This window comes from Agrobacterium sp. 6Ca8 (genome assembly GCF_055382765.1).
Genome location: NZ_AP026433.1, coordinates 1232937 through 1290607, shown reverse-complemented (window position 1 = coordinate 1290607; position 57671 = coordinate 1232937). Strand labels below are relative to the sequence as shown.

General features: G+C 58.8%; 52 protein-coding genes and 2 tRNA genes (1 of these 54 only partly in view). 30 read left to right on the top strand and 24 right to left on the bottom strand.

Going from position 1 to position 57671, the window contains the following annotated elements; translation table 11 throughout:
• On the top strand, positions 1-165 hold the final stretch of the coding sequence (locus ACZ5A6_RS06415) for an ATP-dependent Clp protease proteolytic subunit (RefSeq protein WP_013636224.1). It extends 447 nt beyond the left edge of the window; only the last 165 of its 612 coding nucleotides appear in the window; its start codon lies beyond the left edge, outside the window; it ends in the stop codon at positions 163-165.
• A gap of 43 nt (positions 166-208) precedes the next feature.
• On the opposite strand, the gene parE is transcribed toward ACZ5A6_RS06415, so the two are convergent.
• Entirely contained in the window at positions 209-2329 is a 2121-nt protein-coding gene (gene parE, locus ACZ5A6_RS06410; protein ID WP_013636223.1) for a DNA topoisomerase IV subunit B, read from the bottom strand.
• A 209-nt stretch (positions 2330-2538) separates the two neighbouring features.
• Here parE and ACZ5A6_RS06405 point away from each other — a divergent pair, with 209 nt between their 5' ends.
• From ACZ5A6_RS06405 to ACZ5A6_RS06390, 4 genes are all read left to right on the top strand, one after another.
• Positions 2539-3420: a dienelactone hydrolase family protein gene (locus ACZ5A6_RS06405; protein ID WP_174061366.1), complete on the top strand. Its 882-nt coding sequence runs from the start codon at positions 2539-2541 to the stop codon at positions 3418-3420.
• A gap of 214 nt (positions 3421-3634) precedes the next feature.
• Positions 3635-4405 (top strand): triose-phosphate isomerase, encoded by a 771-nt coding sequence (gene tpiA, locus ACZ5A6_RS06400; protein ID WP_174061365.1) that lies wholly within the window; start codon positions 3635-3637, stop codon positions 4403-4405.
• A gap of 115 nt (positions 4406-4520) precedes the next feature.
• Positions 4521-4979, top strand: a complete 459-nt coding sequence (secG, locus tag ACZ5A6_RS06395; RefSeq protein WP_003515429.1) for a preprotein translocase subunit SecG — start codon at positions 4521-4523, stop codon at positions 4977-4979.
• A 150-nt stretch (positions 4980-5129) separates the two neighbouring features.
• Entirely contained in the window at positions 5130-6767 is a 1638-nt protein-coding gene (locus ACZ5A6_RS06390) for a CTP synthase (protein WP_035198927.1), read from the top strand.
• 66 nt (positions 6768-6833) lie between these two features.
• Here the strand turns inward: ACZ5A6_RS06390 and ACZ5A6_RS06385 are convergent, their stop codons facing one another.
• The gene (locus ACZ5A6_RS06385) at positions 6834-7766 is read right to left on the bottom strand and encodes an alpha/beta hydrolase (protein ID WP_174061364.1); all 933 of its coding nucleotides are present in this window, start codon (positions 7764-7766) and stop codon (positions 6834-6836) included.
• A 208-nt stretch (positions 7767-7974) separates the two neighbouring features.
• Positions 7975-9366, bottom strand: coding sequence for a class II fumarate hydratase (gene fumC, locus ACZ5A6_RS06380; protein WP_026330925.1), 1392 nt, complete (start codon positions 9364-9366; stop codon positions 7975-7977).
• 408 nt (positions 9367-9774) lie between these two features.
• On the opposite strand from fumC, the gene ACZ5A6_RS06375 reads away from it, so the two are divergent.
• On the top strand, positions 9775-11712 hold the full coding sequence (locus ACZ5A6_RS06375) for a L,D-transpeptidase family protein (RefSeq protein WP_081307184.1): 1938 nt from the start codon (positions 9775-9777) through the stop codon (positions 11710-11712).
• A gap of 68 nt (positions 11713-11780) precedes the next feature.
• Here ACZ5A6_RS06375 and ACZ5A6_RS06370 read toward each other — a convergent pair whose 3' ends face one another.
• Together ACZ5A6_RS06370 and ACZ5A6_RS06365 are read right to left on the bottom strand one after the other, a co-directional pair.
• Positions 11781-12353, bottom strand: a complete 573-nt coding sequence (locus tag ACZ5A6_RS06370) for a hypothetical protein (RefSeq protein WP_174061363.1) — start codon at positions 12351-12353, stop codon at positions 11781-11783.
• Positions 12354-12376: 23 nt separating this feature from the next.
• Complete coding sequence (locus tag ACZ5A6_RS06365) at positions 12377-13078, bottom strand: HAD family hydrolase (protein ID WP_149910070.1); 702 nt, start codon at positions 13076-13078, stop codon at positions 12377-12379.
• 192 nt (positions 13079-13270) lie between these two features.
• Here ACZ5A6_RS06365 and rpiA point away from each other — a divergent pair, with 192 nt between their 5' ends.
• The 4 genes from rpiA to ACZ5A6_RS06345 all read left to right on the top strand — a co-directional run bounded on the left by rpiA (position 13271) and on the right by ACZ5A6_RS06345 (position 17733).
• The gene (gene rpiA / locus ACZ5A6_RS06360) at positions 13271-13966 is read left to right on the top strand and encodes a ribose-5-phosphate isomerase RpiA (protein ID WP_003515412.1); all 696 of its coding nucleotides are present in this window, start codon (positions 13271-13273) and stop codon (positions 13964-13966) included.
• Between the two features lie 16 nt (positions 13967-13982).
• Positions 13983-14549 carry a DUF2059 domain-containing protein gene (locus ACZ5A6_RS06355; RefSeq protein ID WP_003515410.1) on the top strand — a complete coding sequence of 189 codons (567 nt, stop codon included), beginning with the start codon at positions 13983-13985 and terminating at the stop codon, positions 14547-14549.
• 168 nt (positions 14550-14717) lie between these two features.
• Entirely contained in the window at positions 14718-16106 is a 1389-nt protein-coding gene (gene gor, locus ACZ5A6_RS06350; protein WP_174061360.1) for a glutathione-disulfide reductase, read from the top strand.
• 250 nt (positions 16107-16356) lie between these two features.
• Positions 16357-17733, top strand: a complete 1377-nt coding sequence (locus ACZ5A6_RS06345) for a class II 3-deoxy-7-phosphoheptulonate synthase (RefSeq protein WP_003515403.1) — start codon at positions 16357-16359, stop codon at positions 17731-17733.
• A gap of 67 nt (positions 17734-17800) precedes the next feature.
• On the opposite strand, the gene ACZ5A6_RS06340 is transcribed toward ACZ5A6_RS06345, so the two are convergent.
• The 6 genes from ACZ5A6_RS06340 to ACZ5A6_RS06315 all read right to left on the bottom strand — a co-directional run bounded on the left by ACZ5A6_RS06340 (position 17801) and on the right by ACZ5A6_RS06315 (position 24442).
• Positions 17801-19540 (bottom strand): TadG family pilus assembly protein, encoded by a 1740-nt coding sequence (locus ACZ5A6_RS06340; protein ID WP_019566217.1) that lies wholly within the window; start codon positions 19538-19540, stop codon positions 17801-17803.
• A gap of 1 nt (position 19541) precedes the next feature.
• Positions 19542-19964 (bottom strand): TadE/TadG family type IV pilus assembly protein, encoded by a 423-nt coding sequence (locus ACZ5A6_RS06335; RefSeq protein ID WP_013636212.1) that lies wholly within the window; start codon positions 19962-19964, stop codon positions 19542-19544.
• 146 nt (positions 19965-20110) lie between these two features.
• Complete coding sequence (gene radC, locus ACZ5A6_RS06330) at positions 20111-20956, bottom strand: RadC family protein (protein WP_464111064.1); 846 nt, start codon at positions 20954-20956, stop codon at positions 20111-20113.
• 12 nt (positions 20957-20968) lie between these two features.
• Entirely contained in the window at positions 20969-21802 is an 834-nt protein-coding gene (gene map / locus ACZ5A6_RS06325) for a type I methionyl aminopeptidase (protein WP_025593534.1), read from the bottom strand.
• Between the two features lie 31 nt (positions 21803-21833).
• On the bottom strand, positions 21834-22553 hold the full coding sequence (gene sfsA / locus ACZ5A6_RS06320; RefSeq protein WP_464111063.1) for a DNA/RNA nuclease SfsA: 720 nt from the start codon (positions 22551-22553) through the stop codon (positions 21834-21836).
• A gap of 29 nt (positions 22554-22582) precedes the next feature.
• Positions 22583-24442, bottom strand: a complete 1860-nt coding sequence (locus ACZ5A6_RS06315) for a class I poly(R)-hydroxyalkanoic acid synthase (RefSeq protein WP_174061358.1) — start codon at positions 24440-24442, stop codon at positions 22583-22585.
• A gap of 138 nt (positions 24443-24580) precedes the next feature.
• Here ACZ5A6_RS06315 and ACZ5A6_RS06310 point away from each other — a divergent pair, with 138 nt between their 5' ends.
• Complete coding sequence (locus ACZ5A6_RS06310; protein WP_003515396.1) at positions 24581-25003, top strand: hypothetical protein; 423 nt, start codon at positions 24581-24583, stop codon at positions 25001-25003.
• A 384-nt stretch (positions 25004-25387) separates the two neighbouring features.
• On the opposite strand, the gene fnrN is transcribed toward ACZ5A6_RS06310, so the two are convergent.
• Entirely contained in the window at positions 25388-26113 is a 726-nt protein-coding gene (gene fnrN, locus ACZ5A6_RS06305) for a transcriptional regulator FnrN (RefSeq protein ID WP_003515395.1), read from the bottom strand.
• A gap of 212 nt (positions 26114-26325) precedes the next feature.
• On the opposite strand from fnrN, the gene hemN reads away from it, so the two are divergent.
• The 8 genes from hemN (at position 26326) to ACZ5A6_RS06265 (ending at position 34438) form a co-directional block, all read left to right on the top strand.
• A complete protein-coding gene (hemN, locus tag ACZ5A6_RS06300) occupies positions 26326-27675 on the top strand; it encodes an oxygen-independent coproporphyrinogen III oxidase (protein WP_112524490.1) in 1350 nt (449 codons plus the stop codon).
• Positions 27676-27789: 114 nt separating this feature from the next.
• The gene (locus tag ACZ5A6_RS06295; RefSeq protein ID WP_019566223.1) at positions 27790-28074 is read left to right on the top strand and encodes an acyl carrier protein; all 285 of its coding nucleotides are present in this window, start codon (positions 27790-27792) and stop codon (positions 28072-28074) included.
• Between the two features lie 89 nt (positions 28075-28163).
• Positions 28164-28643, top strand: coding sequence for a hotdog family protein (locus ACZ5A6_RS06290; protein WP_019566224.1), 480 nt, complete (start codon positions 28164-28166; stop codon positions 28641-28643).
• A gap of 209 nt (positions 28644-28852) precedes the next feature.
• Positions 28853-30049, top strand: coding sequence for a beta-ketoacyl-ACP synthase (locus ACZ5A6_RS06285; protein WP_003515391.1), 1197 nt, complete (start codon positions 28853-28855; stop codon positions 30047-30049).
• A 12-nt stretch (positions 30050-30061) separates the two neighbouring features.
• Positions 30062-31345, top strand: a complete 1284-nt coding sequence (locus ACZ5A6_RS06280) for a beta-ketoacyl-ACP synthase (RefSeq protein ID WP_003515389.1) — start codon at positions 30062-30064, stop codon at positions 31343-31345.
• Between the two features lie 152 nt (positions 31346-31497).
• Positions 31498-32526, top strand: a complete 1029-nt coding sequence (locus ACZ5A6_RS06275; RefSeq protein WP_003515388.1) for a zinc-binding dehydrogenase — start codon at positions 31498-31500, stop codon at positions 32524-32526.
• 4 nt (positions 32527-32530) lie between these two features.
• The gene (locus ACZ5A6_RS06270; RefSeq protein WP_019566226.1) at positions 32531-33460 is read left to right on the top strand and encodes a lipid A biosynthesis lauroyl acyltransferase; all 930 of its coding nucleotides are present in this window, start codon (positions 32531-32533) and stop codon (positions 33458-33460) included.
• Between the two features lie 279 nt (positions 33461-33739).
• Positions 33740-34438 (top strand): hypothetical protein, encoded by a 699-nt coding sequence (locus tag ACZ5A6_RS06265; protein ID WP_013636202.1) that lies wholly within the window; start codon positions 33740-33742, stop codon positions 34436-34438.
• Positions 34439-34481: 43 nt separating this feature from the next.
• Here the strand turns inward: ACZ5A6_RS06265 and ACZ5A6_RS06260 are convergent, their stop codons facing one another.
• Positions 34482-35285: a TSUP family transporter gene (locus ACZ5A6_RS06260; protein WP_026330928.1), complete on the bottom strand. Its 804-nt coding sequence runs from the start codon at positions 35283-35285 to the stop codon at positions 34482-34484.
• 179 nt (positions 35286-35464) lie between these two features.
• Between ACZ5A6_RS06260 and ACZ5A6_RS06255 the strand changes: the two genes are divergently transcribed.
• From ACZ5A6_RS06255 to recJ, 5 genes are all read left to right on the top strand, one after another.
• Positions 35465-36424: a nucleoside hydrolase gene (locus tag ACZ5A6_RS06255; RefSeq protein ID WP_019566228.1), complete on the top strand. Its 960-nt coding sequence runs from the start codon at positions 35465-35467 to the stop codon at positions 36422-36424.
• 300 nt (positions 36425-36724) lie between these two features.
• A complete protein-coding gene (locus ACZ5A6_RS06250; protein ID WP_003515379.1) occupies positions 36725-37945 on the top strand; it encodes an LL-diaminopimelate aminotransferase in 1221 nt (406 codons plus the stop codon).
• Between the two features lie 61 nt (positions 37946-38006).
• A complete protein-coding gene (locus tag ACZ5A6_RS06245; protein ID WP_013636198.1) occupies positions 38007-39317 on the top strand; it encodes a homoserine dehydrogenase in 1311 nt (436 codons plus the stop codon).
• 187 nt (positions 39318-39504) lie between these two features.
• Positions 39505-39729: a hypothetical protein gene (locus ACZ5A6_RS06240; protein WP_025593517.1), complete on the top strand. Its 225-nt coding sequence runs from the start codon at positions 39505-39507 to the stop codon at positions 39727-39729.
• A 103-nt stretch (positions 39730-39832) separates the two neighbouring features.
• Positions 39833-41641 (top strand): single-stranded-DNA-specific exonuclease RecJ, encoded by a 1809-nt coding sequence (gene recJ, locus ACZ5A6_RS06235; protein ID WP_080863739.1) that lies wholly within the window; start codon positions 39833-39835, stop codon positions 41639-41641.
• 129 nt (positions 41642-41770) lie between these two features.
• On the opposite strand, the gene ACZ5A6_RS06230 is transcribed toward recJ, so the two are convergent.
• The 6 genes from ACZ5A6_RS06230 to ACZ5A6_RS06205 all read right to left on the bottom strand — a co-directional run bounded on the left by ACZ5A6_RS06230 (position 41771) and on the right by ACZ5A6_RS06205 (position 47092).
• Positions 41771-41845 (bottom strand) — tRNA-Glu (locus ACZ5A6_RS06230).
• Positions 41846-42296: 451 nt separating this feature from the next.
• A tRNA-Glu gene (locus ACZ5A6_RS06225) sits at positions 42297-42371 on the bottom strand.
• 447 nt (positions 42372-42818) lie between these two features.
• Positions 42819-43592: an amino acid ABC transporter ATP-binding protein gene (locus ACZ5A6_RS06220; RefSeq protein WP_003515372.1), complete on the bottom strand. Its 774-nt coding sequence runs from the start codon at positions 43590-43592 to the stop codon at positions 42819-42821.
• Positions 43593-43604: 12 nt separating this feature from the next.
• Entirely contained in the window at positions 43605-44762 is a 1158-nt protein-coding gene (locus ACZ5A6_RS06215) for an amino acid ABC transporter permease (protein WP_013636194.1), read from the bottom strand.
• A gap of 3 nt (positions 44763-44765) precedes the next feature.
• Complete coding sequence (locus ACZ5A6_RS06210; protein WP_174061357.1) at positions 44766-45962, bottom strand: amino acid ABC transporter permease; 1197 nt, start codon at positions 45960-45962, stop codon at positions 44766-44768.
• Positions 45963-46069: 107 nt separating this feature from the next.
• A complete protein-coding gene (locus ACZ5A6_RS06205; protein WP_003515366.1) occupies positions 46070-47092 on the bottom strand; it encodes an amino acid ABC transporter substrate-binding protein in 1023 nt (340 codons plus the stop codon).
• 376 nt (positions 47093-47468) lie between these two features.
• Here ACZ5A6_RS06205 and ACZ5A6_RS06200 point away from each other — a divergent pair, with 376 nt between their 5' ends.
• A complete protein-coding gene (locus tag ACZ5A6_RS06200) occupies positions 47469-48656 on the top strand; it encodes a cystathionine beta-lyase (RefSeq protein WP_003515364.1) in 1188 nt (395 codons plus the stop codon).
• A 2-nt stretch (positions 48657-48658) separates the two neighbouring features.
• Here the strand turns inward: ACZ5A6_RS06200 and ACZ5A6_RS06195 are convergent, their stop codons facing one another.
• Entirely contained in the window at positions 48659-49828 is a 1170-nt protein-coding gene (locus tag ACZ5A6_RS06195) for an FAD-dependent monooxygenase (RefSeq protein WP_174061356.1), read from the bottom strand.
• 29 nt (positions 49829-49857) lie between these two features.
• Entirely contained in the window at positions 49858-50103 is a 246-nt protein-coding gene (locus ACZ5A6_RS06190; protein ID WP_003495891.1) for a zinc-finger domain-containing protein, read from the bottom strand.
• A 170-nt stretch (positions 50104-50273) separates the two neighbouring features.
• On the opposite strand from ACZ5A6_RS06190, the gene ACZ5A6_RS06185 reads away from it, so the two are divergent.
• From ACZ5A6_RS06185 to ACZ5A6_RS06175, 3 genes are all read left to right on the top strand, one after another.
• Positions 50274-51050, top strand: coding sequence for an alpha/beta fold hydrolase (locus ACZ5A6_RS06185; RefSeq protein WP_025593509.1), 777 nt, complete (start codon positions 50274-50276; stop codon positions 51048-51050).
• Positions 51051-51193: 143 nt separating this feature from the next.
• Complete coding sequence (gene cysE / locus ACZ5A6_RS06180; protein ID WP_003515358.1) at positions 51194-52018, top strand: serine O-acetyltransferase; 825 nt, start codon at positions 51194-51196, stop codon at positions 52016-52018.
• A gap of 151 nt (positions 52019-52169) precedes the next feature.
• Positions 52170-52373, top strand: coding sequence for a DUF3126 family protein (locus ACZ5A6_RS06175; protein WP_003515356.1), 204 nt, complete (start codon positions 52170-52172; stop codon positions 52371-52373).
• Positions 52374-52427: 54 nt separating this feature from the next.
• Here ACZ5A6_RS06175 and ACZ5A6_RS06170 read toward each other — a convergent pair whose 3' ends face one another.
• Entirely contained in the window at positions 52428-53822 is a 1395-nt protein-coding gene (locus ACZ5A6_RS06170) for a cytochrome P450 (RefSeq protein WP_464111062.1), read from the bottom strand.
• A 111-nt stretch (positions 53823-53933) separates the two neighbouring features.
• Between ACZ5A6_RS06170 and ACZ5A6_RS06165 the strand changes: the two genes are divergently transcribed.
• Entirely contained in the window at positions 53934-54599 is a 666-nt protein-coding gene (locus tag ACZ5A6_RS06165) for a TetR/AcrR family transcriptional regulator (protein WP_145166284.1), read from the top strand.
• Positions 54600-54696: 97 nt separating this feature from the next.
• Here ACZ5A6_RS06165 and fdhA read toward each other — a convergent pair whose 3' ends face one another.
• Positions 54697-55887 carry a formaldehyde dehydrogenase, glutathione-independent gene (fdhA, locus tag ACZ5A6_RS06160; RefSeq protein WP_025593503.1) on the bottom strand — a complete coding sequence of 397 codons (1191 nt, stop codon included), beginning with the start codon at positions 55885-55887 and terminating at the stop codon, positions 54697-54699.
• A gap of 304 nt (positions 55888-56191) precedes the next feature.
• Entirely contained in the window at positions 56192-57064 is an 873-nt protein-coding gene (locus tag ACZ5A6_RS06155; RefSeq protein WP_112674334.1) for an ATP-binding protein, read from the bottom strand.
• A gap of 207 nt (positions 57065-57271) precedes the next feature.
• On the opposite strand from ACZ5A6_RS06155, the gene yajC reads away from it, so the two are divergent.
• Positions 57272-57619 (top strand): preprotein translocase subunit YajC, encoded by a 348-nt coding sequence (gene yajC, locus ACZ5A6_RS06150; protein WP_003515350.1) that lies wholly within the window; start codon positions 57272-57274, stop codon positions 57617-57619.
• Positions 57620-57671: the final 52 nt, after the last annotated feature.

The window sequence follows — 57671 nt, the reverse complement described above, 5'->3', positions numbered from 1 at the left end:
ACAAAGCACCGAATGACGCGGCTTTATGCCGAGCATTGCAAACGCAGCTATGACGAGTTTGAAGCGGCAATGGATCGCGACCGTTTCATGACGGTGGAAGAGGCACTGGAATGGGGTTTGATCGACCGCGTTCTGGACGTTCGCGAAGATGTGGCGGCGGCATGACTCAAATCGTCCCGGTTGGCGCATGGCTGGCCGGGACGGTTGATCAGATATCCAGATTATCCGCGAAGGCAGCGCGTTCCTGAATGAAGCGGAAGCGGGCATCCGCCTTGGTGCCCATCAGATTGTCGACCGCCTCGCGGGTGCCTTCGAAATCCACGTCGTCGATCTCGACGCGCAGCAGGGTGCGCTTTTCGGGATCCATGGTGGTTTCCTTCAACTGGGCCGCCATCATTTCGCCAAGGCCTTTGAAGCGGCCGATTTCGACCTTCTTGCCCTTGAAGACGGTTTCCATCAATTCGGCGCGGTGGGCGTCGTCACGGGCATAGGCGCTCTTGGCACCCTGACGGATGACGTAGAGCGGCGGCACCGCGAGATAGAGGTGGTTGCCACGAATGAGTTCCGGCATTTCCTGATAGAAGAAGGTGATGAGCAGTGAGGCGATATGAGCACCATCGACGTCGGCATCTGTCATGATGATGATGCGTTCGTAACGCAAATCCTCTTCGCGGTACTTGGTGCGCGTGCCGCAGCCCAGCGCCTGGATGAGATCGGCGATCTGCTGGTTGGCGGAGAGTTTTTCACGGCTTGCGCTGCCGACGTTGAGGATCTTGCCGCGCAGCGGCAGGATGGCCTGATTGGCGCGGTTGCGCGCCTGCTTGGCCGAGCCGCCAGCCGAGTCACCCTCGACGATGAAAAGCTCGGCATTCTCAGCCGTGTTCTGCGAGCAGTCCGCCAGCTTGCCGGGCAGGCGCAGCTTGCGCACCGCGGTCTTGCGGTTGACTTCCTTTTCCTTGCGGCGGCGCAGGCGTTCTTCGGCGCGCTCGATCACCCAGTCCAGCAGCTTCGCCGCTTCGCCCGGATTGCCGGTGAGATAATGGTCGAAGGGGTCGCGTAGCGCGTTTTCGACGATGCGCTGGGCCTCGACGGTCGCGAGCTTGTCCTTGGTCTGGCCGACGAATTCCGGCTCGCGGATGAAGACGGAGAGCATGCCCGCTGCCGAGATCATCACGTCATCGGTGGTGATTTCCCTGGCTCGCTTGTTCTGGGTCAGCTCCGCATAGTTCTTCAGGCCCTTGGTGAGTGCGATGCGGAAACCGGCCTCATGCGTACCGCCTTCAGGCGTCGGGATGGTGTTGCAATAGGAATGGATCTGCGTGTCGCCGCCATACCAGGTCACAGCCCATTCCAGCGCGCCGTGGCCACCGGTCTTTTCGGTGCGGCCGGAGAAAATCTCGCGGGTGACAGTGAATTCCTTGCCGAGCGTGGCGGCCAGATAGTCCTTCAGACCACCGGGGAAATGGAACACGGCCTTTTCGGGGATTTCGCCACCGGCGGGCACCATGCCGGGATCGCAGCTCCAGCGGATCTCGACGCCGCCGAAGAGATAAGCCTTGGAGCGGGCCATGCGGAAAATACGGGCCGGTTCGAATTTTGCGTGATCGCCAAAGATCTGCGGGTCCGGATGGAAACGCACGCGGGTGCCACGACGGTTGTGCACGTCACCCAGTTCTTCGAGACCGCCGATGGGCGCGCCGCGCGAAAAGCGCTGGCGGTAAAGCTTGCGGTTACGGGCGACTTCCACTTCCAGAAGATCGGACAGCGCATTGACCACGGAAACGCCGACGCCGTGCAGGCCGCCGGAGGTTTCATAGGCCTTGCCATCGAACTTGCCGCCGGCATGCAGCTTGGTCATGATGACTTCGAGCGTCGACTTGCCCGGAACCTGCGGATGGTTTTCCACGGGAATGCCGCGTCCGTTATCGGTGACGGTCAGGAAACCCTCGGTATCGAGATGGACCTCGATGAAATTGGCGTGGCCTGCGACGGCCTCGTCCATGGAGTTGTCGATGACTTCGGCAAAGAGGTGGTGCAGCGCCTTCTCGTCGGTGCCGCCAATATACATACCGGGTCGCATGCGCACCGGTTCCAGCCCTTCGAGCACGCGGATCGACGAGGCACCGTAGTCGTCACCGGAGGGGGACACGGGCGCTGGGGGTGGGGGCGTCGTGACGGCCGCAACGGCTGCTGGTTTCGGCTGCACGTTCACGTTCGCGGCTGCGGACACCGGGGCCTTCACGGGTTTTGCCGTGTCCTCGTTCTTTTCCGTTTCGCTGTTTGGTGCCACCGGAAGACCGGAGAAGAGATCGTTGCTATCGTCCATCATGTCCAAGGTTCAAAAAAGCGTGTCGTCAGAATTTCGCCAAGCGAATCAGTATGCCAATAGGGGCAAGTATAGCGCCAAACGTGCAGGGCGTGTGGCCTAACGCGGCGCACCCTATGCCACGACTATGTCAGGGTTTCGCAACAGGAGGATTGCGCTGCCGCCCTGGCAATGGCAAGTCTCGCAGCCACGAATGAACGGTTAACCAAGTCATGTCCACAGCTCATTTCACGTTTTGTACTCTTTTCTGCCTGACTGTTGCGGCGATGCCGGGCGGTGCCGGGGCGGCGGACGGGCCGCTGCGGCCGTTCAAGGACGAGCTGTTTTCCAGCCAGACAGTGCTTTCCACGGCCGATGGCGGCGCATCTGAGGTGATCGATTATCAGGAGATGCGCGATATCAATGGCCGCGACGAGGTACCGGAACGCCGGGTGAAGCGGCAATATGTGGATATGGCGCCCAAGACAGCGCAGGCGATGGAATCCGTGGCGGTTGAGGGCAGGGCGCTTGAGGTGGGCCGCGTCGGGCCATCATCCGGGCAGGCCTTCACCGTGATCTTCATTCACGGGCGCGGCGGCGACCGGCGGCTTGGCATGAACGACTATACGTTCGGTGGCAATTTCAACCGGCTGAAAAATCTGGCTGTCGCCAATGGCGGCACCTATTATGTGCCGAGCGTACGATCCTTCGATGCCAATGGGGTTGCCGACGTTTCCGCGCTGATCGCCTATGCTGCTAGCAAATCCGGCGGCAAGCCGGTGGTGTTGGCCTGCGCCTCCATGGGCAGCTTCATCTGCTACGGCATCAGCCGCGACAAGGCGACGATCGGCAATCTCAAGGGCATGGCGATCCTTGGCGGCGCGGTCGATCCCGATTTTCCGAAGAGCGCCTTTGCGAAAGCCAAAAAGCCGGTGTGGTTCACCCATGGCAGCGCCGACAAGGTCTATTCCGCCGACAGCCAGGCGACCATCTTTCGCACCTTGCTGAAGGCGGGAGAGCCGGCGCGCTTCACGCTTTTTGAGACAGGCACGCATGGAACGCCGGTGCGCATGACCGACTGGCGGGCGGTTTTGAACTGGATTTTGAGCCGATGAGGTCCAGTTTTGGTTCGACAGGCGCGAATTTCGGCAAATTGACCGACGTTTTGAAGCTTATGACTGCTTTTTTGTACCAATTGTCATCAGCTGCGTTTAAGGAAATATTCCGGGATTTCCGGCAGGGTTTCTGTCGCGATTAGGGGCCGCCTGGCGGCTGAGGTATGGGGTGTTCGCGCAAGCGGCTCTCCGAGACAAAGGGAATGGGATACGCATGACGCCGAATGTTCGACCGCTTGTAGCCGGAAACTGGAAGATGAACGGCACCCGTTCGTCGCTCGATCAGATCAAGGCCATGGCAGAGGGCGTCAAGGGCGCGCTTTCCGAAAAGGTGGATGCGCTGATCTGCCCGCCATCGACGCTTCTTTATGTGGCAACCGCGCTTTGCGACGACAGCCCGCTGATGATTGGCGGACAGGATTGCCACCAGAATGTTTCCGGCGCGCATACGGGTGACATTTCCGCCGAGATGATTGCCGATTGCTTCGGCACCCATGTCATCGTCGGCCACTCCGAGCGTCGCACCGACCATGCCGAGACGGATCATCTGGTCCGTGCCAAGGCCGTTGCCGCCCACCAGGCCGATCTTATTGCCATCGTCTGCATTGGCGAGACGGCGGATGAGCGCAAGGCGGGCCAGACGCTCGATATCCTCAAGCGCCAGCTCGCCGGATCGCTTCCGGACGAGGCAACCGCCGAAAACACCGTCATCGCTTATGAGCCGGTCTGGGCGATCGGCACGGGTCTGACGCCGACCACGCAGGATGTGCGCGAGGCCCATGCCTTCATGCGCGACGAGCTGGTCAAGCGCTTTGGTGATGAAGGCAAGACCATGCGGATTCTCTACGGCGGCTCGGTGAAGCCTGCCAATGCGCTGGAACTGATGGGTGTCGAGAATGTCGACGGCGCACTGATCGGCGGCGCGAGCTTGAAAGCCTCCGACTTCCTTTCCATCTATGCGGCATACGAGCAACTGGCGGCTTGAGACACGCTTTCCTACCACAGTGGCGGGAAAGGGGCTTGGAATAAGCCTTCGCCTCATGTAAAGAGCCGCGAAACCTTCTTTGTAGTGCTCCGCGCGGGGCATGGAATGGATTGTCATGCAGACCGTTTTGATTGTTATTCACCTCATGATCGTGCTGGCGCTCGTCGGCGTGGTTCTGATCCAGCGTTCCGAAGGCGGCGGCCTCGGCATCGGCGGGGGTTCGGGCTTCATGTCCGCGCGCGGAACGGCCAATGCGCTGACCCGCACGACGGGTATCCTTGCCGCGCTGTTCTTCGTGACGTCGCTCGGACTTGGTCTTCTGACCCGGTACGAATCGCGCCCGACGGATATTCTGAACCGTATTCCGGCCACGCAGGGTCAGGGCAACGGCATTCTCGACACGCTCGGCCCGGCACAGACGCCGGCAACGCCGGCTCCGGCTGAGAATGGCGTTCCGACCAACAGCGGCGCTGCAGCACCTGCGCAGACCGCGCCTGCGCCGGCCACTGCTGGTGAAGCCGCTCCGGCGCCGGCCAAGCCCGCCGATCCGAACGCAGTTCCGACCGGTCAATAAGCCCGGTTATGATTTAACGCTCCGGCAGGCCAAAAGCCTGCCGGTTTTCTTTTGTTCGCATTTCGCCACATCCCATTGCCAATTCGTCAACAGCGAATTTGCAACAGCATGAAATTTGGGCTGGCGGAATCAGAGGTAAAAAGGTATCCGGTGAATCCCATGGCGCGATATGTATTCATCACAGGCGGCGTGGTCTCCTCTCTCGGTAAGGGCATCGCAGCTGCGGCACTCGGAGCATTGCTGCAATCCCGTGGTTATCGGGTGCGGCTTCGCAAACTTGACCCCTATTTGAACGTCGATCCCGGCACGATGAGCCCGACACAGCACGGTGAAGTGTTTGTGACGGACGACGGTGCCGAGACGGACCTCGACCTTGGCCACTATGAACGCTTTACGGGGCGTTCGGCGACCAAGACCGACAACATCACCACTGGCCGCATCTACAAGAACATCATCGACAAGGAACGCCGCGGCGACTATCTCGGCGCGACCGTTCAGGTCATTCCGCATGTCACCAACGAGATCAAGGATTTCGTGACCGAAGGTAATGACGAGTACGACTTCGTCATCTGCGAAATCGGCGGCACAGTGGGTGATATCGAGGCGATGCCGTTCATGGAGGCGATCCGCCAGCTCGGCAACGACCTGCCGCGCGGCACCGCAATCTATGTTCACCTGACGCTGATGCCTTACATTCCGGCAGCCGGCGAATTGAAGACCAAGCCGACCCAGCATTCCGTGAAGGAACTGCAGGCGCTTGGCATTCATCCCGACATTCTGCTGGTCCGCGCCGACCGGGAAATCCCGGAAGCGGAACGCCGCAAGCTTTCGCTGTTCTGCAACGTGCGTCCTTCCGCCGTCATTCAGGCGCTGGATGTTGCCAACATCTATGACGTTCCGATCGCCTACCACAATGAAGGTCTCGATTCGGAAGTGCTGGCCGCTTTTGGTATCGAACCGGCGCCGAAGCCGCGTCTGGAACAGTGGGAAGAGGTCTGCAACCGTATCCGCACGCCGGAAGGCGAGGTAACGATTGCGATCGTCGGCAAATATACCGGCCTCAAGGACGCCTACAAGTCGCTGATCGAGGCGCTGCATCACGGTGGTTTTGCCAACCGCGTCAAGGTCAAGCTGGAGTGGATCGAGTCGGAAGTCTTCGAAAAGGAAGATCCGACGCCCTATCTCGAAAAGGTCAACGGCATTCTGGTGCCGGGCGGTTTCGGCGAGCGCGGTTCGGAAGGCAAGATCATGGCGGCGCAGTTCGCCCGTGAGCGCAACGTGCCCTATTTCGGGATCTGCTTTGGCATGCAGATGGCAGTCGTGGAAGCGGCGCGTCATCTGGCCGGCATCGAGAATGCCTCCTCCACCGAATTCGGTCCGACGGCTGAGCCCGTCGTTGGCCTGATGACCGAGTGGGTAAAGGGCAACGAGCTGGAGAAGCGCTCCACCAAGGGCGATCTAGGCGGCACCATGCGTCTCGGCGCTTACAAGGCAGCGCTGAAGAAAGACACGAAGATCGCCGAAATCTACGGTTCCACGGATATTTCCGAGCGCCACCGCCACCGCTACGAAGTGAATGTGGACTACAAGGACCGGCTGGAAGAATGCGGCCTCGTCTTCTCGGGCATGTCTCCTGATGGCGTCCTGCCGGAAACGGTGGAATATCCTGACCATCCCTGGTTCATCGGTGTGCAATACCACCCGGAACTCAAGAGCCGCCCGCTCGATCCGCATCCGCTGTTTGCCAGCTTCGTCGAAGCGGCGGTGGAGCAGAGCCGGCTGGTTTGACGGTTTGAATGAGATGAAGAGGGCCGCTTTTGCGGCCCTTTTTTATTGGGGTGCGCACAGAAAGCGTCAGGCCAGAAGGTTGTGCTTCCTCAGCCATGCCTCATACCATCCAGGCCATTCTTGCGTGGGGGTTCCGGGCTTGCCCATGCCGAAGCCGTGGCCGCCAGAAATGATTGGGTGAAATTCGACATCCACATCCGCCTTCTCGCACGCCTGCTGCATGATACGGCTATTGGCGGGATTGGAAATCCGGTCGTCATCCGCCTGCGTGAGGAAGACCGGAGGGCAATCTTTGCTCACATGGCTTTCCACTGACCACTCTCGTGTTGCCTCGTCTGTCGGGTGCCTGCCGATAAGTGACCTCCGGGTCGATGTATATTCATAGGGCGCTGCAAGCGTGATGACCGGATAGATCAGGGCCGCAACATCCGGCCGGGCTGATTGCCTGTCGATGTCATCGACTGCTTCGTAAGACGCAAAAGCCGAGCGGGCGGCGGCCAACCCCATCAAGTGCCCGCCGGCAGAAAAACCAAGTGCGCCGATCCTGTGCGGATCGATCTGCCGGTCCGAAGCGCGTGCACGCACCAGACGAAATGCGCGCTGCGCATCCTGAAGCGGTGCCAGCGGTCCAGCAGCCCATCCTTCGATCGGCAGACGGTAGGTGAGGACAAAAGCATAAATGCCTCTGGCCGCGAGCCAGCCTGCGGCGGGATAGGACTCCTTGCCTTCCTCGATGCGTTTATATCCACCGCCACCTGCGATGATCATTGCGGAACCATTTGGCTTCGCGGGAGCGAAGACCTCCAGGCTAGGTACGGCAATGTTGGTGACAGCGCCTTTTTTGCTTATATTCGGGACGCCGTTCGGACCACCGCCTCCCGGAGGCGGGCCGGGCCAAAGCGAAATCCATTGCCGATCGCCTTGTGCAAACAGACTTGGGACTTTCATGGCCGTGGCGAGGAACGCACCACCAAGAAGCAGGCTGCGGCGGCAGATCATGATGTCATCCTCAATCGTGCATCTGGTTTCGGCATTCTCTGCGGAAGAACAGCTTACGGGGACGATTTAAAAACACCAAGAGTGGTCAGTACCGGGACATCCCAATGCTTTGACCCTACACCACTGTCTCATCGCTCATCCGTCAATCGAACAAACAAAAAACGGGCCCGAAGGCCCGTTCTCTATTCCAGCGATAATCCCGACCGGCTTACTTCGGGCCGATCATGTTTTCCGGGCGCACATACTGATCGAATTCCTCGTTCGTGAGGTATCCGCCGCCGACGGCCTCGTCGCGCAGTGTCGTGCCGTTCTTGTGCGCGGTCTTGGCGATCTTGGCGCAGATGTCGTAGCCGAGCTTGCTGTTGAGAGCCGTGACGAGCATCAGCGAGTTCTCGACGCCCTTCCTGATGTTGTCTTCGCGGGCTTCGATGCCGACGACGCAGTTGTCGGTGAAGGAGACGGCGGCATCGCCCAGAAGCTGGACCGACTGCAGGAAGTTGTAGGCCATCATCGGATTATAGACGTTCAGTTCGAAGTGCCCCTGCGAGCCTGCGAAGGAGAGCGCTGCATTGTTGCCGAAGATGTGGGCGCAAACCTGCGTCAGCGCTTCCGACTGCGTCGGGTTGACCTTGCCCGGCATGATCGATGAGCCGGGTTCGTTTTCCGGCAGCGACAATTCGCCAAGACCGGCGCGCGGGCCGGAGCCGAGGAAGCGGATGTCGTTGGCGATCTTGAACAGGGCTGCTGCTGCGGCATTGATCGCGCCATGCGAGAACACCATGGAATCGTGCGAGGCAAGCGCTTCGAACTTGTTCGGCGCCGTCACGAACGGCAGGCCGGTGATCTTGGAAATCTCTTCGGCAACCTTTTCAGCGAAACCGACGGGGGCGTTCAGGCCCGTGCCGACCGCCGTGCCGCCCTGGGCAAGCTTGGAAAGTGCGGGCAGGGTGAGTTCGATATTGGCAATCGCCGAGGCGACCTGCGCGGCATAACCGGAAAACTCCTGGCCGAGCGTCAGCGGCGTGGCGTCCTGCGTGTGGGTGCGGCCGATCTTGATGATCTTTTCGAACTGCTTGACCTTGGCTTCCAGCGCCGTGTGCAGGTGCTTGAGGGCCGGCAGCAGGTGGTGAACGATCTCTTCCACGCAGGCGATGTGCATTGCCGTCGGATAGGTGTCGTTCGAGGACTGGCTCATATTGACGTGGTCGTTGGGGTGAACCGGCTTCTTGGTGCCCATTTCGCCGCCGAGCATCTCGATTGCGCGGTTGGAAATCACCTCATTGGCATTCATGTTGGATTGCGTGCCGGAGCCGGTCTGCCAGACGACCAGCGGGAAATGCTCGGTCAGCTTGCCGTCGATGACTTCCTGTGCAGCTGCGATGATGGCGTCGCCTACCTTTGGGTCTAGGCCTGCAAGCGCCATGTTCGCACGGGCGGCGGCCTGCTTGACGATGCCGAGCGCGCGAACGACAGAGGCGGGCTGCTTTTCCCAGCCGATCTTGAAGTTGCCGAGCGAGCGCTGCGCCTGCGCGCCCCAATAGCGATCGGCCTGAACTTCAATGGGTCCAAATGTATCGGTTTCCGTCCGTGTGGCTGTCATCAATCTTGCCTTTTTACTCGTTTTCCTCCGCCAAAACGGCACTTCGCCCGCCTTGCGCGCGCCGATATATAGAATCATCGCGCTGGCAATGAAAGCGTTGCGAGGCATGCCTGGCAGATATTTCCCTTGGGACAGGGCGATTTTGGCGCTCATCCTGCCCGGTTAAGAAAAAGACCTTGGCGTGTCATTTTTACTACGTCGATAAAAGCCCGGAAAACTGGGGTTTCGCCGGCTTGGAACGGCTTGGTCAACCACGGCAAAGTGAATGAAATAAATAGAAATTTAACCATTCTCGCCAATTCTGGAAATTACGTTTTTATGGTTTTGGCCGTAATATGAGGTTCATTTCGGGTGCGTTCTGGACTTCGGCGTTTTCTTTTCAACGGGCCGTCTATCGGCTAGACAAGCATGAAACTGGATGCTCCGTCTTCGTTGGCGGCGCTGGGTGCTACGAGGATCAAATTGCAAGTCACATCTGGAAAAACATCGGCAGCGCTGGTGCTGGCTCTCGGTCTTTCCGTTTCCACCGCTCTTCCCGGCAGCGCCGGCGCGGTAACGCTGATGGACCTTTTGCGTGGCGGGCCTGGCAAGGTTGCGCGCGATCGCGGTGAAATGCCGCCAGCCGGTATCGTCACCTCGCCGCCGACGGTCGGACCGAGCGCCGATGCATCCGATCCCGAGCCTCTGCCGCGTGTTTCCGGTCCACGTTATTACGATTACAAGGCCGATACCGCACGCGCTGTGAACACCGCCAATTTCGGCGATGGTCTTGCCAATGTGAAGTTCAGCGCCACCCCCGAAATCGGCAAGGCTCTGGAAGCCTATTACGGTGCCGGCGGCAAGGCGCTCTGGGTTTCGGAAGGCGAGCTGACTGCCCGAGCGAACGCCGTCATGGCGTTTTTGGAGACTGTTGGCGAAAGCGGCCTCGATCCGGCCGATTACAGCATTTCAGTACCCGCAAAGGACGTGACCGCCAGCATCAGCGCAGGCGCGAACGCATCCGGCACGCCGGTGGAAGTGGCTTCCGCATCGACCTCCGACGCCTATCAGCGCGCGCAGATGCAGTTCGAGCTCGCGCTTTCCGCCAAGGTCCTGGCCTATGTGCAGGATACGACGCGTGGCCGTGTCGATCCGAACCGGCTGTCCGGTTACCACGATTTCAAGCGCAAGACGGTAAACCTTGCGCCCGTGCTGAAGCTTGCAGGCCTCAGCCCGGATATCGCAGCCTATCTGCGCAGCCGTGAACCTTCGAACGCCGAATATCTGGCGCTGAAGGCCGAACTGGCCCGGTTGCGCAGCGAGGGTGATGCGGCCAACACGGTCAAGGTCCCCGCCGATCTGGTGCTGAAACCCGGCAACAGCAGCGGCGACATGGCGAGCGTCGTCAAGGCAATCGAACATCGCGCTTCGCCTGCCTTCAAGGCGGAACATGCGGCGATCATTTCTGGCTACCAGCAGACGCCGGATTATACGCCTGATCTCGTTGATCTGGTGAAGGCATTCCAGAGCGAAAACGGCCTGAAGGCCGACGGCGTCATCGGCCGCGCGACCGTGCGTGCCATGGTCGGCGAAAGCAACGACGCCCGGATTGCCAAGGTGCAGGTGGCGATGGAGCAGATCCGCTGGCTGCCGGCCGATCTCGGCCAGCGCTACGTCTTGATCAACCAGCCCGCCTTCATGGCCTATTACCACAATGACGGACAGGAACAGTTCGGCATGAAGGTGGTGGTCGGCTCCAAGGCCAACCAGACCTACTTCTTCCAGGACGAAATCCAGACCGTCGAATTCAACCCCTATTGGGGTGTTCCGCAGTCGATCATCGTCAACGAGATGCTGCCGAAGCTGCGCCGCGATCCGTCCTATCTCGACCGTCTGGGTTATGAGGTGCAGGTGGGTGGCCGTGCGGTTTCTTCCACCAGCGTCAACTGGTTCGGCTCGACCAATGCCATTTCGGTGCGTCAGCCGCCAAGCAGCGACAATGCACTGGGCGACCTGAAAATCCTGTTCCCGAATGCGCATGCCATTTACATGCATGATACGCCTGCCAAGAGCTTCTTCAACCGCGACATGCGGGCGCTGAGCCACGGCTGTATCCGTCTGGTCGACCCGCGCCGCATGGCGGCGGCGGTGCTTGGCACCAGCGTCGACAAGGTCAACGAGCAGATTGCAGCGGGCAAGAACCGCGCCGTGCAGGTGCCGGTGAAGATACCGGTCTACGTGGCCTATTTTACTGCCTGGCCGGACAAGGCCGGCAAGGTGCAGTTCTTCGACGACGTCTACGACCGTGACAGCTACGTCCAGAAGGCGTTTGCGGTAACGACGAAGGCGCGGGCCGCGTCGATTTGATAGAAATCTCATTGAGAAAAAGAAAGCGCCGGAAACGGCGCTTTTTTTGTTTCTGCGACTGCCAGTTACTATCGTAGCGACGATGCCGTAAAAAGCGTGAATGCCAGTTCGCCATCGCCGTCGAGCATGTTTGCGCTCAACAGCGCATCTTCCAGCGATGATTTGCGGATGAGGAGTTGGTAAAAGAATAGATGAACGAAAAGCGGCGTTGCCGCACCATCGGGATAGCCGTGTGAGGCTATGTAGGCGTGTGCTCGACCTTCAATGAATACTTTGGCGAAATCCTGCGAACCCGTGCAGCAGGCGGTGCTGAACACCACTGTGTCCCGCAGGTCGATGTTACCAGAGAGAATGTCGGCGTGCATGCTGCCGTTTTTCAGTTCTGTTCGGGTTATCTCCGTGTCGCACTCGCCGACGACTAGGCCGTTTTCATCGCCATGACCGCTGATGATGAGGTAGGGCGGCGGGTTGTCTGGCTGTTTCAGGCAGACCAGAATGTCTTCCGGCGTGCCGGGGAGATAAAGCCTTACCGATGCGCCTAGGCTTTCCAGCATTGCCCTCAAAAGCAGGGCCTCGCCAGAATCGCCGACGGCGACAATGCCGACGGCGGTGCGAGGGAAAAGGAAATTGCGATCGACCATGGCGAGCCTGAGAGTGTTCCGATTTATGCAGCGGCGTTGCGTTCTGTCAGCAGCCTTCCCACTAGATCTGGCGTTAGCGTTGCAAAATCATCTATCACGACATCTGGTTCGAGTTCGGCCATCGGCACATCCGAATAACCGAAGGTGACGCCGATCGATGGGACGGCCGCATTTTTGGCGGCGAGAATGTCGTTGATGCTGTCACCCACCATGACCGAGCGCTGCGGGTCGCCGCCAGCCTTTTCGATGGTGCCGAGAATATGGCGCGCATCAGGCTTGCGGAAGGGGAAGGTGTCGCCACAGGTGATGGCGGCGAAATATCGGGTGAGATCCAGTTTTTCGAGCAGTGGAATCGCAAGGATTTCGGTCTTGTTGGTGCAGACCGCGAGCGTGATGCCAGCTGACGAAAGCGCATCCAGTACGCTGACGATGCCGGGGTAGGGGCGGCTGTCGCCGGGCATTTCTGCGCGATAATGGTCAATGAAACGCTCGTACAGCGGCTCCAGTTCGGCTTCCGGCAATTCTACCTGACGCAACGCGAAGGCCCGCTTGATCATCACACGCGCGCCCTGGCCGACGAGATGCGTCAGGTCGTCATAGGTAACGGGGGCAAGACTGGCTGCGGCGATGGTGTGGTTGAGGCTGGAAACGAGATCGGCGGCGGTGTCGACGAGCGTACCATCGAGGTCGAAGATGGCGAGCGGGGAGAGCGGGCGGGATGTCACGGGAACTGGCCTCTTGAGAGAATGCTTTTGGCGATGATATCGATGCGTTCGTTGTGGCCAAGCCTAGGCAAACGGCTTTGTCTTTGCAACCGCGCCACAACGTTCTGTTCGTTGCCTGCAAAAATGCTTTCGTTTGGCTTTCGACCCGTGTAAACAGCACGGCGACGACAAAGCTACCGGAGTTTCAGGCACATGGATGCCCGCCAGATGAAGATCAAGGCCGCCGAGGCCGCATTGTCCCATGTGCAAGACGGGATGCGACTTGGTATCGGCACGGGCTCTACAGCTGAGGAATTCGTCAGGCTTCTGGCGGAAAAGGTTGCTGCAGGCCTGAAGGTCGAAGGCGTACCGACATCCGAGCGTACTGCGCGCCTTTGCGTGGAGCTTGGTGTGCCGCTGAAATCTCTCGATGAGTTGCCGGAACTGGACCTTACCATCGATGGTGCGGACGAAGTGGATCACGGCCTGCGACTCGTCAAGGGTGGTGGCGGTGCGCTTCTGCGCGAAAAGATCGTGGCGGCGGCATCCGCCCGCATGATCGTCATCGCCGACCAGAGCAAGGTTGTGGAGACGCTTGGCGCCTTTCCGCTTCCCATCGAAATCAATCCGTTCGGTCAGGTGGCGACACAGATCGCCATCGAGAAACTGGCGGCGCGGTCCGGCCTCTCGGGCGACCTGACGATGCGTTCGTCGGGCGACGGCGCCTTCATGACGGATGGTGGACACCTCATTCTCGACGCATCTTTTGGCCGTATTCCTGATGCAGAAGCGCTTGCACGCGAGCTGAACACTATCCCCGGTGTTGTCGAGCACGGACTTTTCATAAATTTGGCATCGCTTGCCATCATTGCGGGTCCTGAAGGCGCCCGCGTGATGCAGGCAGTATAACAGGAGCGAGATTTTCATGATCAAACTAGCGGGACTGGGCAAAGCTGCCGCTGCTTCGATCCTCATTTCCGGCATCGTGTTCGGTACTGCCGCACGCGCTCAGGAAATTTCGGAAGCGCATATAGCCGCCGCACGGCAGGCGATCGCCTCTCTTGGCGTTACTGACCGTTTCGATGATATCCTGCCGGGTCTGGCGGAACGTCTGAAGGCCGAACTCATTCAGGCATCGCCGAATGTGCAGGACGTGATCACCGCGACTGTAGACGCCAAGGCACTTGAGCTTGCGCCGCGCCGCGCCGATCTGGAACGCGAGGCAGCACTCACCTACGCGCGCGCCTTCTCCGTCGAAGAGCTGAACGCCATCTCAACCTTCTACAGCAGCGAAGCCGGCAAGAAGCTTCTGAAGGACGGCCCTATCGCCACGCGCGAACTGATGAAGGCTGCCGACATCTGGGCCGCGGGCATCAACCGCGATCTGAACACCTCCAGCATGACCGAATTGCAGAAGGTGGCCGGCGCTGATCTGAAGCCGCTTCCGGCCGATCAGGGCAACACCGGTGGCGCTCCGGCTCACAAGCCCTGAGTGAAATAGATAGAGCGTCGGGTCCCAAAGCTCACGTTCAGAAATATTCAAAGCCCGGCCGTAAGGTCGGGCTTTTCATTTGTGCGTCGCAGCACCTATATGTGCCATGAATACGCCACAGCCCGCCTTGAGGCCGATGGCACGTGGTTTTGATCAGGGGTTTTGACTATGACAGCTTATGACTACGATCTTTTCGTTATCGGTGGCGGCTCGGGCGGGGTGCGCAGCGCTCGCGTTGCCGCCTCACTCGGCAAGCGTGTGGGAATTGCCGAGGAATACCGTTACGGCGGAACCTGCGTCATCCGTGGTTGCGTGCCGAAGAAGCTGTTCGTTTATGCCTCGCAATTTCCGGAGCATTTCGAGGATGCCGAAGGTTTCGGCTGGAGCGTTGGCGAGCGTCGTTTCGACTGGAAAAAACTGATCGAAGCGAAAGACAGGGAAATCACCCGTCTCGAAGGGCTGTACCGCAAGGGTCTGGATAACGCCAAGGCCGATATTTTCGACAGCCGTGCAGAGCTTGTCGATGCGCATACCGTGAAGCTGACGAAGACTGGTGAGACCTTCACGGCCGAGCGTATCGTGATTGCCGTTGGCGGTACGCCGAACGAACACAAGGCGCTGCCCGGCCACGAGCTGACGATCTCCTCCAACGAGGCTTTCGACCTGGAAGAGCTGCCGAAATCGATCCTGATCGCTGGCGGTGGTTACATCGCCGTGGAATTCGCCAATATCTTCCACGGACTCGGTGTCGAAACGACGCTGATCTATCGCGGCAGGGAAATCCTTTCGCGCTTCGATCACGATATGCGCAAGGGCCTTCATGAAGCGATGGAAGCCAAGGGCATTCGTATCATTCTTGAAGACGTCATTCAGGAAGTGAGCAAGGAAGGTGCGGGCGGCTTTGTGGCACGGACGAAGCAGGGCAACTCGCTGCATGTCGGCCTGGTGATGCTGGCGCTCGGTCGCGATCCGAATACGCATGGTCTAGGCCTTCAAAATGCCGGTGTGAAGGTGGATGCGCGCGGCGCGATCATCGTCGATGAGTATTCGCGCACGAACGTTCCTGGTATCTTCGCACTGGGCGACGTCACCGATCGGGTACAGCTGACGCCGGTGGCGATCCACGAGGCCATGTGCTTCATCGAAACCGAGTACAAGAACAACCCGACCAAGCCGGACCACGAGCTTATTGCCACTGCGGTGTTCTCGCAGCCGGAAATCGGCACGGTTGGACTTTCTGAAGAGGAAGCGGGCAAGAAATACCCGGAACTGGAAGTCTATCGCGCGCAGTTCCGTCCGATGAAGGCAACGCTGTCCGGGCGTCAGGAAAAGACGATCATGAAGCTGATCGTCAATGCCGCCGACCGTAAGGTCGTCGGCGCGCATATTCTCGGCCACGAGGCAGGCGAAATGGCGCAGCTTCTCGGCATCACGCTGAAGGCCGGATGCACCAAGGACGATTTCGATCGCACCATGGCGGTTCATCCGACAGCGGCCGAGGAACTGGTGACGATGTATTCGCCAAGCTACCGCGTGGTGAACGGCGAGCGCGTGTAACGCCGTCGCTTGCGCGACCTGATCAAGTCTCCGCTTTGCTCGCCACCACTTGAAAACCATTGTTTTCCGGGTGGTGGCGGGTTTATTAAATCGTTTGAATTGACTTTTATGCACGTTAAACGCCCAAAACGGGCGGAATGGGCCCTATGGCCCTGACATCGGCTATGCAAAGCCTGTGCTTGGAGCTATAAGCCGCTCAATTTTTCGAGGCGGTCGTGCACAAATGCGCGGGCGAGAAAAGGGTAAGGACATGGCACAGAATTGGACACCCGGCAGTTGGCGGCAGAAACCGATCCAGCAGGTTCCCGAATATCCTGACGCGGCAGCGCTTGCGGCGACGGAAGCCACACTTGCGACCTATCCGCCGCTCGTTTTTGCCGGTGAAGCCCGCCGCCTGAAAAAGCAGCTTGCCAATGTGGCAGACGGCAACGCCTTTCTGTTGCAGGGTGGCGATTGCGCCGAAAGCTTCCTCGAGCATGGCGCGGATAATATCCGCGACTTCTTCCGCGCTTTCCTGCAGATGGCTGTCGTCCTGACCTATGGTGCGCAGCTGCCGGTGGTGAAGGTCGGTCGTATTGCCGGTCAGTTCGCCAAGCCTCGCTCTTCGAACGTGGAAGTGCTCGATGGCGTGACGCTGCCGTCCTACCGCGGCGACATCATCAACGGCATCGAGTTCAATGAGACCTCGCGTGTGCCGAACCCCGAGCGTCAGCTCGACGCGTACCGCCAGTCGGCGGCGACGCTTAACCTGCTGCGCGCTTTCGCAATGGGCGGCTACGCCAACCTTGAAAACGTTCACCAGTGGATGCTCGGCTTCATCAAGGACAGCCCGCAGGCGGATCGTTACCGCAAGCTGGCTGACCGGATTTCCGAGACCATGAACTTCATGCAGGCAATCGGCATCAGCGCAGAAAACAACCCTAGCCTGCGCGAAACCGATTTCTTCACCAGCCACGAGGCTCTGCTGCTCGGTTACGAAGAGGCGCTGACCCGCGTCGATTCGACCTCCGGCGACTGGTATGCCACGTCTGGCCACATGATCTGGATCGGCGACCGCACGCGTCAGCTCGACCATGCGCACGTGGAATATTTCCGCGGCATCAAGAACCCGATCGGCCTGAAGTGCGGACCGTCGCTGACGCCTGATAATCTGATCGAGCTGATCGACGCGCTGAACCCTGCAAACGAGGCAGGTCGTCTGACGCTGATCTGCCGTTTCGGCCACGACAAGGTTGCCGACAGCCTACCGAAGCTCATCCGTGCCGTGGAGAAAGAGGGCCGCAAGGTCGTCTGGTCGTGCGATCCGATGCATGGCAACACCATCACGCTCAACCACTACAAGACGCGTCCGTTCGAGCGCATCCTGTCGGAAGTCGAAAGCTTCTTCCAGATCCACCGTGCCGAAGGCACACATCCGGGCGGCATCCACATCGAGATGACCGGCAAGGACGTGACCGAGTGCACCGGCGGCGCCCGCGCCGTGACGGCGGATTCGCTGTCGGATCGTTACCACACCCATTGCGATCCGCGTCTCAACGCCGATCAGGCACTGGAGCTGGCTTTCCTTCTGTCCGAGCGCATGAAGAGCGGCCGGGACGAGAAGCGTCTGGCAATTGCTACTGCCTGACAGAGGCAGATAAAACAAAAAAGCCGCCGGATACTGCCGGCGGCTTTTTTTATGGTTGTCGGCCTGATTACTGGACGAGTGCCGGCTGCTGGCAGCGAACGTCGGTGACGCGCACATCGGCTTCGCCGATCTTGACGCCGAGTACCAGCAGCACGTTGTAGAGCAGCTGATCCACGGGCGCCGTGACTGCCGCGAGCGTGTTGGCAAGCGCTGACTGGATGCCCGCCAGACCTCCCAGATCGATGTTGAGGAAGAGAAGCCTGATATCCAGATTGAGGTTTTTCAGCAGTGAACTGACAAGAGTGGTAACGGTATCCTTGGTGGAAACACTCTTGATCTTGGCCTGGGTGATATCCGACTGGGTGAAGGTCAGCTTGGTCTTCGTCATGTTCGTGGCATTGATGAGGGCGCTGCCATTGATGGCAAGCAGGGCCGAATCCACGATCGCGGTCTTGGTGACGCGCGGATCCTTGCCGAAATTGGCAAAGGCCGTGGTATCGACATTGCCAAGCGCGATTTCTGCGACGCCGGGAACGACTTCGACATCGACCGTACCCTGTCCGCCGCCCGTGCAGCGAATGTCGGCGAGCCGCGCTTCGGCATGGGCGACTTCCACATAGAGCGGAATGTTGACCTTCAGACCGGCAATCGCCTGAAGCCCGTCAACCACGACACTGACCGCCAGACGGGTTTGTGCGGTGCGCACCACCGTGCCCTGGCCGCCGACGGCAAGCGACGGCGTTTCGACGGGTGGCTCACCGATGGCGAGCGTCGTCTTGACCGATGCGAGACCGAGAAGATTGGCGTTGAGGTTGAGCGCCAGCTGGTTGCCGCCATTGCCTGCCACGGCAGCGGCGTTGAGAAGATCGAAGACGCCTGCGGTGACCTTGAGGTTTTCGCCGCTACCGATCAGCTTGTCCGAGAACGGGCCGAGATTGAGGATTTCTTCAAGCTTGAGCTTGATGTTGCTCTTGTTAGCGGTTTTTGCCAGCGTCTTCAGAATGTTGGCCACAGCCGGCTGCAGGCCGGTGGTCTTCGTCAGCGCGTCCAGGAATTTGCCGTAGGTGATTTCCGTCTTCAGGACATCCTTGTAGGTGCCGGCTGTCAGGTTGAGATCGACAGCCAGCGCTTCGACGACATGCAGCGCGTTGACATCTGCAGCCACAAGCGCCTGGTAATCCATAACCTTGAGCGAGACCGTGGTGCCGAGCAGGCCGCCGAGTAGGCTGTTCAAAATGCCTTCATCGAGGCTCGCCAGTCGCGAGCCCACCGAAAATGCCGCGATCTTTTGGGATGAGGCCGTTCCGGCCGCGGAAATCTTGGGCGGCGTTGTGAAGGCGGAGGCAAAGAATATCTGGCCCTTTTCGACGATATTCACTTTCATCGCATTGGTGGGAAGTGCATTTTCGACGAAACGCTGGCCGACAGGCAGGGTCGCGTCCGGCTCATAGTGACCTTTGACGACTTCGGCATAACCGTTGCTCTTGGCAAATTCGTTCAAGGGGTCGAAAGGTTGAAGACCGTCCACGGTCAAGAGGCCATTCGGTGTCTTGACCCCGAGATTCATGCCGTTGAGGGCGAAATATTGCTGGACCGCCTTTTCGGGATCAGCGGCATTGGCCGCCGCTGATATGGCCGCAAGATCGGCGGTCTGCTGCAATTGCCGCTTCTGCAGGGTCAGATAGCCATAATCGACGCCAAGCGCCAATATGCCGATGAAAAGCGGTGCGGTAAGCCCGGCCGAGATGGCGATGTTGCCTGTGCTATCCTTCAGGAAACGGGGAAGCAAAGAAGAGATATTTTGCATGTCATGCTCCTCCGATCCGGATTGTGGAAAACCGCCGGATGACCGGCTCGGGCAGGGTGTAGCTGTAGAGGCTCCAGATCGGCAGATCACGGGCGTCATATTCCACCTTGACCGTGAACTGGTTGGCATTGGCGGGATCGGTGGCGACATTGACCGTGAAACGCTTCTTGTCCATGAAGGCGTAGCTGAGGTCACTTTTGGTGACGAAATCACGGGCCAGCTGCTGGCGCTCGGTCGTATTCAGTCCGGCAACTGCCGTCCTTGCCGCGTCGGCGGCGATCTGCTGCACAGAATAGGCGGCCATCAGGTAGATACCGTAGGCAATCATGGTCAGCAGGACGAGAAAGAAAATCGGCGCGACGATGGCGAACTCGACAGCGGACGAGCCGGATCGATCACGAAGGAAATGCACTCCATTACGCATAAAGCACCCCCGTTTCTTCAGGCACCAAAGTCAGATGCCTTTATTCTTATTTTCGGAAATGCTAATTTATAGGTGTTAATTTTGTATTGATGTCGCTCTTATGGGTTGCAGGCCGGGAAAAGCCTTCGCGTTGATACCCATGGATTTCAGATCAGCCGAAGCCCTTTGAAGCTGGCGTGGCCGTCTTTGCCGATGATGATGTGGTCGTGCACCGCTATCCCCAGCGGCTTTGCCGTATCGATGATGGTTTTGGTCATCTCGATATCGGCACGCGAGGGGGTAGGGTCTCCACTCGGATGATTATTTATTAAAATCAAAGCTGTAGAGGAAAGTTCGAGGGCGCGGCGCACCACTTCGCGCGGGTAAACCGGCGTGTGGTCCACGGTTCCCTGACCCTGCACCTCGTCGGCGATCAGGACGTTGCGCTTGTCGAGGAACAGGATGCGGAATTGTTCGCGGGTTTCATGGGCCATGGCGGCATGGCAATAGTCGATGACCGAAGACCAGGAGCCGAGAATCTGCTTGTTGCGGATTTCGCCCTTCAGCATGCGCTGGGAAACGGAGGCGACGAGCTTCAGATCGAGCGCCACGGCCTCACCCACGCCCTTCACCTCCTGCAACAGCGGCAGCGGCGCGCCAAGCACCCCGCCAAGAGTACCAAAGCGGGCTATCAACGCCTTGGCGATGGGTTTGGTATCACGCCTCGGTATCAGCCGGAAAAGCAGAAGCTCCAGCAGTTCGTAATCGGCAAGGGCAGTATCGCCGCCGTCGCGATAACGCGCCCGCAGCCTGTCCCTATGGCCGTGATAGTGTGCGATCTCCGCTTCCGGCTCCGCAATGGCTGCGGGGTGTTCCGAGGTCTTCTTCACCGCACTTCGCGGTTCGGCAAAGAAGCCGCGCTCATCCGTTCCGTCGAACAGATCGCCGTTTCCCGCCTGAAAGCCGGAGGTCGATGGAAGATCGGCGGAAGGCGGGGCAGGGCGTTTTGCCATGGCGGTCTGGCCTTATGCGAGTGGCGGCAGGCCCGGACGGTCAAAGCCGCCCGGCGACAGTGTAAAGATTTCGCAACCGGTCGCGGTTACGCCGACCGCATGTTCGTATTGCGCGGAAAGGGAGCGGTCGCGCGTTACTGCCGTCCAGCCATCGGAAAGTACCTTCACATGCGGCTTGCCGAGGTTGATCATCGGTTCGATGGTGAAGATCATTCCCTCGCGAATCTCCGGGCCTTCGTCCGGGCGGCCGTAGTGCAGGATATTGGGGGTGTCGTGGAACAGGCGTCCAACGCCGTGGCCGCAGAAATCACGCACCACCGAGCAGCGTTCCGCCTCGGCATAGGCCTGAATAGCCGCGCCGATCGCGCCGGTGCGCGCACCCGGTTTCACTGCCGCGATGCCGAGCATCAGGCATTCATAGGTCACTTCCATCAGACGTTCAGCTGCACGCTTGATCGTGCCAACCGGATACATGCGGCTCGAATCGCCGTGCCAGCCGTCCAGAATATAGGTCACGTCGATATTGACGATTTCGCCTTCGCGCAGCGGCTTTGCGTCCGGAATGCCGTGGCAGACCACATGGTTGATAGAGGTGCAGACGGACTTGGTATAACCGCGGTAATTCAGTGTTGCCGGCAAAGCGCCATGGTCGGCGCCGAACTCGAAGACGAAACGGTCGATGGCGTCAGTCGTCACACCCGGCTTGACGATTGCCGCCAGTTCGTCGAGGCAACGCGCCGTCAGCTGGCACGCCTTGCGCATCCCGTCGAAATCCTCAGGCGTATAAAGGCGGATGACGCCGGTATTTTTGAGGGGGGCGGAGGCTGCGTCGATATAGGTGACCATCATAGTGCTTTCTGTCTCTTTACGTCCCTGTTCATAAAACAGCCGGACGCCATTCGTCCATCTTAACCGTTCCCGTGACTGAAATTTGTGCCGGGGAAACGTCGCATTTCACCGCATAGGCCTCCACGCCGCGCGACATGGCCCGCTGAAACGCCAGCGCATAGACCGGATCCAGATCGTCGCAGATGCGCATCTGGTCGCAATCGTTGCGCTGAATGAGATAGAGCATCACCGCGCGGTGACCGGCCTCCGCTGCGTCGCCCAGCTCCTCCAGATGTTTGGCGCCGCGTTTGGTGGCGGTATCAGGGAATTCGGCCAGACCTTTTTCGCGCATGAAATGAACGTTCTTTACTTCCACATAGGCATCCGGCCGCCCAATTTCGGAAAGCAGGAAATCGATGCGGGAATTGCGGCCGTATTTCTGCTCGGGCCGGATCGTCGAATAGCCGGCAAGCTGCGGGATGCGGCCATTGAGGATCGCTTCTTCCGCCAGCCGGTTCGGCATGCCGGTATTGATGCCGACCACGGTGCCATCGGCCTCGACCATTTCCAGCATATGCCGGTACTTGCGGGTTGGGCTGTCATGCTCGGACATCCAGATACGCGAGCCGGGCGTGGTCAATCCGCGCATGGAGCCGGTATTGGGGCAGGAGCCTGTAATCGCCGTGCCGTCCTCCAGAACGGCGTCGAAGAGGAAACGCTTGTAGCGGGCGATCAGCGTGGCGGGAACGAGTGGGGGCGTGAAGAGCATGTGGCCTGAAAGGTGAGAGGTGGGGCTGGTCAGGACAGAACGTAGGTTCCGGGGGCATCGCCGAGCACTGGTCGCTTGCCGTCTCCCGGCGCCCTTGCCTTTACCTTCTCGCCATTCTGGCTTTCGATCCAGTTTTGCCAGTGCACCCACCATGATCCCTTGTGGGCCGTGGCTGCGGCCTGCCAGGCATCGAAGTCTCCGGATGGTGATGCGCCTGTCCAATATTGGTATTTTTCGGATTGCGGCGGATTGACCACACCGGCTATGTGGCCGGAAGCGCCGAGCACGAATTCCACGGGGCCGCCGAACAGTGCCGCCCCCGTGAAGACCGATTTCGCTGGCGCGATATGGTCCTCGCGGGTTGCGAGATCATAGACGGGGATTTTTATGTCGCCGAGGTTGATCCGTTTGTCCGCCACGCGCATCAGCCCGCGAGCGAGATTGTTGTCGAGATAACAATTGCGCAGATAGAAGGAATGGCAGGCAGCGGTCACCCGGGTCGAATCGGAATTCCAGTAGAGGAGATCGAAGGGCAGGGGTTCCGTGCCGCGCAGATAATTATCGACCATATAGGGCCAGATAAGATCGGAGGCGCGCAGCATGTTGAAGACTGTGGCCATGATCGAGCCATCGAGATAACCGACGGCCTGCATGTGCCTGTCGAGCGCGGCGAGCTGGCCTTCATCGATGAAGACCTTGAGGTCGCCCGCATGGATGAAATCCGTCTGGGCGGCGAGAAGTGTGGCGCTGCGAATGCGCTCATTGCCTTCCTGCGCATGCAATGCCAGGGCCGAAGACAAAAGCGTGCCGCCGACGCAATAGCCGATGGCGTTGATCTCTTTTTCGTCGGTTTGCTCCTCGATCGTGTCGAGGGCGAAATCGATACCTTCGCGAATATAGTCCTCCCAACCCTTGTCGGCCAGCCTGGCGTCCGGGTTGATCCACGAGACCATGAACACGCTGTGACCCTGATCGAGACACCATTTAACGAAGGATTTCTGTGGGTTGAGATCGAGGATATAAAATTTGTTGATCCATGGCGGCACGATGAGCAGCGGCCGTTTGAAGGCCTTTTTCGTCGTCGGCGCGTAATGGATGATCTCGCAGAGCGGGCTTTTGGCAACCACCTTGCCTGATGTGATGGCGATGTTCTGGCCGATGACGAATTTGCTGTAATCGGTCTGGCGCAGTTTCAGATGGCCGTGGCCGGCCGCGACATCTTCGGCAAGCTGTGCCATGCCCTTGACGAGATTGGCCCCGCTGGACGCGACCGTCTCGCGGAAGACCTGCGGATTGGTGAAGACGAAGTTGGCCGGCGAGAGGGCTTCCGTCACCTGGCGCATGTAAAACAACGCCTTGGTGCGGGTGTGCTCGTCCAGCCCTTCGGCTTCCATAACCATCCGGTCGGCAAAACCGACGGTGGTCTGATAGGCTTTGAGGAGAAAATCGAAAAATGGATTGGCCTGCCAGTCCGCGTCGGCAAAACGCCTGTTCTTTCGCTCTGCCGGGCCGGTCTGTGCGGCCTTTTCCGAGCGGGAATCGGCATCTTCCGAAAACTGCGCCACGGATTTTGTCCACAGATCGAAATAGCTGGAAAGCAGGTGGGTCTGCGCTTCGAGTGAACGCTTCGGTTCTGCCATCCAGTATTCGGCGACATCGGAGAGCGTCTTGACGATGTCGGTCATCGGATCGGCGCTGGTCTGCGGGATTTCACCGCGTTCGCGGGGCGCCAGCCATTCGGACGCGGCTTTGCCGAGATTTTCCAGCGCGCGGGCGATGTTGACCGCAAAGGCTTCCGGGTCGCGGATCAGGTAAGCCTCGGCGGATGTGGCGTCGAAACCGGGCATTTTGCCACCCTTTTTCTCTGCCCCGCCGTCAACACCTGCCATGCGCTGTCCTCCACCAAATTTGTGTTTGCACATTCTGCATGAAAACGAATACAAGTTCCACCAGCAAGGGGAGGCCACGAAGAGCCGAACCGCAGTCGAATTCGATATCGGCGATATCCTTACAGGCGGAACATGACGATGGGCAAGCACATGGGTACATGGGGAAGATTTGCGGAAAACGCTGGAAGGATCGCCCTTCTTTCGCTTTCCGGCGCCATGCTCGTTACAGTACTTGCCGCCTGCAAGACCCCGGCACCGATCGTCGCACCGGCCCATATGCCCCACCCGCAAGCCCAAATCGTCGGCCCGCGCCCCGTCAGCGACAATGTGGTGAGCCAGAGACGCGATACCGGCACCTATCCAAGCTTTTCAGCGCCAATTACCGCTGCCGGCAGCCAGATGGGGGATGATGAAGCGTCCAAAATGGAATCGAACCTGTCGCGCCTCGGTGCTGCACGCCGCAACGGCCAGATTTCGGAAGCTGAATACAAACGCCGAGTCGCGGAATTGCGGGCGCTTGGCGAAAACCAGAAGCCGGTTGCGACGCCTGTTACGCAGTGAGGTTCTTCCGTTCGTCGTTCTGGGGCCTTTACCGAGAATCGACAACCTGTGAATCTCAGGATTCGCTCGGCACAAGGCCGAGGATAACGGCAATCCTTGTGCTTCATTCTGTACCAAGCCGCTCTCATAACCCCTTATTTACCCTGCCTTTGAACCATCTGCTTACTGAAGATGTTAAGCGGATGGATGCGCTTTGCCGCTTATGATGCGGTCATAACAAACAGGCCGCTGAAAAAGCGGTAGACAGGGTGAAATATCATGAGATGCATCGCTGCTTTGCTGGTTCTTGCCGGTTTTGCGCTCGCACCCGCGCAGGCGCGGGCGCCGTACATCAACATCGGAACGTCAGCGCCGCAGGGACGATGAAAAGTTGAAAAACGCCGGTCAGTCGTTTCCGGCGGCTTCGCTGAGCATATCGAGGTCCGGCACTGTAATATGACGGTTGTTCTCGATGCTGATCGTGCCTTCCTTGCGCAGCTTAGTCATTTGCCGGCTAACTGTTTCGATGGTGAGACCAAGGAAATCGGCTATATCTGCGCGCGATAGCGGCAGGTCGAACGTTGATTTATCGTCCTTTTCCGGATCGATATGCGTGGCGATCATATAAAGGAAGCTGGCAACCTTTTCCTGCGCCGATTTTCGGCCAAGTGTCAGCATCCAGTCGCGCGCCTCATCCAGTTCCTTCAGAGACTGGCTGTGAAGCTTACGTTCCATATCCGGCACTTCGGAAACCATGCGGTCGACGATGCGGCGCGGGAACAGGCAGATTTCCACATCGGTTGCGGCTTCCGCCGTCATCTTGCTTTCCGCCATGAACGGGCGGCCGAGAAAATCCGGTGCAAATTGCAGGCCGACGATCTGCTGGCGGCCATCCGACATCATCTTCGAGAGCTTCACCACGCCGTTGAGAATGTTGCCGTAGGAGCTGACGAGCTCCCCCTGGGCAAGCAGCTCGTTGCCCGCTTCCAGCTTCTTACGGCTGGAATGACGGTTGAGGTCGCAGAGCTGCTGCGGCGTCAACGTGCTGCAAAGACCACCGTGACGCGCCTCGCAGGAGCGGCATACGACGGGATATTCCGAATTGTGGATGGTCTTCTGTAGCGTGTCCATCAGCCTTTTCCGATGCTGGCTTTAAGGGCTGAATGCGACCGCAGGTGTAAAATCCGGTCTTTTCGAAGGCTTGCGCCGCGTAGTCGTCGCCCCCGCGTCTACTTTAGCAAGAACTTAAGGTGCAATTTGATTGAAGTCAAAGTTGCAAACTGTCGCAGCCGTTACTGAAGGGGAGGAAATCGACATTTTCTTGATAAAAGGCAAATCCGGGGATGAATACCGAACTTCTTCGCAAATATTCGGGCGCCGTGCCGCGTTACACGAGCTATCCTACCGCGCCGCACTTTCACGAGGGAATCGATAATGGCACCTATCGCCGCTGGCTCGGCGAGCTTGGCCACCGGAACCGGATATCGCTTTACCTGCATATTCCCTATTGCGACCGGCTGTGCTGGTTCTGTGCCTGCCACACCAAGCACACGCTGAAATACGAGCCGATTGCCGTTTATCTTGAGGCACTTAGGCGGGAGATAGAAGCCGTCGGCTCGCTTGTTTCCCCCGATGCAGTGGTCAGCGCGGTGCATTTTGGCGGCGGTTCTCCCACTATGCTGAGGCCTGAAGACATGGTGGGCCTGATGGACTGTCTAAGACGCCATTTCACCTTTGGTCTGGCGCCTGAAATCAGCGTGGAAATGGACCCGAACGATCTTGACGAAAGTCGTTATGACGCGCTTGCCGTCATCGGCATGACGCGCGCGAGCCTCGGTGTGCAGGACTTTGATGACAAAGTACAAAAAACCATCAACCGGATTCAGACCTTCGAGCAGACGGAATCGGTGGTAGATGCCGTGCGGGCAAGGGGCGTTCACTCGGTTAATTGCGACATTCTCTATGGCCTGCCGTTCCAGACCTGCGAGACATTGCAACAGACGGTTGACCAGATCATCTCACTCGACCCCGACCGGATCGCGCTGTTCGGTTATGCGCATGTTCCGTGGATGAAAAAACACCAGTCGCTGATCCCTGAGGAGGCATTGCCAGATATTGCCGAGCGCTACCGCCAGATGACGATGGCGGCGGAGATGCTCGGCAAGGCGGGTTACAGGGCAATCGGGATCGATCACTTCGCCAAGCCCGCCGACACTCTGAGCCGCGCGGTCGAGACGGGGGAGCTGCGGCGGAATTTTCAGGGCTACACCACTGACACGGCTGATGCCCTGATCGGGCTTGGTGCATCCGCGATCGGCCGGTTGCCCCAGGGCTACGTGCAGAACATGGTGGCGACGGGGGAATATCAGCGGATGGTGGGCGAGGGTGGTTTCGCGGTTCTAAAGGGAATAGAATTGTCCGAGGACGATCACCTGCGCTCCTATGTCATCGAGCGGCTGATGTGCAATTTTTCGCTCGATCTGGGCGATTTGAAGCGGCGTTTCGGCAGGGCCAGCCATTCTGTCAGCATGGAGGCGCAGCTCTTCGCTGGCGGCGACAGGGACGGTGTGGTGCGGATGGATGGCGATGTTTTTGCCGTGACGGAGGCGGGAAAACCCTTTGTCCGTCATATCGCGGCAACCTTCGACGCCTATCTCGGCAGCGGACGCGGCCGTCATTCGGTTGCTGTTTAGGCAACAGTTTTAAGGCAAATTTCAAAGTTACGTCACGAAACCATTGGCTTTTTTGTGCGACTTGCCTATGTGGTGCGTCAGACAGGATATTTAATACGAACGACAATAAGGATTATGGGCGTGACAGCTACATTCGACAAGGTTGCCGACATTATCGCCGAAACCAGCGAAATCGACCGCGAAACCATTACGCCGGAAAGCCACACGATCGACGATCTGGGCATCGACAGCCTCGACTTTCTGGATATCGTTTTCGCCATCGACAAGGAATTCGGTATCAAGATTCCGCTCGAGCAGTGGACGCAGGAAGTCAACGAAGGCAAGGTTACCACCGAAGAATATTTCGTGCTGAAGAACCTCTGTGCCAAGATCGACGAATTGCGCGCAGCCAAGGGCTGAGGCGATAATGCCCGCTTCGAGCGGGCATTTCTTTTTCTGGACCTGACCTTCAGGGACGGGTCGTAACCGACCAGAAACGGGCCGGACGGATGCTGCTTGAATATTTTCAGATGATCGACAAGGTCGAAGCCGTGGATATGGCGACCCGCACATTGAAGGCGCGGTCTGTCGTTCCCGACAAAAGCCCGGTTTTCGAGGGACATTTCCCCGGCATGCCGCTGGTTCCGGGCGTGCTTCTGATCGAGACCATGGCGCAGGCTTCCGGCATGATGGTTCTGGCGTTCAGCGATTTTTCCGCCATGCCCTTCCTGATGTCGGTTGACGGCGCCAAGATGCGCACCTTCGTGGAGCCGGGCGCGGTTCTCGATATCGAGGCGGTGCTGGAACATGACGGTTCGGGTTTTGCAGTCACCAAAGCGAAGATCACTTGCGAAGGCAAGAAGGTCTGCGATGCGCAGCTGAAGCTCAGGACAATGCCTTTCAGCGAAATTCCGCTCGCGCCTATCGTCAGGAAGCGGGCCGAGGAAGTCGGCCTGATGGCGGCGATTGCCGCGGATGCGCAAAAATAAGCGCTTCCGCTGATGCCGGGAGACGGCATTTTTCCCCTAGACCCGGTTTTGATTCACGAAAATCGTGGGCTTGTGCTGGCGGATCGGGCCTTCACCATTGCCAATCCGCATCGCGCGCTTTATTCCGCAACGCATGGAGTGGTCGTTTGCGACCGCTGTTGGATAGCCGTGACCGCTTCAATGGGTCAGGCTGCAAAGGATGACAGACGATGAAATCTGACAATGATGTGGTGATAACCGGGGTCGGCATCGTGACCTGTCACGGCGTCGGCAGCCAGGCGCATCTTGCGCTTCTTTCGGGAACTGCGGCGCCGGCAACGGTGATCGAGACCGAAAAGTTCAAACCCTATCCGGTTCATCCCATGCCGGAGATCGACTGGTCCACGCAGATTGCCAAGCGCGGCGACCAGCGCCAGATGGAAAACTGGCAGCGTCTCGGCGTTTTTGCCGCCGGCCTCGCGCTTGATGATGCAGGGCTGAAGGAAAACCCGGAAGCCTGCGCTACCATGGACATGATCGTGGCTGCCGGCGGTGGCGAGCGCGACATCAATGTCGATACGCTGATTGTCGATGAGGCGCTGAAACGCAACGACCGCGAAGTGCTGCTCAACGAGAAGCTGACGACGGAATTGCGTCCGACCCTGTTTCTCGCCCAGCTTTCCAATCTGATGGCCGGTAACATCTCCATCGTGCATAAGGTCACAGGGTCCTCCCGCACCTTCATGGGCGAGGAAGCAGCCGGCATTTCCGCAGTCGAGACTGCGTTTCACCGTATCCGTTCCGGCGAATCCAGCCACGCCCTGGTGGGCGGCGCCTTCTCGGCTGAGCGCCCGGACATGATCCTGCTGTTTGAAGCGATCGGCGCGCATGCGCAGGGCGATTGGCAGCCGCTTTGGTCGCGTGGCGGCCAGGACGGCGGCGGCATGATTTCCGGTTCGCTGGGAGCCTTCCTGGTGCTGGAATCGCGCAAGCACGCCAGTGAACGCGGCGCACGCATCTATGCCCGCATCGACGCCATCGAGGGCGATCGTGGTAGCCGTGATGACGGCAAGATGGAAAAGCGCATGGAACGGCTGCTTGCCCCTGCAAAGGACAGTGCTGCGACCGTCGTGTTTTCCGGTGCGAGCGGTTACGACGCCGTGACGCAGCGTGAAAAGAATATTCTCGAAAAAGCTTTGCCGCAGGCCGTCATTCGCGGTTTCGGCGGTATCACCGGCCATGGACTTGAAGCACAGTTCCCGCTTGGGCTGGCGCTTGCTGCCCTGACGCTTGAAAGCGGCGCGAAGGTTCCTACTTTCGATGGCGCCGCGGAAAAGCCTATGGGCGAGGCGGCCAGCGAAGCGGTCGTCACCACCGTCGGCCATGTGCGCGGCGAAGGTGTCGCCGTTCTGTCCCGTGACGTGTGAGGAGAAAAGACCATGACTTCCAACTTCAAGGATCATCTCGGTCGCCCGATCGTTGCAGTCACCGGTATGGGCATCATCACATCGCTCGGGCAGGGTCTTGCCGATAACTGGGCGGCTCTGACTGCGGGCAAGTCGGGCATCCACAAGATTACCCGCTTCCCGACGGAGGGGCTTTCCACAAGGATCAGCGGCACCGTCGATTTCATCGACATCCCGGTTCCGAATTCCGTCGAGCGCTCTTATGCCTTTGCACGCGAGACAACCATTGAGGCTTTGGCGCAGGCCGGCATCTCGGGCGATTTCGATGGCCCGCTGTTTCTGGCTGCACCACCGATCGAGCCGGAATGGAGCGCCCGTTTCGAGCTTGCCGACCGGTCTCCTCCGGCCGCCCAGCCGGGTGATGCCTATGAACGGTTCCTGACGGCTTTCCGTCAACGTCCGGACCCGGCGTTTCAGGAAGCGGCTCTTTTCGGCGCGATTTCGGAGCGTCTTTCGGACCGCTTTGGTACACGCGGCCTGCCGGTCACGCTCTCGACGGCCTGTGCATCCGGCGCGACCGCCATCCAGCTTGGTGTCGAGGCTATCCGCCAGGGCCGCACCGAGCGCGCGCTGACGGTTGCGACAGACGGTTCGGTCAGCGCCGAAGCGCTGATCCGCTTTTCGCTTCTCTCGGCGCTGTCGACCCAGAATGAGCCGCCGGAAAAGGCATCCAAGCCGTTCAGCAAGGACCGCGACGGTTTCGTGATCGCCGAAGGTGCGGCAACGCTGGTGCTGGAATCGCTGGAATCGGCAATTGCGCGCGGCGCGAAGGTTCTCGGCATCATCAAGGGCGCCGGTGAAAAGGCGGATAGCTTCCACCGCACGCGTTCCTCGCCAGATGGCGGCCCGGCGATCGCGACGATCCGCGCCGCACTTGCAGATGCGGGTGTTGCTGAAAGCGATATCGGCTACATCAACGCCCACGGCACCTCGACGCCGGAAAACGACAAGATGGAATATGGCTCGATGCTTGCCGTCTTCGGCGAAGGCCTGAAAGACATTCCGCTGTCATCCAACAAGTCGATGATCGGCCATACGCTGACGGCGGCCGGTGCTGTGGAGGCGGTGTTCTCGTTACAGACCATGCTGACCGGCACCCTGCCGCCGACGATCAACTACAACAACCCCGATCCGACCATTTCGCTCGATGTGGTGCCGAATGTGAAGCGGGACGCGACGGTCAATGCCGTGCTTTCCAACTCCTTCGGGTTCGGCGGCCAGAATGCCAGCCTTGTCATGACGCGTGAACCGGCTTAACCGGTTCCGCCAGAAGACAGGGGCGTTTCCGGCCTGAACGAAGCCCGGGAACGCTCTCGCTGGTGTGACTACACATTCCGACCGCAAAACCGTTACAGAGTTTTGCTGGAATTACTCTTGAGATAGACGCCTCCGGGCGAAGGACTAAAAACATGCGCGCTCTTCAACTCGTGGACGACCGGAAGCTCGAAAAAGTGGACCTGCCTGAACCCGATGCACCAGGTCCGGGCGAGGTGACGCTGCGCGTCAAGGCCGTGGCGCTGAACCACATCGACGTCTGGGGCTGGCGCGGCATGGCTTTTGCCAAGCGCAAGATGCCGCTGACGATCGGTGCTGAGGCTTCGGGCGTAGTGGAGGCCATTGGCCCGGGCGTTTCGAATGTGCTGCCTGGCCAGCTCGTCGCGATCTACGGCGCGCGCACCTGCGGGATCTGCAAGCCGTGCCGTGAAGGCCGTGACAATCTTTGTGAACATGTTCAGGGCGTGCACGGTTTCCATCTCGACGGCTTTGCGCAGGAAAAGATCAATATTCCCGCCCGCCAGCTCGTTCCGGCGCCGCATGGCGTCGATGCCATCGGCGCGGCTCTGGCGCCTGTGACCTTCGGCACGGTCGAACACATGCTGTTTGACAATGCCAAGCTGGAATCGGGCGAAACGATCCTCGTGCATGCCGGCGGTTCCGGCATCGGCACGGCGGCGATCCAGCTGGCCAAGAAGATGGGCTGCACCGTCATCACCACCGTCGGCTCCGACGACAAGATCGAACGGGCGAAGGCCCTGGGTGCCGATCACGTCATCAACTACCGGACCGACCGTTTCGAAGGCGTCGTGCGCAAGCTGACGAAAAAGAAGGGTGTAGACGTGGTGTTCGAGCATGTCGGCAAGGACACCTGGGCGGGATCGATGTTCTCGCTGAAGCGTGGTGGCCGTCTCGTCACCTGCGGCTCCACGTCAGGCGTATCGACCGATATCAACCTGATGATGCTGTTCCAGCAGCAGCTGAAGCTGCTCGGCTCCTTCGGTTGCCGCATGGAAAACATGGCCAACGCCATGCAGAAGATGGCGCGCGGCATCGTTCATCCTGTTATCGACACAGAAGTCACCTTCGAGGATATCGACCGGGCGCTGGAGCGCATGGAAACGCGCCAGGTATTCGGCAAAATCGTTCTGCGGATGGATTGACGCCTTGAAACTGTTCATTACGCGGATCGTCCTGAAGCTGGACCATTTCCGGCAATGGCTGATTGCGACGTTTGCCTTCGGCCTTCTGAATCTGCTGAAGATATTTCCAGCTGACGCGGGAATTCGCGCTGCCGACAGGCTGGCGCGTTTCGTGGGGCCGAAAACCGGCCGCCACAAGCTGATGCTCTACAATCTGGCGCGCGCCTTTCCGGAGAAATCCGAAGAGGAGCGGCTTACCATCGCAATGGACAGCTGGGGCAGCATGGGGCGGCTTGCGGCGGAATATGTCTTTCTCGACAGGCTGTTCGATTTCGATCCGGAAAATAGCGAGCCGGGCCGTATCCGGGTCGAGGGTATTTCGACCTTTATCGAGCTTCGCGATAACCCGCGGCCCTTCATCGTATTTACTGCCCATAGCGGCAATTTCGAATTGTTGCCGGTGGCCAGTTCTGCCTTCGGTCTGGATGTGACGGTGCTGTTCCGGCCGCCGAATAATCCTTTCGTGGCCGACAAGGTGTTCAAGTTCCGCAAGGAACGCATGGGCAATCTCGTGCCGTCGCATGCCGGCTCTTCCTTCGCGCTCGCGCGGCAGCTGGAAAGGGGCGGCGGTGTCGGCGTGCTCGTCGACCAGAAGTTCGGCAAAGGCTTGACGACGAAGTTCTTCGGCCATGAGGTGCGCACCAACCCGCTTCTTGCCAAGCTGGTGCGGCAGTTCAATTGCGATGTCTATCCCGCCCGCTGCGTGCGTCTGCCTGATAACCGCTACCGGCTGGAAATAGAGCCGAGGGTTGAAATTCCGCGCGATGAAAAAGGAAATGTCGATATTCAGGCGACGGCGCAGCTTTTGAATGACAAGGTGGAAAGCTGGGTCCGCGAATATCCAGAACAATGGCTGTGGTATCACGACCGTTGGGACGTTAAACACCAGATCTGATTATTTGCAGCGCGGCCGAATTTCTAGTGATTTTTTACAGAATTCGGCCGTAAAATTGCGTTTTTAAGTATTTTTACTTATTAGTGGAACCTTATTTTTCGTTCATGGATTATCGAAATTGAAAAAATAGCAGTAGCTATGATATTTTAGAGATTAATCCCTCCGGCGGTCCTGCGTGTCGTTACGTCATTTTTTAATGCACAGACGCTACAATGAGGGGATAAGTGTCTATCCATTCGGATTGGGAGCGGGCTGTTTGCTCGTTCAGGGAGAGTTGGGTTGAAAGATTTGATTGAGCTGTTCTGGCTGCGTTATACGGAACTGCAATCAGCGGTTGGTAAGAACGAGGCCGACAAGATCGCAGTGCTGGAGCGTGAACTGGAGCTGCTGCTTGATCGGGTCATCGGGCGTAAGACCGGCAGTTCCGAGGACATTCGTGAGCAATTCCGTTTCGCCATCGACCTCCTTAATCACGAGGCGGAAGATCTCGGCTGCGTGCAGCGCAATTCCGATCTTTTGAGAACGCTGGTCGACCGCTATGTCGGCATGCCGCTCAAGGCAAAGGTGATCGGCGACGAGGACGAGGACATCCTGGAGTGGCATCACCGCCATCTCATTCTCGATGAGGATATGCTGAACGACCTCGACGAGCCGGTGGTCGTCGTCTCTCCCGGTTATCGGGTATCATTCTCCAATGGTATCGATGCTTTTCCGCGCAATACGCCGGAAGGGCCTTTGGGATGTCATATCGCCGAGCTTGTCGGAGTGCACCGTTTTCAGAACGATCTGCGGGAGAGGCTCGACAATTGCTTCAAGGGCGGTACGTCGAAATACACCTATGCCGAAGATCATGACGGCCATACGATCGTAAAATCGCTGGAAATGTCGCCCTGCTATTCCTCCAACTACAAGCTGGTTGGCGCAATGGTGGTCATCCGCGAAATCGCCGATCGCAGGCGCCGTCGCGCCACGGCATAAATTCACGGTTCGAACGCAAGCGTCGAGCCGTGTCCTTTTCCTGTCATTTCGGGAAGATGGTCTCCCAGATCGTGGCGATTGACCATGCGGATGAAGCATCCGCAAGAAGCTTCGTCGCCATTGCCAGACAGGAAAGAACCAAAAGCGGGCGGATGATCTTCGCGCCGTTTTTCATCGCAAACCGCGATCCGATCTGCGCGCCGACGAACTGGCCGATGCCCATGGCGATGCCAAGCTTCCAGAGAACCGCGCCTCCAGCCGCAAAAACAACAAAGCCGCCGAAGTTCGAACCCAGGTTCAGAAGCTTGGTATGGGCGGTTGCCTTCAGCATGCCGAAGCCGGCAAGGCCCACGAAGGCAAGCATGTAGAAGGAACCCGCGCCGGGGCCGAAAACGCCATCATAGAAACCCACGAGCGGTGCGGCGGTGAGGCCGAACACGAAAGGCGTGATGCGGCGATGGCTGTCGATATCGCTGAGCTGCGGCTTGAAGGCGAAATAGAGGGCAATCGCGATCAGCAGAAAGGGCATGATGGTGCGCAGGAGGTCTGACGGCACGAAGGCGGCGGTGAAAGCACCGAGCCCGCCGCCGATCATCGCCATGATCGCCATCGGCAATTGTTCCCTCAGATTGACATGGCCGCGGCGGGCATAGGCAATGGTGGCCGACGCCGAGCCGAACTGCGATTGCAGCTTGTTGGTGCCGAGCGTATCGAGCGGCGGAATTCCCATTATCAGCATGGCCGGGATAGTGATGAGACCACCGCCGCCGGCGATGGAATCGATAAATCCGGCAAAGATGGCGACGCAGAAAAGAACGAGGAAAACGTTGAGGGCGATGTCTTGCACTTGGCATGTCCAGGCGGGCTTAAGGGAGAGGGCCTCTTCTTTCACCGAAAAGATCGCCACGCAATATTTTTCTCTCCGATCCAGGACGGGCAGGGGGATTGCGGTGTTGCCGCTTATGGTTATGTTTCCGTGGCGCACCGCCAGACGCGGCGATGACGAGACATCAGGATGAGGGCATTATGCATAAAGTGATATTCGATACGGACCCCGGTGTAGATGATGCCATGGCGCTTCTTTTCCTGCACCGTCACCCCGATATCGATCTGATCGGCGTCACCACCGTCTTCGGCAACGCGCCCATCGATATCACCACCCGCAATGCGCTCTTCCTGAAACGGGAATGGCAGATGACGGCGCCGGTAGCGAAAGGTGCGGGCGTGACCTTCGATCCGGCCCGCAAGGAAGGCCACTGGCCGACTTTCATCCATGGCGAAAACGGTCTGGGCGATATCGATATTCCAGAGACCATCGATCTGCCGCTCGATCCGCGTCCCGCGCATCGCTTTATTATCGAGACGGTCAAGGCCAATCCCGGCGAGGTGACGCTGATCGCTGTTGGTCGCATGACCAATCTGGCCTTGGCGCTGCGCGAAGAGCCGGATTTCGCGGCATTGGTGAAGCAGGTGATCGTCATGGGCGGTGCGTTCGATATCAACGGCAATGTGTCGCCGGCGGCCGAGGCCAATATTCACGGCGATCCGGAAGCGGCCGATCTCGTCTTCACCGCGCCCTGGCGCGTGGTCGTCGTCGGCCTGGACGTGACGACGAAAACGGTGATGACGAGCGCCTTCATGGCCGAGATGGCAGAGGCGGGCGGCAAGCCGGTGCAGCTGCTTTCCGATCTGTCGCAATTCTACATCGATTTCTACAAGACACGCACCGGCGATGGCATGGTGGTGCATGACAGCTGCGCCTGCGTTTACCTTGTCGCGCCCGAACTGTTCGAGACCCGCAGCGGCCCTATACGCGTCGTCTGCGGCGGGCTTGCCGATGGCCAGACCATTCAGAAGCCGGATGGCCGCGCCTTTCCGCCGGGCGACTGGGACGGGCATCCGAGCCAGCTCATCTGCACCGATATCAAGCCGGAGCGGGTGCTTTCCGTCATCCGCGCGGCAATTGTGAAGGGCGAGCGCGACTGAACGGCCGGAATGGCCGTTCTTGAGCATGGTCTGCCTTGCATTTTCCAAGAATCTGGCGTTATGCAGGTTTCCTGATTACATTGCGCAATTCGCCTTGCCTGTGGTCTGAAAAGGCCGCGCCGGAGCCACAAGGCGGATGATCGCGATGCCGCGTGGACCTAGAAAACCGCTGTAGGTTTTCTTGTGCTTTGCGGTACAATGAATAGCGCCCGCCGGATCGGTTCGTGTCGGCGGCGTTTAACAACAAGAACGAACTTCGTTATGGGCCGGCAGAACCGGTCCATTTCCATGAGGAAAGTGATGGAAGAGTTTCATAAGGTCCGGCGTCTGCCGCAATACGTCTTCGAACAGGTCAACCGTTTGAAAGCGAGCGCGCGAGCGGCCGGGGCCGATATCATCGATCTCGGCATGGGCAATCCCGACCTTCCGACCCCCAAGGCGATCGTCGACAAGCTGTGCGAAGTCGTTCAGGACCCTCGCACCCATCGCTATTCCTCGTCCAAGGGCATTCCCGGCCTTCGCCGCGCGCAGGCTGGTTATTATGCCCGCCGTTTCGGCGTGAAGCTGAACCCCGATACGCAGGTCGTCGCGACCCTTGGTTCCAAGGAAGGTTTCGCCAATATGGCGCAGGCCATCACCGCGCCTGGTGACGTCATCCTGTGTCCGAACCCCACCTATCCGATCCACGCTTTCGGCTTCCTGATGGCGGGCGGCGTTATCCGTTCCATGAATGTGGAGCCGGACGAGAGCTTCTTCGGGCCTCTGGAGCGGGCGGTGCGCCACTCCATTCCGAAGCCGCTGGCGCTGATCGTCAACTATCCGTCGAACCCGACGGCGCATGTTGCCTCGCTCGATTTCTACAAGGACGTGATCGCATTTGCGAAGAAGCACGAAATCATAGTGCTTTCCGACCTTGCCTATTCGGAAATCTATTTCGACGACAACAATCCGCCGCCTTCGGTTCTCGAAGTTCCCGGTGCAATCGACGTTGCGGTGGAATTCACCTCCATGTCGAAGACCTTCTCCATGCCCGGCTGGCGCATGGGCTTTGCCGTTGGCAACGAGCGGCTGATCGCGGCACTGACCCGCGTGAAGTCCTATCTCGATTACGGTGCCTTCACGCCGATCCAGGTTGCGGCGACGCACGCGCTGAACGGCGACGGCTCCGACATCGCGGAAGTACGCAGCGTTTATCGCCGCCGTCGCGACGTCATGGTCGATACGTTCGGCAAGGCGGGCTTCGAAGTTCCACCGCCGGCGGCGACGATGTTCGCCTGGGCGAAGATCCCGGAAAAGTTCCGCCATCTCGGCAGCCTGGAGTTTTCCAAGCTTCTGGTCGAGAAGGCAGACATTGCCGTTGCTCCCGGCATCGGCTTCGGCGAAATGGGCGATGATTACGTCCGCCTCGCGCTCGTTGAGAACGAGCATAGAATTCGTCAGGCAGCGCGCAATCTGAAGCGTTTCCTGTCGAGTGCTGACGAAACGATGCACAATGTCGTTTCGCTCAATGCCCACAGATAAGGGCAACCGAAGGCGGCCGGGTCCCGGCCGTCACCATCACCAGCAAATCAGGAACATACCCATGGCAGATTCATTGAGAATCGGCATAGCGGGGCTCGGCACTGTCGGCGCTTCGCTCGTGCGCATCCTCCAGCAGAGAAGCAACGAACTTGCGATTACCTGCGGACGCGCGATTGAGATTATTGCAGTGAGCGCGCGCGACCGTTCGCGTGACCGCGGCATCGATCTCAAGGGTATTACCTGGTTCGATACGCCGGAGCAGCTTGCGAATGAAGCCGATATCGACGTGTTAGTGGAGCTGGTCGGCGGTGCTTCCGGCCAGGCGGAAAAAGCCGTGCGCGCAGCACTTTCGCGCGGTCTCCATGTGGTGACAGCCAACAAGGCGCTGCTCGCCAAGCACGGCGTCGAGCTGGCGACGATTGCCGAAGAAAAGGGTGCGCTTCTCAATTTCGAAGCGGCTGTGGCCGGCGGTATTCCCGTCATCAAGGCGCTGCGTGAATCTCTCACCGGCAACAACGTGTCGCGCATCTACGGTATCATGAACGGCACCTGCAACTACATCCTGACCAAGATGGAAAAGGAAGGGCTGTCGTTCGAGGTCTGTTTGAAAGAAGCGCAGCGGCTGGGTTATGCCGAAGCCGATCCCGCCTTCGATATCGAGGGTAACGACACCGCCCACAAGCTCGCCATTCTGACGACGCTTGCCTTCGGCAACAAGATTTCGGCCGACGACATCTATCTCGAAGGCATCACCAACATCTCCAGCGAGGACATTCAGGCGGCCGCCGAGCTCGGTTATCGCATCAAGCTTCTCGGCGTGGCGCAGGTGACCGAATCCGGTATCGAGCAGCGGGTGCATCCGACCATGGTGCCGCTCGATTCCGTTATTGCGCAGGTTGATGGCGTCACCAATGCGGTGGCGATCGAGTCCGATATTCTTGGCGAGCTTCTGATGGTTGGCCCAGGTGCGGGCGGCAACGCCACGGCCTCTGCCGTGCTCGGTGACATCGCCGATATCGCCAAGAGCCGTCCCGGTGCCCAGCAGGTTCCGGTGCTCGGCCGTCCGGCGAAGTCGCTGACCGATTATCGTCGCGCCAAGATGAAGAGCCATGAAGGTGGCTATTTCATCCGGCTGACGGTGAAGGACCAGGCGGGCGTCTTCGCTTCCATCGCTACCCGAATGGCGGATAACAACATTTCGCTGGAATCCATCGTGCAGCGCCAGCGCGTGCATGTGGAAGGCGCGCCGCAGACGATTATCCTCGTGACCCACGCGACGATGGAAGATGCGATCCGCAAGGCCGTCAAGGCGATCAAGAACGAGAAATATCTGGTCAGCGAACCGCAGGTCATCCGCATCGAGCGGACCTGAGACGCTTTACGATTTTTCTGAATTTGAGGGCCGCGCCACCACATGGAGGCGCGGTCTTTTTTCTCCCGAAACCCGTTTTGGCGACCACCGGATAAGCCGCCATAAAATTTGAGGGGATCGCCTCAGAACCGCTGGAAAACAACGCGATTCGGCTCTATGGTTAATCATGTTACCAAGCGAGGGAGGCGTGGCTGTGACATCGATTATCCTTTTCAAGGACAGTAAGCGCGAAAGCGTTCTGGCCGCCCATCATCGGGCGCGGCCTCACAATGCCAACGACAATATTCGAGGCATGGAATTCGATATTGCCGAATATGAGCGCAACTGGTGTTCACTTGCGGTGTTTTCCCTGTTGCTGCTGGTCGGCGCGGTATCGATCGTCAGCCCGTTTTTCTCGATTTTCTCGGTGTGAAACCTCATACGGGCGTTTTTGCTTGAAAAAGGCGCCATCGCCATTTAGCCCGTTGTCATGACAAGGCGCGGATACGCATTCGCATGACAGGACGATGGACAGGATGGCAATGATGGAGCCGGCCGATACCGTGGTCCGCGCATTTCTTAGCGTGGAGCGGTCGGCGACAGAGCAACGTTGGGTTTCGCGGCTGGATCAGGCCGCACAGAACCGTGCGCTGGCCATGTCCCAGATCCATGCCATTCCCGAACTGATTGCCCGGGTGCTGGCCGGGCGAGGGGTGGGGGTGGATGAGGCTCTCGCTTTCCTCGATCCGACCATTCGCTCATTGATGCCCGACCCGCATGTGCTGACAGATTGCGAAAAGGCTGCCGAAAGGCTGGTCCGCGCCATCGAGACCGGCGAGAAGGTGGCGATCTTCGGCGATTATGACGTCGATGGCGCCGCGTCTTCCGCGCTGATGTATCGGTTTCTCGCGCATTTCGGGCTGACGCCGGAAATCTATATTCCAGATCGTATTTTCGAGGGTTATGGGCCGAACCCGGCGGCGATGCAGCAGCTTGCCGCCAATGGCGCGACCCTGATCGTGACGGTCGATTGCGGCTCCACCAGCCATGAATCGCTGAATGCCGCAAAGGATGCGGGAACAGATGTGGTGGTGATCGATCACCACCAGGTCGGTTCGGAACTGCCGCCGGCGGTGGCGCTGGTCAATCCCAACCGCGAAGACGATCTTTCGGGGCAGGGGCATCTCTGCGCCGCCGGCGTGGTGTTCCTGGTTCTGGTCGCCACCCTCAGGCTGTTGAAGGACAGGCGCAACAGACAGGCGTTCACGATCGATCTGCTGGCGCTGCTCGATATAGTCGCACTCGCTACCGTATGCGACGTGGTGCCCTTGAAGGGGCTGAACCGCGCCTATGTGGTAAAGGGGTTGATTGCCGCGCGCCATATGAACAATGCCGGGCTGGCGGCGCTGTTCAGAAAGGCGGGGTTGGGCGGGCCGGTGACACCGTATCATTTCGGTTTCCTGATCGGACCGCGCATCAATGCCGGTGGCCGTATTGGCGATGCCGCACTGGGTAGCCGTCTGCTTACACTCGACGACTCGTCACAGGCGGACGTGATTGCCGAAAAGCTGGATGAGCTGAACCGCGAGCGACAGGCGATGGAAGCCGTGATGCTGGCGGAAGCCGAAGCGGAAGCGCTTTATGAGTATGGCGACGGGTCTGGCGCTGGCGTCATCGTTACCGCACGGGAAAACTGGCATCCGGGGATCGTTGGCCTGCTTGCCTCACGCCTCAAGGACCGTTTCCGCCGCCCGGCCTTTGCCATCGCTTTCGATCCCTCTGGCAAGGGCACAGGCTCCGGCCGCTCGATCAATGGTTTCGATATGGGCAGAATGGTCCGCGCCGCTGTGGATGCCGGCCTGCTGGTCAAGGGTGGCGGTCACGCCATGGCCGCGGGCCTGACGGTGGAACGCGCCAATCTCGGCAAACTCCGGACCTTCTTCGAGGAAGCCGCCGCAAAGACGGTGAGCGAGCTGGTGGAAAGCAGCGTGCTGAAGATCGACGGTGCAATCGGCGCGTCTGGCGCGACCCTGCAGCTTGTCGATCAGCTGGAACAGGCTGGTCCTTATGGCTCCGGCCATTCTCAGCCCATTTTTGCCGTACCTGCCCACCGGCTGCGCGATGTGCGTCTGGTCGGCACCTCACACGTCAAGATCACGCTGGAGGCCATGGATGGCTCACGGCTGGACGGCATCGCATTCCGCGCCGCAGAGGCCCCTCTGGGGCAGATGCTGCTGAATGCGCGTGGCAGGTCCATCCACGTGGCAGGCACCGTGGGTGCCGATCTCTGGCAGGGCCAGAGGCGTGTGCAGCTGCGTGTTCTGGACGCGGCTTTCGCGCCCTGACAGTCGGCACAGATCGAGACTTGATTTAACGGGAAAAGCTGAAGGACAGCCGGAAACGGCATGCATTCTCTATCTCACATATCACGTGAAGATTTGAACGCATAATACTGATTTTCAAGGAGAAGCAAGTGGCACGCCCTAGGGGAGTCGAACCCCTCTTTTCAGAATGAAAATCTGACGTCCTAACCGATAGACGAAGGGCGCGTGCGCTTGTGGTGTGGCGCCCTTATAGTCAGGCTCCCGTTGCTCCGCAAGCGGAAAAATTGATTTTTTCCGCTTCGTGACGAGTTTTTTTATTGAGGCCGGACCGGCTGTGGAAAACTGCGCCGGGACTGGCCAAGGCCTTGAAATTTCGCCGCTATCTCTGCGCACCAGCAATGCCTTCATGACTCGTGGAAGGCCTCGGGGCGTGCTTTTCCAACCCTTAGCTGGCATCTGCTGCCCGCCAGAAAGAACCGACGATGTGATTTGGCTGGAAGGGGAAAGGCAAGCCGGTCGATTTGCCCGCTGGCGATTCATCCGGCTTGCCTTCCATCGGGGGGACGGCACTCTAACGTATCGCCCTGGAATCGGTTCCGGCGCATCGATCACGCGTGACGAATTTGCTATCTGCGAAGCTGCTTTGTATTTACGAAGGGGGAAACACGAAGGCAAGTGGCACGCCCTAGGGGAGTCGAACCCCTCTTTTCAGAATGAAAATCTGACGTCCTAACCGATAGACGAAGGGCGCGTGCGCTTGTGGTGTGGCGCCCTTATAGTCAGGCTCCCCGTGGTCCGCAAGCGGAAAAATGCATGATTTGACAAAAAAATGACATTGGCTGCCAGAACCCCTGGAAAACAAGGATTTCCGTTTCGTAACAAATGGTTAAACCGAGGTCGGCTTGGCAGTTTCAGTGCTTCTCGCGGATGAAGAACGATGTGAAACGACGACTTGCAGGGGCCGGTGATTCACTCAACGGGGCTTCTGGTGCGAAAGAAGCCATCAAAATGAATGGCGAACCTTGCCAAACATTCCGGCGTCACCCTTGGGTTTTTCCCGAGATCCGCAACCGCTCGATTTTGTTGACTTAGATATTTAGGACAAGCCCATGGATGAGGTCGAGCGTGGAGAGGCTGTCGTCAAATGAAAACGGGGCCGAAATGGCCCCGTTTCGTGATGCTAGCTGATTGCAGTGTCTCAGTGCAGGATCTGGCTGAGGAACAGCCTTGTGCGCTCGTGCTGGGGATTGTCGAAGAATTCGGCGGGCGAATTCTGTTCGACGATCTGGCCCTGGTCCATGAAGATGACGCGGTTTGCGACCTGGCGGGCAAAGCCCATTTCGTGGGTCACGCACAGCATCGTCATGCCGTCTTCGGCAAGGCTGACCATGGTATCAAGCACTTCCTTGACCATTTCCGGGTCAAGCGCCGAGGTCGGCTCGTCGAACAGCATGATCTTCGGCTTCATGCACAGCGAGCGGGCGATTGCCACGCGCTGCTGCTGACCGCCGGAGAGCTGGCCAGGGTATTTATGCGCCTGTTCGGGGATCTTGACGCGCTTCAGATAGTGCATCGCCACTTCTTCGGCTTCCTTTTTGGGCATCTTGCGAACCCAGATTGGCGCCAGCGTGCAGTTTTCCAGAATCGTCAAATGCGGGAAGAGGTTGAAGTGCTGGAACACCATACCGACTTCACGACGCACCTCATCGATCTTCTTCAGATCGTTGGTGAGTTCGATACCGTCGACGTTGATCGTGCCCGACTGATGTTCTTCCAGCCGGTTGATGCAGCGGATCATGGTCGATTTGCCCGATCCCGAAGGGCCGGCGATGACGATACGCTCGCCCTTCATCACCTTCAGGTTGATGTCGCGCAGGACGTGGAAGTCGCCATACCACTTGTTCATGCCGACGAGTTCGATTGCCACGTCCGTTGTCGAAACGGCCAGTTTTTTTGTTTGGGTTTCTGCCATTTTGAGCGTCCCTTATCGTTTATGCCCGGTGTCGAGGTGCCGTTCCATGAACAGCGAATAACGCGACATGCCGAAGCAGAATATCCAGAATATGAACCCGGCGAAAATATAGCCCGTCATTGCGGTGACAGGTGTCGCCCAGTTCGCATCCGATTGGTTGAGTGTGACAATGCCAAGCAGGTCGAACATGCCGATGATCGAGACCAGCGACGTGTCCTTGAAAAGACCGATGAAGGTGTTGACGATGCCCGGAATGACGAGCTTCAGCGCCTGCGGCAGCACGATCAGCCGGGTTTTCTGCCAATAGTTCAGGCCGAGCGAGTCTGCCCCTTCATATTGCCCCTTCGGGATGGCCTGCAAGCCGCCACGGATCACCTCCGCCATATAGGCGGACGAGAAGAGCGACACGCCGACCAGAGCGCGCAGGAACTTGTCGAAGGTCCAGCCGTCGGGAAGGAACAGCGGCAGCATGATGCTGGCGAAGAACAGGACGGTGATCAGAGGAATACCTCTGATAACTTCGATGAAAAGCACGCACAGCATTTTTATTACCGGCAGGTTCGATCGGCGGCCAAGCGCCAGAAGAATGCCGAAGGGCAGGGACACTGCAATTCCGAAGAAAGACAGGATCAGGGTGACCATCAGGCCGCCCCAGAGCTGCGTTTCCACCACCGGCAGGCCGAAGACGCCGCCGATGAGGAGGAAAAACGCAATGACTGGCAGGATGATGAAAAGCGCCAGCGCATTGAGCCGCTTGAATGGCGCTTTCGGAATGAGCATTGGCACCAGGAGGATGGTGAACATGACCATCACAAGGATAGGACGCCAGCGCTCATCGATCGGGTAACGGCCGAACATGATCTGGCCGAACTTCGCCGAAACGAAGGCCCAGCATGCGCCGGACTGGCCATCGGCCAGCGCACCGCCCTGGGAGGCGGTGAGGCAGGCGATGCGATCCGTACCGGTCCATACCGCGTCTACGAACAGCCACTTGAATATTGGCGGCAAAAGATAGGCGAGGAACGCGATGGCAAGAACCGTAAGGACGGTGTCCTTCGGCGTGGCGAAAAGTTTGGTGCGCAGCCAATGGCTGATGCCAACCGCGCTTGAAGGCGCGGGTTTGGCTTCTTCAATGGTGTGGCGCACGAACGCGTGATTGCTGATCGTCATCTATTATCTCTCCACCAGGGCCATTTTCGCGTTCAACCAGTTCATGACCACGGCCGTGAGAATGGACAGCGAGAGATAGAGAACGAGCCAGATAGCGACAACTTCGACCGCCTGTCCCGTCTGGTTCAGGATCGTGCCGCCAACGGAGACGATGTCGGCGAAACCGACCGCGACCGCAAGCGACGAGTTCTTGGTCAGGTTGAGATACTGGCTTGTCAGCGGCGGGATGATGATGCGCATCGCCTGAGGAACGACGATCAGACGTGTCGTCGTGCTGGCGCGAAGACCCAATGCCTCCGCTGCCTCGGTCTGCCCTTTTGCCACGGCCTTGATGCCGCCGCGAACGATCTCGGCGATAAAGGAAGCGGTGTAGAAGGAGAGCGCCAGAAACAGCGACATGAATTCAGGTGCGACGACCGAACCGCCCGCAAGGTTGAACCGCCCGGCAATCGGGTAATCGAATGTCAGGGGTGAGCCGAGCGCGAGGAATGTCGCAGCCGGAAGGCCGATGATGAGAAGTGTTGCGGTGATGCCGGTGCGGAACTGCTCGCCGGTTCTTTCCTGCCTGGCCTTCGCCCAGCGATAAATGAAGACGCTGATGACGATGGCGACCACGAAAGCGAGCGGTATCAGCCACGTCCCTTCGCCCCAGAGAGGCTTTGGAAAGAAGAAGCCGCGATTGTTGAGGTAGGTTCCAAACGGAAGCTGCAGCGAATCGCGGGCCTGCGGCAGAACGGAGATGACGCCCTTGTACCAGAAGAAGATAACAAGCAGGGGCGGGATGTTGCGGAAGATTTCCACATAGGCCTGCGCCAGCTTCGAGATCAGCCAGTTGTTGGACAGCCGGGCGATACCGACGATGAAACCGATGATCGACGCGGCGATGATGCCAAAAAATGCGACCTGAATTGTGTTGAGAATACCAACGAGCAATGCCCGGCCATAGGTCGCATCGCTGGTGTAAGCGATCAGCGACTGGCCGATATCAAAGCCGGCTCTTCCATTGAGGAAGCCGAAGCCGGACGAAATGTTTGACCGTTGAAGATTTGTGATCGTATTCGTCACGATGATCCAGACGAAGGCGGTCAGGATGACGACTGTCAGAACCTGATAAAAAATTCCGCGTATGCGTGGATCGTAAATGAGTGACGACGCGCTTTGCGCGCGCGATCGTTGCGAACTGACCGCGTTGCCTGCCATAGGCACCTTTCCCTTTTATATGCTCTTTGCGAGCTTATTCTATAATTTCAAGTGGAGGCCGGGCATTGCCCAGCCTCCCTTCAGTCCTTAGCCAACGATAGTCCCGATCAACGAACCGGCGGTGCGTATTGCAGGCCGCCCTTGGTCCAAAGCGCGTTCTGGCCACGCTCGATCTTCAGCGGCGAGCCGGCGCCAACGTTACGGTCGAAGACTTCGCCGTAGTTGCCGACCTTCTTGACGATGTTGTAGGCCCAGTCGTTCGTCACGCCGAGATCGGTACCGATCTTGGTGCCTTCTTCAGTACCAAGCAGACGCTTGATATCAGGGTTGGCGCTGTTCTTCTGCTCGTCGACGTTTTTCGACGTGATGCCCAGCTCTTCGGCGTTGACCATCGCGTAGTGAACCCACGTGACGATGTCGAACCACTGGTCGTCGCCCTGGCGAACGGCCGGTCCAAGCGGCTCCTTGGAGATCACTTCAGGCAGAACGATGTTGTCATCGGGGTTCTTCAGCTTGAGACGGATAGCGTACAGACCGGACTGGTCGGTGGTGTAAACGTCGCAACGGCCGGAATCATAAGCCGAAGTCGCATCGGATTCCTTTTCGAAAACAACCGGGTTGTACTGCAGGTTGTTGGTCTTGAAGTAGTCGGCAAGGTTGAGCTCGGTGGTCGTGCCGGTCTGAACGCAGACAGCGGCGCCGGAAAGCTCAAGCGCGGACTTCACGTTGAGGCCCTTCTTGGCGATGAAGCCCTGGCCATCATAATAGTTGACGGTACGGAAGTTGAAGCCGAGCGATGTGTCGCGGCTGATCGTCCAGGTGGTGTTACGGGTCAGAACGTCGACCTCGCCAGACTGGAGAGCCGGAAAACGGTCCTTGCTCGAAAGAGCGACAAATTTAGCCTTTGTAGGATCGCCGAAAACCGCAGTGGCAATACCGCGGCAATAGTCCACGTCGATGCCGGACCATTCGCCCTTGTCATCGGGATTGGAAAATCCCGGAATGCCAGCGCTCACGCCGCAGGTGACGAAACCTTTCGACTTCACGTCCTGAAGCGTCGCAGCCGAAGCGACCGAGGCTCCTCCCAAAACTGCTGCGCCGATAACGGCCGACAGAATTGCCTTTTTCATTTTTCCCAACCTTTGTTTGTTATCGTCAATCGGAAGAGGACCGGCATATTGTTTTTGCCCCAGCTCCCCCCTTCAGCAGATCTTTTCGATCCGCTTTTTCTATCACAATCGTAATTGGCAGCGGGGTCAAGACATGCTGACAATAATTGTGCCTATAAAACGGAATTTTCCAAATTTTGGTCGGGAAGTGTGCAAAGGGTGAAAATATAAGCATATTTTTGCGGAAAAATACACTTGCACGATTTTTGTATACTTCTTGTATGCTGTTGCCGGGTGGATCAATCCTCCCATCTACGAATGTTCTGCGGGACTTGACCTTGCCTCCGGCTCTCCGCATTGTCGCTCGCGTCAATATCCCTTCGAAAGCTGATCTGAAATGACCAAGACCAATGACCTGCTTTCCACCGCAGGTATGAATACGCGCCTGACCCATGGCGGCAACGATCCCGCCGACTGTTTCGGTTTCGTCAATCCGCCCATCGTGCGCGGTTCTACCGTGCTTTTCCCCGATGCCGAGACGCTTTCGACCGAAAACCAGAAATACACCTATGGCACCCACGGCACGCCGACGACCGATGCGCTATGCAATCTCGTCAACGAGCTGGAAGGTTCTTTCGGAACCATTCTCGTGCCATCGGGCCTTGCGGCGATCACCGTGCCGTTCCTCGCCTATCTTGGCGCCGGCGATCATGCGCTGATCGTCGATTCGGTTTATTTTCCCACACGCCGCTTTTGCAACACGATGCTGAAGAAGCTTGGTGTGGAGGTGGAGTATTACGACCCGGCGATCGGGACGGGTATCGAAGCGCTGATCCGCCCGAATACCAAGCTGGTGCATCTTGAAGCGCCGGGTTCCAATACCTTCGAGATTCAGGACGTTCGGCTGATCACCGAGATTGCCCATAGGCACGATTGCGTCGTGACGATGGACAATACCTGGGCGACACCGCTTTATTTCAAGCCGCTCGATTTCGGTGTCGATGTTTCCATCCATGCCGCCACCAAATATCCGTCAGGTCATTCCGATGTCCTGATGGGCTTTGTTTCCGCCAATGAAAAGCACTGGAAGACGCTTTATCAGGCGAACACCAATCTTGGCATCTGCGTGACGCCTGATGACGCCTATCAGATCCTGCGCGGCATGCGCTCCATGGGCATTCGACTTGCGCACCACCAGAAAAGCGCCCTCGACATCGCCACCTGGCTGGAAAGCCGCGACGACGTCGTGAGCGTTCTGCATCCGGCCCTGCCGAGCTTTGCCGGGCATGAACTCTGGAAGCGCGATTTCAAGGGCGCGAGCGGCGTATTTTCCTTTGTGCTGAAGGCCGAAGAGGGCAAATACAAGCAGACTGCGGCGGCATTCCTGAATGCGCTGACCTTCTTCGGGCTCGGCTATTCCTGGGGTGGATACGAATCGCTTGCCGTGTCGGTGTCGCTTGTCGACAGGACGATTGCCAAAGGCCCGTCGGAAGGTCCGGTCATCCGTCTGCAGATAGGGCTTGAAGATATCGCCGACCTCAAGAAGGATCTCGAGGCCGGGTTTGCGGCGGCAGCCGCGGTCTAACCTCAGCTTTTGGCGCTGTAGCCGTATAGCCAGTCGAAGTCCTTCAGGAAGGCTTCCCTCGGACGTGTCGAGAAGACGAAGTCCCGGGCAAGCCGAACCGGGCCTGTGGCGTGATAGGCGAAACGATTGAGAGAGGCCCGCTTGCGGGCCTTTTCTATGCGCGGCAGACGCAGGGCTTCGAAGGCGGCAAGGGCCTGTGGTACGGGCAGGGATGTTCCGGTCAATGTGCCCGCCAGTTCAAATGCATCCTCGATGGCCATCGCCGCCCCCTGTGCGGCAAAGGGCATCATCGCGTGGGCAGCGTCGCCGATCAGCACCGTATCGCGACCATTGTGCCAGCGTCCGGGACCGGCCTGATAAAGTGGCCAGAAGGTCGGATTTTCCGACGATGCCAGCAGCCGAACGATATCCGGGCTCCACCCGCGAAACTGCGCAAGCAGCATGGCTTTCTGTTGGCCGCTCGATTCCGCTCGCCATGTTGCGCCGGGATCGGCGCCGAGTGCGATGGCCACAATGTTGAAGCCGCCGACTTCCTTCAGTGGGTAGGCGACGATATGGCCACCCGAACCGAGATAGGCGGTGACGGCGCTTTTGTTGATGGCTGACGGCACATCTTTTGCCGCGACCGTGAAGCGCCAGGCAATATTGCCGGAGAAGGTGGCAGTTGGGGCGGAGGGGACAGCGAAACGGGCCGCGGACCAGACACCGTCTGCGCCGACGATCAGGTCGTGATCGCGGAACGTGGTTGCAGCGATGACGTCTGTCGTCGCGTTTTCGATACGTTTGCCAAGATGCAGGCGGCAGAGCGGATTGCGCGTTACCGCATTGAGAAGCGCGTTTTGCAACGTCGAGCGATGCAGCACGCCATAAGGTGCGCCCCAGCGTGTGCGGGCCGTCGCACCCACGGGTAAGGAAAGCAACGTGGCAAGCGATTTGCCATCGGCCAGATCGACACTGACCGGCTCGGTCCAACGCGCCTCTATCTCAGCCATCACGCCGAGTTCGGCAAGGATGCGGGCGGCATTGGGCGATACTTGCAGGCCCGCACCGACTTCCGTCAGTTCGCCGGCCTGTTCAACGATGTCAGAGCTGATGCCCTGGCGGGCAAAAGAGAGCGCTGCGGTGAGACCGGCGATGCCGGCACCGACGATGGCTACGGATTTGATGGGCATGTCGCGCCCCGATCAGGAAATGTGGAAGGTCAGGCGGCCTTCACATGGAAGACGCAGCCTGGAGGATTGGTCTGCTCGGCCTTCAGCGACGGATTGTAGCGGTAAAGGGTGGAGCAATAGGAACAGACCTTCTCGTTGTCGTCGCCCATGTCGATGAAGATGTGGGGATGATCGAAAGGCACCGAAGCGCCGGTGCACATGAATTCCTTGACGCCGATCTCGATCACGCTGTGTCCGCCATCGTTCTGGAAGTGGGGAATGGAATGCCCGGCCATGTTCGTCTCCAAATGCAATATCGTGGTTAAGCCGCAGGTCGTCATCGAGCATGGGCTTATTGCTGCGGATATGTAGCCTCAAACGCATTGCATCTCCATAAAAATCGTCAGGAAAACATGTTCAAAATTGCGATTTCCTGCCATATGGTCCGGCAAAAAGGATGTCCTTGATGAATCTCAACATGCCGCAATTTTCCGATTTTTCCCATGACGGCCTTCGCCTTGCCTATTTCGATGAGGGTGATCCGGCGGGCGATCCGGTTCTGTTGATTCACGGCTTTGCCTCCAGCGCCAACGTCAACTGGGTGCATCCAGGCTGGCTGAAAACGCTTGGTGACGCCGGTTACCGGGTGATTGCTATCGACAATCGCGGCCATGGCGCAAGCGACAAGCCGCATGATCCGCAAGCCTATTATCCGCCCGTCATGGCCGGCGATGCGGTGGCGCTGCTTAATCATCTCGGCATCGCGGAGGCTCATGTGATGGGCTATTCCATGGGCGCACGCATTTCGGCCTTTCTGGCGATGGCACATCCGGAGCGTGTCCGCTCACTGGTTTTCGGCGGACTTGGCATCGGCATGGTGGAAGGTGTGGGCGACTGGGATCCGATCGCCGAAGCGCTGCTGGCCCCCTCGCTCGATGTCGTCACGCATGAGCGCGGCCGCATGTTCCGCGCCTTTGCCGACCAGACGAAAAGCGACCGGCTGGCACTCGCCGCCTGTATCGAGACGTCGCGTGTCCTCGTCAGCCGCGAACAGGCCGCAAAGATAGATGCGCCGACGCTGATCGCGGTCGGAACCAATGACGATATCGCCGGATCAGGTGCCGAACTTGCGGCGATCATGCCGCATGCGCGCGCTATCGACATTCCCGGCCGTGACCACATGCTGGCCGTTGGCGACCGGGTGTTCAAGGCGGCGGTTCTGGAATTTTACCGCAGCCTTTGATGGGTGGCGGCAAGAAACGGTTTTTCATGCTGCATGAAGAAAAACTGAAGCCTTGCCGCCTTTAAAGTCGTCATTCGAATCCCATTTCTTATGCACGTCTTTTTCTGTATAAAGAACGACTACTGCAAACGAGGAGACCATTCATGGTCGCACGTACCGAGGCCCGTCAGCCGGAACAGCTGGCGATCGTCGATCCGATCTGGGGCAGCCTGCTGCATGAAGCGCGAAGCGCCGTGGCGCAGGACCCGCTGCTTTCGGCTTTCCTTTATTCGACAATCCTCAATCACCGGTCTCTGGAAGAATGCGTGATTTATCGCATCTGTGAACTCCTCGATCATCCCGATATGCAGGCCGTTCTTCTGCGCCAGACCTTTCAGGACATGCTGGATGACTGGCCCGAATGGGGCAGCGTGCTGCGCGTCGATATCCAGGCGGTTTACGATCGCGATCCGGCCTGCACGCGCTTCATGGAGCCGCTCCTTTATTTCAAGGGGTTTCAGGCCATCCAGACGCATCGCCTTGCCCATTGGCTGCTGCAAAAGGGCCGCAGGGATCTGGCGCTTTATCTGCAAAGCCGCTCGTCCAGCATTTTCCAGACGGATATCAATCCGGCAGCACGCATCGGCAAGGGCATCTTCCTCGATCATGCCACCGGGCTTGTGGTCGGCGAGACGGCCGTTATCGGCGACAACGTTTCCATCCTGCATGGCGTGACGCTTGGCGGCACCGGCAAGGAGGGGGCGGACCGTCATCCGAAGATCGCCAATGGCGTGATGATCGGAGCGGGCGCGAAAATCCTCGGTAATATCGAGATCGGCAGTTGCTCGCGCATCGCCGCCGGTTCTGTGGTGCTGAAGCCGGTCCCGCCGAAGACCACCGTTGCCGGTGTGCCGGCGCGGGTGGTGGGAGAGGCAGGGTGTTCCGAACCCTCGCGCCTGATGGATCAGGTCATCGGAGCCGATATCTGACGGGTCCGATATTTCCTCAATCGTCCGTGTGGAAGGCTCCGCGTGAAAGACATGGCCTGTGAAAGACATTGGCGATGTGCCGCTTTCACTTTACTTTCGCCTTTGTCCCATGCCAAAAGCGGCGCAACCCGAACCGCACAGGAGAATAGTGGTGAAAGCCGACGAAATCAAAAAACTCGACGCCTATTTCAAGCGCACCTTCAATGAAAAGATGGTTGTGAAGGCGCGTCCCCGTAAGGACGATTCCGCCGAAGTGTATCTTGGCGAAGAGTTCCTTGGCGTTGTCTACATCGATGACGAGGACGGCGACCGCTCGTACAACTTCTCCATGGCAATCCTCGACGTCGATCTCTGATCGTCACTGCCCGGTGACGGGTGTTTTCCCGGATTAATAGTCGCCCGCGGTGGTTCACGCCGCGGGCGATTTGTTTTTGCGGTCGGTGATACGCATCATCAAGCGGCTTTGCGGCCGCAACGTCACCCTCATCAGTGGCTCCGCCGGACTTGCCGATCTGTTTTCGAGATGGACGTTCTGCAACAGCACCGCCAGGATCGACACGGCCTCCATCATCGCAAATGCATTGCCGATGCAGACACGCGGACCTGCACCGAAGGGCATGTAGGCGTAACGGTGACGCGCCTTGGTCTTTTCCGGCTCGAAGCGGGAAGGGTCGAAACGTTCCGGTTCGTCCCATAGCGCCGTGTGCCGGTGGACAGCGTAGATCGGCACATAAAGAACGGTTCCGGCAGGAATATCATGGTCGCCGAGCTTGAAATCCTGCAACGCCGTGCGGGTGACCACCGGGGCAGGTGGGTAAAGCCGCATCGCCTCGGAAAATGCCTGTCTGGTATAGGTCAGTTGGGCGATGTGCTCGGCGGCGACGGGATTTCCACCCGTGACGGCTGCGATTTCCTCAACGACTTTCCGCTCCACGTCGCTGTGTTGCGACAGCAGATTGAACGTCCATGCCAGACCGAGCGCAGTCGTTTCGTGACCGGCGGTGATGAAGGTGAGCAGATTGTCGATGATTTCCTTGTCGCTCATCATGCGTCCCGTCTCGGGGTCCTTCGCCTGAAGTAGCATGCACACCAGATCGTTTCTCTCGACGGGGTTCTGCCGCCGGTCCGCAATCACCGTCGACAGGCTGGAGCGCAGATAACCGACAGCGGCCCGGGCCTTGCGCCGACCGGGGTGAGGGAGCCATTCCGGTGCGCCCAGCATGGCGAGCGCGAAGGTCCAGCCTGTCGGTTTCAGATAGTCGGTGATGCTTTGCTCCACGCGCCCGATATCGATCCCGTGGCCGCCGGACATCATGGTCTCAACGATGATGTCGAAGGTGGTCCGCATCATTTCATGGCCGATATCGATGTCGCCGAAAGGAGATGCGCGCCAGCGCCTGCCGGTTCGCTCCCCCGCCTCGATCATGACAGGCAGCAGTTCCAGCAGTTTTTCGTGCCGGAAGGCGGCGGCAACGGATTGCCGTTGCCATTTCCAGTGATCGCCATCGGCGGTCAGAAGGCCCTGTCCGAGAGCGGGGCCAAGCGCGCGGCGCACGTCCTCACCCTTGCCGAGCAGATGGGCGTTCTTGACGAGGGCCTCATGAATAAGGACAGGATCGGCAAGATGGACGCGCATCGTACCGCCGACACGGATAAACACCGCCGGTTCGTTGAAAATCTCCGGTGGCAATGCGTTCAGCGGGTTGCGGATGAGTGAGAGGGCCAAACGTGCTGTGGCGAATTTCGATACGGGTGCCGCAGCGGATGTATCCGGGAGCGGGGTGCGAAGGTCGGTTCCGGGCATGGACAGGTCCTTTATTCGCGTTGAACACTCAAATTTATTTGTTAAGGTGCGTACCTTATTTTATTCATTTAAGGTGTGCACCTTAGGTTTCAATAGCGGGGTCCGATATCAATGAAGAAAAGCGAGGCCGGACGATCGACGGGGCGTCCTTCCCCCACACGACAGAGAATAATCGCTGCCGCACTCCAACTATTTAACGAGAGGGGGCCTGATCACGTAACCACAGCCGAGATCGCAAGGGCAGTGAATATCAACGAGGGTAATCTTTATTATCATTTCCGCACCAAGGAGGCATTGGTGCTGGCGCTGTTTGCCCTGTTCGAGACCGACGCGCTGGCGGTTGTCGCAAAGATTGACGAAGAGGACGAAGTAGCCGCATCGACATATGCTGGCTTTTTGCGGCTCTGGTTTTCGCTGGTGTGGAACTACCGCTTTCTGTTTCGTGATTTTGTCGGCCTTCTTTCCTCCGCGCCTGCGCTGGTGGAGCCGGTCCGCGGCATAAGCGCGGCAATGCGATTTGCCGTTGATGATATCGTCAGCCGGATGGAGAGGGCAGGGCTTGCAGAGATTCCAGAAACCGAGCGGGCGGCCCTTCTTACCAATCTATGGATCGTCTCGACCTATTGGGCGGCCTATCTCAACCTTCAGGAAGGGGTCACCGAATTCGGGCCGCAGCAACTGAACTGGGGACTTCGGCAGGTGTCCAGCCTATTTCGACCCTATCTCTCACCATTGGCCACCTCCGAGCTGGAGGCGCTGCTTGAAGTTGATCCATGATTTCACCTGATGGTGATAATGTGGCTGCGGGCAAAAACGCCCGCGACAATATTCTATCGCGGGCGTTTCCCATCTCGCGGGTCTTAAGCCGCCGTTATCAGGCCGACTTCAGCAGATCGCCGTGCGGATCGAGCACGAACTTGGTTGCGGCACCCTGGTCGAAGCTTTCATATCCCTGTACGGCGTCGTCGAGTGCGATGATCTTGGCGTTGACGATGTCGGCAATGGGCAGGCGGTCGTGCAGGATCGACTGCATGAGCTGGCGATTGTATTTCAGCACCGGCGTCTGGCCGGTATGGAAAGATTGTGCCTTGGCCCAACCGAGGCCGAAGCGAAGCGACAGGCTGCCCTGTTTTGCTGCGGCATCGACCGCACCTGGATCTTCGGTGACGTAAAGGCCGGGAATGCCGATCGAGCCGGCGGCACGGGTGATTTCCATCATCTGGTTGAGAACGATGGCCGGCTGTTCGCCGCCCGAATGGCCACGCGCTTCAAAACCAACGGCATCGATGGCGCTGTCGACCTCGTTGGTGCCGACGATCTCGGCAATCATGTCGCCCAGCCGGTCACCCTTGGAAAGATCGACGGGCTCGAAGCCGACCTTGGCGGCGTGCGCAAGGCGATCCTTGTTGAAATCACCGATCATGACGACGGCGGCACCGAGAATACGGGCAGACGCGGCAGCCGCCAGACCGACCGGACCGGCGCCCGCGACATAGACCGTGGAGCCGACACCGACGCCGGCCTTGACCGCGCCATGAAAGCCGGTCGGCAGGATGTCCGAGAGCATGGTGAGGTCGCGGATCTTGGACATTGCCCTGTCGCGGTCGGGAAATTTCAGAAGGTTGAAGTCGGCATAGGGAATGGTGACGTATCTGGCCTGTCCGCCGATCCAGCCGCCCATATCAACATAACCGTAGGCGCCACCGGCACGGGCGGGGTTCACCGTCAGGCACACACCGGTATCCTGCGACTTGCAGCAGCGGCAGCGACCGCAGGCGACGTTGAACGGCACCGAGACAATATCGCCGATATCAAGCATCTCGACGTCGACGCCTTTTTCGATGACTTCGCCGGTGATCTCATGGCCAAGGACGAGGCCGGGCATCGCCGAGGTGCGGCCGCGCACCATATGCTGGTCCGAACCGCAGATATTCGTGGAAATAACCTTGAGAATGACACCGTGCTCGATACGGCGGCCATCCGGCGCCTCCAGCTTCGGATCATCGATGTCGCGGACCTCGACCTGGCCGGGGCGCAAATAGACGACGCCTCTGTTTTTGCTCATATCCATCTCCTCCTTGGGTTGAACACCAATACCGGCCCGCTCCTCCGCGGACAGGATATCGTCAAAACTCATGCGCGGACCCGTATGCGGCTCGCGTGGAATCTCAATCGGCGAAGGGATGGAAAGAAGAACAATCGGCGCGTTTGGACAAACGTCGCCTGCCTCTTGATCACCGCCCGCCGCAGATACCCGGCATTACGCCGAATATGTGCAGCAAACCATTTGGCGGGCGATGTGGCGGTCGGGAATACGACAACGCCTATAGCCGCAACGACACCGGCTCTCGCCAGATGTCACGGTGGCGTTATCTGTCGATCGATTTTCTCAGGCGCCCGGCGGCATCCTGAATATATTGCCAGGCGACGCGACCGGAGCGGCCGCCGCGCGTGGTCGCCCATTCCAGCGCCTCGTGATGCAGGGTTTCGCGATCAAGGCCGAGATCGAAATGTTCGGCGTAGCTGTCAATCATTGTCAGATAGTCTTCCTGGCCGCATTTGTGGAAGCCGAGCCACAGGCCGAAGCGGTCCGAGAGCGAGACCTTTTCCTCAACAGCTTCCGAAGGGTTGATGGCGGTCGATTGCTCGTTCTCCATCATGTGGCGCGGCAGAAGATGACGGCGGTTGGACGTGGCATAGAACAGCACATTGTCCGGACGCCCCTCTATGCCGCCATCGAGGGCTGCCTTCAGCGACTTGTAGGCCGTGTCGTCGTGATCGAAGGAGAGGTCGTCGCAGAAGACGATGACGCGTTCGCCAGAAACTTTCAATATATCCAGCAAGGCGGGCAGGGTGTGGATATCTTCGCGATGCACCTCGACCAGCTTCAAGGGAACGCCGCTTGCGGCGCGCACATCTTCGTGAACGGCCTTGACCAGCGAGGATTTGCCCATGCCGCGTGCGCCCCAGAGCAGCACGTTGTTGGCGGGAAAACCATCGGCAAAACGCAGTGTGTTCTCGTGCAGGATATCGCGCACATGATCGACGCCGCGAATGAGTTTCAGCGCAATGCGGTTCGGACGTGAAACCGGCTGCAGAAAGGAATTGATCGGCGTCCAGACAAAGCAATCCGCCGCATTCCAGTCGTTCACGGCAGGTGCCGGGCCTGCCAGCCGTTCCATGGCGACGTTAAGCCGGCGCAGTTCGGCAAGAAGCAGGGTGGCCGTCTCTTCTCGAATCATGGTGTTTCTTCCGCTTATCCGATGTTCATAACGATGTTTTCAACCCGGCCTAGCATGGCGTTTCAGGCCCATAAAGGTTAAGAGGTCCGGAATCGGTACGGCGTGGCTTCTGCATCTGTTGCATTCCCGGCGTTCCCCACTATATTCCGGCGGCTTGAAAGCTGGGGCGGCATACGAGGTCGTGCTGTAATCGTTGAGGAGTTTTATATGTTCATTAGTCAAGCTTTTGCCCAGGACACGGCGGGCGGCGCGTCTGCATTCGGTTCCGGCCTTGAGATGCTTTTCCTGTTTGCACCGCTTATGGTGGTCTGGTACTTTTTCCTCATTCGCCCGCAGCGCGCGCAGATGAAGAAGCGTCAGGAAACGTTGACCAATATTCGCCGTGGCGATCAGGTCGTTCTTGGTGGCGGCATCGTTGGCAAGGTGACCAAGGTCATCGACGACAATGAACTCGAAGTCGAAATCGCCGAAGGCGTGAAAATCCGTGCCGCTCGTGCTTACATTGCCGAAGTGCGCGTGAAGGGCGAAGTGGTCAAGACGGAAGCCGCTTCCTGATACTGCCGGATAATTGAACGTCCGCTTCCGAATTTGACGGGTTGCGCATCGC

Bases quoted from the DNA above. Each gene is read 5' to 3' on its own strand.
- ACZ5A6_RS06205 (WP_003515366.1), bottom strand. From the start codon at position 47,092: ATGAAAAAGGCAATTCTGTCGGCCGTTATCGGCGCAGCAGTTTTGGGA.
- map (WP_025593534.1), bottom strand. From the start codon at position 21,802: ATGGTCACCTATATCGACGCAGCCTCCGCCCCCCTCAAAAATACCGGC.
- ACZ5A6_RS06195 (WP_174061356.1), bottom strand. From the start codon at position 49,828: ATGCCCATCAAATCCGTAGCCATCGTCGGTGCCGGCATCGCCGGTCTC.
- ACZ5A6_RS06185 (WP_025593509.1), top strand. From the start codon at position 50,274: ATGAATCTCAACATGCCGCAATTTTCCGATTTTTCCCATGACGGCCTT.
- ACZ5A6_RS06215 (WP_013636194.1), bottom strand. From the start codon at position 44,762: ATGACGATCAGCAATCACGCGTTCGTGCGCCACACCATTGAAGAAGCC.
- recJ (WP_080863739.1), top strand. From the start codon at position 39,833: ATGGCAATGATGGAGCCGGCCGATACCGTGGTCCGCGCATTTCTTAGC.
- yajC (WP_003515350.1), top strand. From the start codon at position 57,272: ATGTTCATTAGTCAAGCTTTTGCCCAGGACACGGCGGGCGGCGCGTCT.
- ACZ5A6_RS06310 (WP_003515396.1), top strand. From the start codon at position 24,581: ATGGGCAAGCACATGGGTACATGGGGAAGATTTGCGGAAAACGCTGGA.
- ACZ5A6_RS06405 (WP_174061366.1), top strand. From the start codon at position 2,539: ATGTCCACAGCTCATTTCACGTTTTGTACTCTTTTCTGCCTGACTGTT.
- hemN (WP_112524490.1), top strand. From the start codon at position 26,326: ATGAATACCGAACTTCTTCGCAAATATTCGGGCGCCGTGCCGCGTTAC.
- ACZ5A6_RS06340 (WP_019566217.1), bottom strand. From the start codon at position 19,540: ATGCAAAATATCTCTTCTTTGCTTCCCCGTTTCCTGAAGGATAGCACA.
- ACZ5A6_RS06335 (WP_013636212.1), bottom strand. From the start codon at position 19,964: ATGCGTAATGGAGTGCATTTCCTTCGTGATCGATCCGGCTCGTCCGCT.
- fumC (WP_026330925.1), bottom strand. From the start codon at position 9,366: ATGACAGCCACACGGACGGAAACCGATACATTTGGACCCATTGAAGTT.
- ACZ5A6_RS06295 (WP_019566223.1), top strand. From the start codon at position 27,790: ATGGGCGTGACAGCTACATTCGACAAGGTTGCCGACATTATCGCCGAA.
- fnrN (WP_003515395.1), bottom strand. From the start codon at position 26,113: ATGGACACGCTACAGAAGACCATCCACAATTCGGAATATCCCGTCGTA.
- tpiA (WP_174061365.1), top strand. From the start codon at position 3,635: ATGACGCCGAATGTTCGACCGCTTGTAGCCGGAAACTGGAAGATGAAC.
- ACZ5A6_RS06155 (WP_112674334.1), bottom strand. From the start codon at position 57,064: ATGATTCGAGAAGAGACGGCCACCCTGCTTCTTGCCGAACTGCGCCGG.
- ACZ5A6_RS06315 (WP_174061358.1), bottom strand. From the start codon at position 24,442: ATGGCAGGTGTTGACGGCGGGGCAGAGAAAAAGGGTGGCAAAATGCCC.
- ACZ5A6_RS06285 (WP_003515391.1), top strand. From the start codon at position 28,853: ATGAAATCTGACAATGATGTGGTGATAACCGGGGTCGGCATCGTGACC.
- ACZ5A6_RS06245 (WP_013636198.1), top strand. From the start codon at position 38,007: ATGGCAGATTCATTGAGAATCGGCATAGCGGGGCTCGGCACTGTCGGC.
- parE (WP_013636223.1), bottom strand. From the start codon at position 2,329: ATGATGGACGATAGCAACGATCTCTTCTCCGGTCTTCCGGTGGCACCA.
- ACZ5A6_RS06170 (WP_464111062.1), bottom strand. From the start codon at position 53,822: ATGCCCGGAACCGACCTTCGCACCCCGCTCCCGGATACATCCGCTGCG.
- secG (WP_003515429.1), top strand. From the start codon at position 4,521: ATGCAGACCGTTTTGATTGTTATTCACCTCATGATCGTGCTGGCGCTC.
- radC (WP_464111064.1), bottom strand. From the start codon at position 20,956: ATGGCAAAACGCCCTGCCCCGCCTTCCGCCGATCTTCCATCGACCTCC.
- ACZ5A6_RS06250 (WP_003515379.1), top strand. From the start codon at position 36,725: ATGGAAGAGTTTCATAAGGTCCGGCGTCTGCCGCAATACGTCTTCGAA.
- gor (WP_174061360.1), top strand. From the start codon at position 14,718: ATGACAGCTTATGACTACGATCTTTTCGTTATCGGTGGCGGCTCGGGC.
- rpiA (WP_003515412.1), top strand. From the start codon at position 13,271: ATGGATGCCCGCCAGATGAAGATCAAGGCCGCCGAGGCCGCATTGTCC.
- ACZ5A6_RS06210 (WP_174061357.1), bottom strand. From the start codon at position 45,962: ATGGCAGGCAACGCGGTCAGTTCGCAACGATCGCGCGCGCAAAGCGCG.
- ACZ5A6_RS06370 (WP_174061363.1), bottom strand. From the start codon at position 12,353: ATGGTCGATCGCAATTTCCTTTTCCCTCGCACCGCCGTCGGCATTGTC.
- ACZ5A6_RS06255 (WP_019566228.1), top strand. From the start codon at position 35,465: ATGCATAAAGTGATATTCGATACGGACCCCGGTGTAGATGATGCCATG.
- ACZ5A6_RS06375 (WP_081307184.1), top strand. From the start codon at position 9,775: ATGAAACTGGATGCTCCGTCTTCGTTGGCGGCGCTGGGTGCTACGAGG.
- fdhA (WP_025593503.1), bottom strand. From the start codon at position 55,887: ATGAGCAAAAACAGAGGCGTCGTCTATTTGCGCCCCGGCCAGGTCGAG.
- ACZ5A6_RS06280 (WP_003515389.1), top strand. From the start codon at position 30,062: ATGACTTCCAACTTCAAGGATCATCTCGGTCGCCCGATCGTTGCAGTC.
- ACZ5A6_RS06385 (WP_174061364.1), bottom strand. From the start codon at position 7,766: ATGATCTGCCGCCGCAGCCTGCTTCTTGGTGGTGCGTTCCTCGCCACG.
- sfsA (WP_464111063.1), bottom strand. From the start codon at position 22,553: ATGCTCTTCACGCCCCCACTCGTTCCCGCCACGCTGATCGCCCGCTAC.
- ACZ5A6_RS06190 (WP_003495891.1), bottom strand. From the start codon at position 50,103: ATGGCCGGGCATTCCATTCCCCACTTCCAGAACGATGGCGGACACAGC.
- ACZ5A6_RS06290 (WP_019566224.1), top strand. From the start codon at position 28,164: ATGCTGCTTGAATATTTTCAGATGATCGACAAGGTCGAAGCCGTGGAT.
- ACZ5A6_RS06355 (WP_003515410.1), top strand. From the start codon at position 13,983: ATGATCAAACTAGCGGGACTGGGCAAAGCTGCCGCTGCTTCGATCCTC.
- ACZ5A6_RS06165 (WP_145166284.1), top strand. From the start codon at position 53,934: ATGAAGAAAAGCGAGGCCGGACGATCGACGGGGCGTCCTTCCCCCACA.
- ACZ5A6_RS06275 (WP_003515388.1), top strand. From the start codon at position 31,498: ATGCGCGCTCTTCAACTCGTGGACGACCGGAAGCTCGAAAAAGTGGAC.
- ACZ5A6_RS06200 (WP_003515364.1), top strand. From the start codon at position 47,469: ATGACCAAGACCAATGACCTGCTTTCCACCGCAGGTATGAATACGCGC.
- ACZ5A6_RS06345 (WP_003515403.1), top strand. From the start codon at position 16,357: ATGGCACAGAATTGGACACCCGGCAGTTGGCGGCAGAAACCGATCCAG.
- ACZ5A6_RS06220 (WP_003515372.1), bottom strand. From the start codon at position 43,592: ATGGCAGAAACCCAAACAAAAAAACTGGCCGTTTCGACAACGGACGTG.
- cysE (WP_003515358.1), top strand. From the start codon at position 51,194: ATGGTCGCACGTACCGAGGCCCGTCAGCCGGAACAGCTGGCGATCGTC.